Here is a 57671-nt window from a genome sequence, read left to right on the forward strand (position 1 = left end):
AAAAAGCGCTCCGGAATCACTTCCGGAACGCTTTTCCTGTCACGTTCATTTATTCTACATTTCTACATTCACTTTTTCCAAATGCCAGATATCTCTGACATACTCCGTAATCGTACGGTCTGATGTGAATTTACCACTGTTAGCTACATTTAAAATAGCTGCTTTGGCCCACCATGATTCATCCCTGTATGCCTGGTCAATCCGTTTCTGGGCCTCCCCATAAGAAGGAAGATCCTTTAATATAAAGTACGTATCTGCCCTGTCACTGCTTATGTTATTAAGCAGTGAATTATAGATATCACGAAACAGCTCCGGATCCTGAGGCGAATAATAGCCGTTTATTAACTGCATCAGAACTCTGCGGATCTCATAGTTATTGTTGAAAATCTCCATGGGATCGTAGCCGCCTTCCCGCTCATAACGGATCACTTCATCGGAAGACATGCCGAAAATAAATGCATTCTCCGCTCCCACTTCTTCCACAATCTCCACGTTGGCGCCATCCATGGTTCCCAGAGTCAAAGCACCGTTTAACATGAATTTCATGTTTCCGGTACCAGATGCCTCCTTGCTGGCTGTGGATATCTGCTCGCTGACATCTGCGGCAGCAAAAATGATTTCTGCATTGGACACCTTATAGTCTTCAATAAAAACCACCTTGATTTTTCCGCTGATGCTCCTGTCGTTATTAATCACTTCTGCCACGGAATTGATCAGCTTGATGGTCAGCTTCGCCCTGCGGTATCCGGCAGCAGCCTTGGCTCCAAAGATAAATGTCCGGGGAATCATATCTAAATTGGGATTATCCTTCAGCTGATTGTATAAATACATTACATGGAGTATATTCATCAGCTGGCGTTTGTACTCGTGAAGACGCTTCACCTGCACATCAAATATAGATCTGGGATCCACCTCTATACCGTTATGTTCCTTAATATAGCTGGCCAGCCGGACCTTGTTCTGGTATTTAATATCCATAAATTCCTGCTGACATCTGGGGTCCTCTGCATAGACAGCCAACCGATGTATGTGAGGCAGATTGGTGATCCATTCATTACCGATTTTCTTTGTCACCCACTCTGATAAAAGCGGATTTCCATGGAGAAGAAAACGTCTCTGGGTAATTCCATTGGTTTTGTTATTAAACTTCTCCGGCATCATCTCATAGAAATCCTTCAGCTCCTGATTCTTTAGAATCTCGGTATGAAGTCTGGCTACACCGTTAACAGAAAAGCCTCCTACAATGGCAAGATTGGCCATCCGTACCTGACCGTCATAAACAATGGCCATTTTTCGAACTTTATCCTGGTTTCCAGGATACATTTCGCCAATCTTTAGCTGAAAGCGACGGTTAATCTCTTCCACGATCTGATAAATCCTGGGAAGAAGTCTGGAAAACAGCTCGATGGGCCATTTTTCCAGAGCCTCTGACATAATGGTGTGGTTGGTATAAGCACAGGTCTTTGTGGTGATCTCCCACGCCTCTTCCCAGCTCAGCCCATAATCGTCAAGGAGAATGCGCATCAGCTCCGGTACAGCTACCGTCGGGTGGGTGTCATTTAACTGAAATACGTTTTTCTCGTAGAATTTATGAATATCATCGTGGTTTTCCAAGTACTTTAAAACTGCTCTCTGCACACTTGCAGAGATAAAGAAATACTGCTGTTTTAAGCGCAGTTCTTTGCCTGCGTAATGATTATCGTTGGGATAGAGGACTTCAACAATGGTTTTCGCTAAGTTCTCCTGTTCCACTGCCTTTTGATAGTCCCCTTTATCAAAAGAATCCAGACTGAAGGTATTAATGGCCTGGGCATCCCAGATGCGCAGGGTATTTACCACATTATTACCATATCCGATAATCGGTATGTCGTAAGGAACTGCAAGAACCGACTGACAGCCTTCCTGTACAAAACGTTCCTTTCCGTTCTCCCAGACCACCTTCACATATCCGCCAAATTTGACCTCTGTGGCATATTCTGCCCTCCGGACCTCAAAGGGATATCCGTTTTTCAGCCAGTCATCTGGGATCTCCACCTGGTAACCGTTCTCGATCTTCTGTTTAAACATGCCGTAACGATAGCGGATTCCGCAGCCATAAGCCGGATACCCCAATGTTGCCAGTGAATCAAGAAAGCATGCCGCAAGGCGGCCAAGCCCTCCGTTACCAAGAGCCGGATCCGGCTCCTGGTCTTCAATTGCATTTAAGTCAAACCCAAGTTCCTCTAACACTTCCTTCACATCCGGCAGTGCCATGAAACTTATGATGCTGTTGCCAAGAGCACGGCCCATTAAAAACTCCATGGACAGGTAATACAGAGTTTTCACATCCTGTTTCTCGTACTCTTTGTGGGTTGCGATCCATTCATCTATGATCACGTCCTTCACTGCATAGGCGACTGCCTGGTACATCTGTTCCTTCGTTGCCTCATCTACTGTTTTACGAAACACGTTCTTCATGTTAAACAAAACACTCTTTTTAAAGGTTTCCTTATCAAATCCCATGCTCATTCCACAAGACCTCCTGACTGTCTACTGGATCTTTTCCACGCCTAAGGTTACATTCTCGCCGTTAATGCTCCATTCTTTCACATAGCCTGCGGCTTTGTTTAATATGATATCGTCTGCAAGCACCTCGTTCTTAACGTCTTTTTCATGAGCCTTTAAAATACTCTCGATTTTCTCATTGTCTTTGCTGTAAACCGTAATATGGTCAGTAACCTCAAATCCGGCTTCCTTACGCATCGTCTGTATCTTGCTGATCAGCTCCCGCACAAATCCTTCTGCTAAAAGCTCCGGTGTTAAATTGGTATCAAGTACAACCGTAATGCTGTTGTCTCCCTCTGATACATATCCTTCCATCTGCGCTGTGTCAATGAGTAAATCTTCTTTTGTAAGCACCACATCAGTTCCATCAAACGTAAAGGTAAGAGCACCTTTTTGGTTCAGTGTGTCCATTGCCTCATTGCCATTGATCTCTGCCAGAGCTTTCTTAATGCTTCCCAGCTGTTTTCCGTATTTCGGACCAACGGTCTTTAACTGCGGTTTAAAGCTGTAAGATGTGAAATCTCTTACATCATCTTTAAATACAACTGCTTTTACATTCAGCTCTTCTTCTATGATCTCCTGATAAAATACAGGAAGTACATGGGGAGCCTTTACAAACATCTGGCCAATTGGCTGGCGGTTCTTAATATTGGCAGTATTTCTGGCTGCACGGCCCATAACTACTATTTTTAAAACCTCATCCATATCTACTTCCAGCTGTTTGTCAATAAAAGTCTCTTCTGCCACCGGATAATCACACAGATGAATGCTTTCCGGAGCGGAGCTGTCCACACTGCAGACCAGATTCTGATAAATCTGCTCCGTCATAAACGGAATGAGAGGAGCTGCAATCCTGCTTACATTAACGAGCGCAGTATAAAGAGTCATATAGGCATTGATCTTATCCTGCTCCATACCTTTTGCCCAGAAACGCTCTCTGCTTCTGCGCACATACCAGTTGCTCATGTCATCCACAAATTCCTGCAGCGCTCTTGCAGATTCCGGAATCTGATAATTGCCAAGATAAGAATCCACCTGTTTTATCAGGCTGTTTAATTTGGATAAAAGCCATTTATCCATAACCGGCAGCTTTTCATAATCAAGTTCGTATTTTGTCGGGTCAAAATCATCAATATTTCCGTAGAGCACAAAGAATGCATATGTGTTCCACAAAGTTCCCATGAATTTACGCTGTCCTTCCATAACTGCCTTCCCATGGAACCGGTTTGGAAGCCATGGTGCACTGTTTACGTAGAAGTACCAGCGGATGGCATCAGCCCCGTAGGTTTCCAGTGCTTCAAATGGATCCACGGCATTGCCTTTGGATTTACTCATCTTCTGTCCGTTCTCATCCTGTACATGACCCAGTACGATTACATTCTTATAAGGTGCCTGATTGAAAATCAGGGTTGAGATGGCAAGAAGGGAGTAAAACCAGCCTCTTGTCTGATCCACCGCTTCAGAGATAAAATCTGCCGGGAACTGCTTCTCAAATAAATCCTTGTTTTCAAATGGGTAATGATGCTGTGCAAAAGGCATGGAACCTGAATCAAACCAGCAGTCAATTACTTCCGGCACACGCTTCATCTGTTTGCCGCACTCCGGACAGGTAATGGTAACTGCGTCGATATAAGGACGGTGAAGCTCAATGTCATCCGGGCAGTTGTCAGACATACTCTTTAATTCTTCAATACTGCCGATGGAATGCTGATGGCCGCATTCACATTCCCACACATTTAAAGGAGTTCCCCAATAACGGTTCCTGCTGATCCCCCAGTCCTGAACATTCTCCAGCCAGTCGCCGAAACGGCCTTTTCCAATACTCTCCGGTATCCAGTTAATGGTATTGTTGTTGCGGATTAAGTCGTCCTTTACAGCCGTCATCTTGATGAACCAGGACTCTCTTGCGTAGTAGATGAGCGGAGTATCACATCTCCAGCAGTGGGGGTAGCTGTGCTCAAATACCGGAGCTGCAAACAGCAATCCTCTCTCTTCTAAGTCTGTTAAAATCAGCGGATCTGCTTTCTTACAGAATGTACCTGCCCATTTGGTCTCTTCTGTCATCTCACCTGCACCATTTACCAGCTGCACAAAAGGAAGATCGTATTTTCTTCCGACCTTGGAGTCATCTTCACCAAAGGCAGGAGCAATATGAACCACGCCGGTACCGTCTGTTAAGGTAACATAATTGTCACAGGTAACATAGAATGCCTTTTTATTTGGTTTTACAAAATCAAAGAGTGGCTCATATTCTTTAAATTCCAGATCTTTACCAGTAAATTTCTCTAAAACCTTAAAGTCTTCTCCCAGCACTTTCCCGCAGAGAGCCTCTGCCATATAATAGGTATAATCACCGCTTTGTACCTTAACATAAGTTTCGGATGGATTGACACAAAGTCCCACGTTGGAAGGAAGTGTCCATGGTGTTGTGGTCCATGCAAGAATAAATGCATCCTCGTTTTTCACCTTAAATCTTACAATTGCAGAGCGCTCTTTTACATCTTTATATCCCTGGGCAACCTCATGACTGGATAAAGGAGTTCCGCAGCGGGGGCAATAGGGAACGATTTTAAAGCCTTTGTATAAAAGCCCTTTCTCCCAGATCTGCTTTAATGCCCACCATTCGGATTCAATAAAATTGTTATCATAGGTAACATAGGGATCGTCCATATCTGCCCAGAAGCCGACTGTCTTAGAAAAATCTTCCCACATGCCCTTATACTGCCACACACTTTCCTTGCAGTATTTGATAAATGGCTCGAGACCATATTCTTCTATCTGTTCTTTGCCGTCAAGTCCCAGCTTCTTTTCTACTTCCAGTTCTACCGGCAGTCCGTGGGTATCCCAGCCTGCTTTACGGGGTACATCATACCCTTTCATGGTGCGGTATCTGGGAATCATATCCTTAATAACACGGGTTAATACATGACCGATGTGGGGCTTACCATTGGCAGTTGGCGGTCCGTCATAGAAGGTATAGGTTTCTGCTTCCTTTCGGTTATCCATACTCTTCTGGAATACATCATGCTCCTCCCAAAACTTTTCAATTTCCTTTTCTCTCTCCACAAAATTTAAATCTGTAGGGACTTTTTTGTACATCTTCATAACCTCCATTTGATTTTAATCAAAAAACCTCCATCCTGTAATCAGGACGAAGGCTGCTCTCATTCTTCGTTATACCACCTAATACCGCATACAAACATATGCTATTCTTTAACGCAGAAACTACGTCCTGACCTACTAAAATGTATTCAGCCGGAAACTCCGGAGTGATGTTCGGATCCATCATACTCTCACCAGGTTTCCACCCTCCCCGGCTCTCTGTCAATTTCGTACGGTCCTACTGTCTCCATCAAAGTCTTTCTTCTATTATAAGGAGGTTAACACCTTATATGTCTACTAATTATAGGGATCAGAAAAAGAAATGTCAAGGTTATTTTTGTTTTCTCCTTCCACTGCTTACTGGTTTAGAAAAATGCGCCAAAGGAGGACAGCCCCTCCTTTCGCGCATTTCTTTATAAAAACCGGACCGCTGCCTCCTGCAGATCATGGAGCACCAGCAGGAATGCCGCTGCGCAGACTGCGCACTGAAAAAGATTTCCTATGTGACAGAAGCCTAGTGCAGTCAATGCCATACAGGCTGCATTTGCCCCAATCAGCAGATATCTGGTTTTTTTTCGGAAGTATTCCACCTCTGCCTTGTCCAGTCTTTTATTTTCATTATCTGCAGGACTCTTGAAATAGAGAACTGCATCTGCAATGGTAAGTGCTCCCCACCAGAACAATGGACGGATTGCAGCTTCAGACAAAAAGAGCAGTATCGCTATGTAACAGCAGGAAAACAGATAACAGCCTGTTTTACTCCTTGCATGATACCCGCCTGCATTTCTTCTTAACGGGATTAAGATACTGCCTATGACGATTAATTCGGGCACCATCTGAAAACAGGCAGCAATGATAAAATACGAAACACAATGAATAATTTTTAACAGGAAACACTCCATTCCGAATTTATAGATATCTGCCTCACTGCAGGAGATAATTTCATTAGATACCAGTTTTTTCACAAACGCTTCTTCCACTCTTATCATCTCAATTTTCGCCTTAGAATTTCCTTAATTTCTTAGCTGTGTCTGGTATTTCAGGCTGATAGCCGATAAAAAAGCAGGAGCTGTTAACTTCTTTTTTTGCGGAGTTTAATAAAATACCTGATGCGATTTTATAAGTTAATTTTTTTAATTCTTGTTTCATAGTATTGCCTTCTTTCTTCTTATTATTTTTATCACTATATGACTGTTTTTTACGGATTATACAGTCATGGAAACAGGTACTGAATTTTATACATGAATCACCTTTAAGTCCGGTGATACGTTAAGACGGGCCTCTGTTGCATTCTGGACATCTTCTACTGTCAGGCCAGGAGCGATTTCCTTTAACACAAGTCCTTTGTCCGGGTCAACATCCATGACAGCCATATCCGTAACAATGGTCTTTACCACATGAACGGCAGTTAATGGAAGTCTGCATTTTTTCAGTATCTTGGGAGCTCCGTCTTTGTTTACATGCTCCATGGCTAAAATCACCTTTTTCGCGCCTACCACAAGGTCCATGGCACCTCCCATTCCAGGCACTTTTTTTCCGGGAATCATCCAGTTTGCCACATCGCCTTTCTCATCAACCTCCAGTGCACCCAGAACGGTGACATCTACGTGGCCTCCCCGAATGATACAAAATGAAAATGAACTGTCAAAATAGCTGGCGCCTTTTACAGTTGTTACATAATTTCCGCCTGCATCAATGCAATCCAGGTTTTCTGCCTCCTGTCCGGCATTGGGACCCACGCCCAGGATACCGTTTTCCGCCTGCAGCATAATATGTATATCATCCGGAATGTAGTTGGCAACCATAGTCGGCATCCCGACTCCAAGATTTACTACATCTCCGTCTTTTAGTTCCTTTGCAATTCTCTTTACAATCAATTCTCTTTTATTCATTCTCACCGGCCCACCTTTACTATGCTATTGATAAAAATTCCGGGAACCGTCACGAAATTCGGATCAATTTCCCCCGCCTTTACGTATTCATCCACTTCTGCAATTACATAATCTGCAGCTGTTGCCATTACAACATTAAAGTTTCGGGAAGAACCGTTAATGATGAGATTTCCGGTCTCATCCGCTTTTTGTGCCTTAATAAACGCAACATTCGCCTTGAGAGGCATTTCAAGCAGATAGTTTTTGTTACCAATCTCTATCTTTCTCTTTCCTTCTTCTACCACTGTACCTAAACCGACCGGCGTTAATACACCCCCAAGACCAGCACCGCCCGCGCGTATTTTTTCAGCAAGGGTGCCCTGGGGAAATAGCTGCACCCGGGCTTCTCCAGACATCATGAGTCTTCCTGTTTCCGGATTGGAACCAATATAAGAGGCAAAAATCCGATTTACACGCCCGCTTTTTACCAACTGATAGATGGATAATTCCTTTGTACCTGTGTCATTGGATATAATGGTAAGGTCTCTGGCAGTACTGGTGTTTAAAAGCGCATTCACCAGTTTTTCCGGATGACCACCTGCGAGAAATCCACCGACCATGACCGAGTCACCGGACTTGACTATTCTCACCGCCTCTTCGGCTGATAGCAACTTGCTTTTCATATCTTACTTCCTCCTTTCTTCATTCAGATAATCATAGATCACGCTTCCATAGGGTAAGGTCAGATCTGCTACAATATGGGTTCCCCCCAGGCAGGCTCTGACCGGCAGATCTGCTACCGGCGCATTGACATGGGGAATTAAATGAATTCTTGCAGGACCAGACCAGGCTTCCTTTAAAAGGATATCTTCCAGATGATACGCCACAAGCTGGGCAATCTTCGGGCTGCCGTCCGCATCCGGAATCAGCTTTAAATTAACCTGTGTTTTCCCCAGATTCTGTGCTACTTCTATTTTATCAAGGGGATGGTATTTAAACGGCATGGTTCCCATTGCCACAAGGATGTTGTTGTATGTTAAAGTTCCGGTTAATGTCTCAGTATCTTCCACCCTGAGATGGGGCTGTCCCCACTTCTTTGGAAATCCCCATATTTCACGCCCTGCAAGTATGGCAGGACCGTTATTTAAATACATCTGTGCGGTAAAATTACAGGCTTTACCATTGAATGTGCAGGGAATGACAATCCCGCTTTCTTCATAAACGCCAAGTCCGGATGAATCCGGCATACAGATCCATTCATACAGCACCCGATTACTTCCATCCGGCTCAAGTGGTTCCGGTACAGCCTTACGGATCAGCCCCGGGTCTGATTCATAACTGACGGTGAAATATTCCCGGTTTATAAAGCGGCATGGAGGGCGTCCATAGCTGGCACTTGCGGCAGGCATCGATTGCAGTAAAAGAATCTCTTCTTCCTTCATAAACATCTTCCTTTCTATATGAAAAACATTTTAATTACAGGCATTTTCTACCAGCATGGCAATTCCCATACCTCCGCCGATACACAGTGCTGCTATACCATAGTGGGAGGATCTTCGCACCATCTCATGCACCAGAGTGACCAGTATCCTGGCACCACTGGCTCCAAGAGGATGACCGATGGCTATTGCCCCGCCATTCACATTCACCTTTTCCATATCAACTCCAAGTTCTCTTGTCACTGCTACTGACTGTGCCGCAAATGCTTCATTTAACTCCAGCAGATCAATATCATGCATGGATAATCCCTGCTTTTTCAAAAGTGTGGAAACAGCCTTTACAGGGCCAATCCCCATATACGCAGGATCAACTCCTACCAGTGAATATCCTTTGATATAAGCCATTGGCTTTAAGTCATACTCTTTGCATGCATCTTCTGATGCGACGAGCATGGCAGCTGCACCGTCACTGATTGGAGAAGCATTTCCGGCTGTAACGGTTCCATCTGATTGAAATACAGTCCTTAATTGTGAAAGCTTATCCCTGGTGGTATCCATCCTGATATGTTCATCCGCGGAGAAACAGATTTCCTCTTTTTTCTTTTTTACTGTTATTGGTACAATCTGCTGATCAAAAAGCTTGGCATTTCCTGCCTCTGCTGCCTTTCTGTGACTGTTATAGGAAAACTCATCCTGCTCAAGTCTGGACACGTTATATTTTTTTGCCACATTTTCCGCAGTGATTCCCATATGGTTATTATGTATCGCACACGTAAGTGCGTCCGACACCAGACTGTCCACCAGTTCTCCATTTCCAAGCCGGTAGCCGTTTCTTGCTTTTCGCAGGAGAAAAGGTGCATTGGTCATGCTCTCCATGCCTCCGGCTAATATAAGTCTGCTCTGCTCTGCCATAATAGAATCACAGGCCAGCGCAACGGTATGAAGTCCGGAACCACAGACGGTGTTCACAGTAGACGCGGGGACTTCCACCGGTATTCCAGCATGGAATGCTGCCTGTCTGGCAGGATTTTGTCCAGAACCTGACTGAAGCACATTTCCCAGATATACAGCATCAAGAAGAGATCCCTCCAGTTTACTTTGGTCAAGACAAGACCGTATAACAGCAGTTCCCAGTTCCGAAGCGCTTAAGGAAGAAAGTGTACCGTTAAAGGAACCAACAGCAGTTCTTGCAGGGGTTACTAAAGCTACTTTTTTCATATTTTTTTACTCCTTTCTGTTCCTTATCTTTTTACAGCCACATTTTCCTACTTCTTGTTTTATTTTTCAACAAAAGTCGCACAAATTACAGTTTTTATGTATAATCTACAAAATATTGAGTGTTTCAAACCTGAAACAAATAAAAAACGCAGCCTGATCTGGTTTTTAATCAGTCAGGTTGCGTTTTAATTAAAGATGATTTTGCAGGTGAAAATATTGTAGTTTTCCTCCAGTACCATACAGCCATTGTATTTCTTAATTACTTGTTCCACATTTAACAGTCCGATTCCATGATTTTTCCCTTTCTTTGAAACTGGTTTACCATGATGCCACTTTTCAACAGGCATAGTACTGTTGGCAATATTAATCACCGTGAACCCATTATATTTATCAAGCCTCATTTTAATAAATCTATCTTCTGGAACTTCATCGCATGCTTCAATTGCATTATCCAGCAGATTTCCGAATATTGTTGTCACTTCAATTGGCTCCATAAATGCAAGATCAACAATTCCTATTACCAGATTAAAATCAATTTTATGATAGTTGGCAATCTTTTTCTTATCATTTAATATTACATTTAAAATAGGATTATTAGTATAATCCTCCAGTGATAATGGAATCAGCATTTTACTTATTTCCTGCGCATAGTTAAATGCTGTCTGATGTTCTCTTGCCCGATACATGACCTCTATCATATTCAGATGCTTGTTTACATCATGGAGTATTTTAATAGATTCATTATATTTCTCTTTCTGTTCTTCATAAAATTCAAATTGCAGCAATGACTGCTGTTCTAACAGCTTTAATTTAACTTTAAGCTGGTTGTTCTCCTCTACAAATCTTGCCAGATATAAGAAATACAGATCTGCAAACAGGATACAGCCAATATTAATGAGAATTAGAATATGTTCTGTTTTACTGGTTGCTTTGGAAATAACAACTATGATTACAGCCAGATTTGCCATGCTGAACAAAATAATGATTATCTGGATTAAACATTGGGTTCTTGTATACTTTTCTGAAATATTCTCACGCCATAGCTTCGTTATCACCATATAATAAAAGATCAGGACAACCAGTTTGGAGAATGTGATTTCCATACTTTTTATCATAATTGGCGCAATCCCATGAATCTGAGATTTAAGAAGTACATATTCCAGTATCTCCACACCAATCGTTTCACAGAATGATAATATCAACACAAGAACTGGTATTTCAAAGAGCCTGTATATTAATTTTCTATTGCTGTTATGATACAATGTATGATTTATCACATTAAACAGTATAATCCAGCTTAACAGATTGACCACAGGCAGCCCCAACCCGTTAATTGCGACAAGTATGACAAATACTCCTGTTTTTACAATACGGTATAGAAAGCGGTTATCAAGAAGCCTTTCATTTCTTTCTTCTATAAACTGAAAAAGTATAATTGTGTTAATCATACAGGAAATAAAGGTTCCAAATGCAAGTATTATATAATTATCCATCTGATCACCTATACATTATTTTGTATGAACTGATTCAGTTTTTTTCTAAAATCAGCTGACTTTTTCTGAGATACAGGAAGCTTATCCCCGTTATTAAGTAAAATTTCATAGCCCTTGATATTTTTTATATGTCTTAAATTTACAAGTACGCTTTGATGACAGGAAGCAAAATCGTATTTTTGCATTTTTTCTGTCAAATTTTTCATTTTATCAATAAAAAAATATTCTTCATTTTGAAGTTTTATTTTTATTTTTCGATTGATATATTCAAAGTAATAGATGTCATTTACTTCAAAACTCTTTATCCGGCTCTCTAACTCTCCCGCCTCTGTCACTTCTAAAACTTCAAAATTAACTATTTCAATTTTTCCATGCTCTTCCTGTATGTATTGTATGATTTCCCGAAGCTGGCGTTCCACAGTTACCTTTGTAACAGGTTTTTCCAGGAAAGCAAATGCATGTACATAATTAACGGCCTGTCTGCAAAACTGCTTATAACTTGTGGTATAGATAACTTTAACATTCCTGTTCTTTTCCCATAGTGTTTTACCCACCTGTATTCCATTGATCCCGGTCAATGCAATATCGAGAAATATCAAATCAAATTTCCCGTCGTAATTAAGGAGCTCTTCTCCAGATTTAAATATGATTAATTGAAATGGAATTGATACGGAATTCATATAGTTTTTTACAAATTTTGCAATTCTGACAGAGTCTTTTCTGCTGTCATCGCAAATAGCAATCAAAAACATAGTTCTCCTCCTTTCCCGAAACGATTACATTCTATATTCATTCCCTGTCCATTTCAACCCAACTGCCAAAATTATACCTATTGAGTACTAATATTAGCACTTTTGCTTCTAAAAAAGGCAAAGAAACAGAGCGGGTACCGAATTCTTTCCTTAATTCGATACCCGCTCTACGCGTTTTCATCCACAGGTTATTTTATACCTCTCTTTCGGTTATTCATTTACTTCTCTGGATGCTGTTCTATAGAAATAATTTTAAAAATTAGGTGTAAGTGTTTATCTTTTGAAGATGATATTATTATAAAACATCGCCCTTTAATTTGCAAGTTATTTCATAAATATTTTATATTTTATTTTATAATTGTTAAATTTTATGAGTTTATTCTGACATTCAGTTTAATTCGTACATTTTAATTGTTTATTTGTTTTTTGTCGATATCGTTATTTTTTTGTCAATGTAATTGTTTTTTTGTAAACATATGGTATAATGTGCGAAAAGGATTTGTATAAAGGAGACAAAATATGAGCCAGCGCAATTTAACTTTATTAACAGATCTCTATGAATTAACCATGATGCAGGGTTACTTCAAAGAGAAAGATGCCAACGAGACCGTAATCTTCGATGCCTTTTACCGCAGCAACCCTGGCGGAAACGGGTATGCGATCTGCGCTGGGCTGGAACAGGTAATTGATTATATCAAAGAGCTTGAATTCAAAAGTGAAGATGTTGAATATTTGAGATCTACCGGACTGTTTGAAGAAGATTTTCTGGAATACTTACTTCACTTTCGTTTTTCCGGAGATATTTATGCCATACCCGAAGGGACAGTCATATTCCCCCGAGAACCTCTGGTAAAAGTCATCGCTCCCATCATGGAAGCCCAGCTGGTAGAAACGGCGCTTCTCACCATCATAAACCATCAGAGCTTAATTGCTACAAAGACTGCGCGCGTGGTATATGCCGCTGAGGGAGACGGTGTCATGGAGTTCGGTCTGCGCCGCGCCCAGGGACCTGATGCAGGAATCTACGGTGCCCGTGCTGCCATGATCGGAGGCTGTGTTGGAACCTCCAATGTCCTCGCAGGTAAGATGTTTGATGTTCCTGTTAAGGGAACCCATGCTCACAGCTGGATCATGAGCTTCCCTGATGAACTGACGGCGTTCCGCAGCTATGCAAAGCTTTATCCAAAAGCATGTATACTTCTTGTGGATACGTATGATACATTAAAATCCGGTGTTCCTAATGCCATTAAAGTATTTCAGGAGATGAAAGAAGCGAAGATTCCTCTTACCAGCTATGGAATCCGCTTAGACAGCGGCGATCTCGCCTATCTTTCAAAAAAAGCACGGAAAATGCTTACGGAAGCAGGCTTTCCTGATGCTATAATTTCTGCATCCAACGACCTTGACGAAACGCTTATTAACAGTTTGAAAATTCAGGGCGCTGCCATTAACTCCTGGGGAGTTGGGACAAATTTAATTACGTCCAAAGATTGTCCTTCGTTCGGGGGAGTATACAAACTGGCGGCTGTACAGGATCGGAAGACAGGGGAATTCAATCCTAAGATCAAGCTTTCAGAAAATGCAGAGAAGATCACCAATCCTGGCAACAAAGCAATTAAACGGATTTACAGCAGGGAAACCGGCAAGATTATTGCAGATCTGATATGTCTGGAGGGCGAAGCATATGAGGAAAACCGGTCTCTTCTTTTGTTCGATCCTATTGAGACCTGGAAGAAAACCCATCTTGCACCCAACACTTATACCATGAGAGATTTAATGATTTCGGTATTTAAAGGCGGAACATGTGTCTATGAGTCTCCTGCAGTGATGGAGATTCAGGCATACTGTAAAAAAGAACTGGATACCCTCTGGGATGAATCAAGACGTCTGGTAAATCCACATGAGGTTCACGTTGACTTATCCAGACCTCTTTGGAACATGAAAAACCAACTTCTGGATAATTATCATTTTCAGGAATCCTAGTTTGCCGTTATCCTGTTATTGTTCACATTCTGGTCACAATATTGTTACATGCCGGACAAACTCTCTTCATAATTTACCGATATACTGAAATCATCAGAAAAAGATGTTGCCAACATACTTTGAGATAAGAATTTTTTTCATAATTGCCGGTATTCCTCGCAGGGGATACCGGCTCCTCCCTTTTTATGGGGATATTTACATCTGTTTCTTCACGACTGAGTATTCGTTACCATATTTAAAATGAGGGCAGCTTTGATGTGTATCACTTAAGAAACGCATCATCTCATCCTCGTCTAAATTTATCTCACATTCATAACATTCATACTCTTCATTGTATTGATAATACATACAATATTCACAGCTGCTTTTCTTCGCCATCATAAACCTCCTTTATCTTCCTTTTCCCTGTTTCCATATGAAGTCCGGAATTCTCTTCAACAGTTTCAGTATCGTTTCATCAAACAGCCAGGACACAGCCAGAGAAATTAAAAATGTCAGTGCCGTGAGACAGAGAATTTTGGGAATATAAAAATGTCTGATCCAAGTTTTTTCCACGATTGCCGTGGATAACTGTCCTAATACCAGATAATGAATGAGATACACAGAATAACTGTGTCTGCTGACAAGTCCGAAAGCGTTTGTTATTCCTGGAATTGAAACATCTGCGTATTGCTCAAAAAACATAAAAATACATGCTGCCATCCCAATCATCGTGGGGGCCATATCATGAATTCCCGGTGTAAACAATGGAGTAAAACACTTTTGAAACATCGTCACAGCAAACCCGGCAAGACCCACCGCCGCAAACGGAAGATACCGGCTGTTATGAAATAAACGTTTTAAGCTATAGCCCAGCACAAAGTAAATCAGCCAGCCCTTAAATATCATATACTGAAATGCTTCTTCCGTTAAAAGATGAAGAGGCGGCAGATAGACCTGAATGCTCTGTATCATAAATATCATAACCAGAAAAATCTTTAACTCATGGTCATTCATGCATCTGAGCATCCGGGCTAAAAAAGGGGCACACAAATAGAAAGCAAGAATCACATACATAAACCACAGATGGGGAGCCATAGGCACAGATCCCGTCAGCCAGTCCAAAAACCAGTTCTTCACGTGGGTAAAGACTGAGAGTTTATCCTCTCCCAGATATACCTTATAATAAATGTAATAGACCCCCGTATAGAATCCGAAAGGGATTACTATCGTACAAAGCCGGTTTTTATAAAACGCCAGAATGTTCTCTGTTCCATGATCCAGCAGAAACAGACCGCTGAGCATAAAATAAATCCCTACAAATGACAAAAGCACAGGCAGGATTGCTGCCAAAAAGAGCCACTGCCTGTTATTGGCTGTTTCTGCAGGGATTGAGTGTACCATAATAATTGCAATCACTGCAATTACACGCAGATAATCATACTGTATTTTACGACTCTTTCGTTCCATACCTCACCTTAAACCTCCGTTTTTTTCTATTGCAAAGTATAACATAGAAAATCTCATTTTGACAATTTTTTATTTTTTCAAAAAAAGTGTAGACAAACAGGGATACCTATGATATTATAATGGAGCTGTCAGAGATGACAGGCAAACGGCCTATTGGTCAAGCGGCTAAGACGCCGCCCTCTCACGGCGGAAACCCGGGTTCGATTCCCGGATAGGTCATATCTAAATAGAACGCGGACCGAAACTTTCTTTATAAAAAGTTTCGGTCCGCGTTCTACTTTTATATTATCTGACAGGTTTCATTTATAATTTGAAATCTTACTCATCAAGCTCTGTATCATCTGACTCAACTGCCATATAACGTTTTATCTGACAGCGTCCACTCTCCATGACATGTTCAATAAAATCCTCGTTTGTCTCCTGCATACGTCCCATAAGCGCTTCCAGCGCCATAGGAAAATTAGTGCCTCCGATCACTTCAATGTTTCTGTCTGTATTAAGCTTAATCTCACTGGCAATATTAAACGGAGTTCCTCCAACAAGATCGCACAAAACCAATATGGTTTGACACTCTTTCAAATTCTGTATGGAATCCTCAATTTTATTTCTAAGTATTTCTGGCGTAGAGAAAGCCGGGAAATCCACAGGTTCAAAATACTCTGGGGTACCAAAAAGCAGTTTAAGTCCGCTGCTGATTCCCGTAGCAAAGTTTCCATGGCCCGTAACGATGATTCCAATCATAATATATGCTCCTTATAATAATGTAATAAAATCGATTGCAGGATCACTTGGCACCATACAAGCATGAAATAAGATTCCCTTATCGGCCAGATATTTAAAATCCTGCACGTTCTGCTCCGTAACATAAACCGTGTCTTTGACCGGTACGGCTCCATCCTTTTTTGCCATATTTCCAACTGTAACTTTAGAAAATTCATAACCAGAATCATAAAGCTCTTTTAATGTTTCCGGGGACTTTACCACGATAAAAACCTTCTCCCCTTCATATTTTCTGTTTTTTAAATTTTCACTGGCTTTTCTTACAGAAAGCACGGATAATTTGCAACTCTGGGGACACGCCATTTTTAAAGCTGATTTTTGAATATCACTTTTTACAGCTGTATTATCAATTACCATAATGCGGGTGGCTCCTAAGGTTCTGGTCCATACTGCAGCCACTTGTCCGTGAATTAATCTTTCATCAATTCGGATATTAACAATTTCCATAATCACACTTTCTCCTATTTATTATTTACTTGCTCCTAAGCTTATATAATCATCCGGATTTTTGGAACTGGCTTTTTGGCACTCTTTTTTATTCACTTTCCAATTTTTCTGAATCTCCGGGTGCCCCTTTAGAAGGAAATCTCCTGTTTTATTCATTTGAGCATCTAATCTCTGCTTTAAGTCCCTTAAGATATTTAAATATGTTTCATTTCCTACCAGATTATTGCGCTCTCCGGGATCATACAGCAGATCATATAATCCTTCCCCATATTTTATCTGCTGCTCCAAATCATGTGACATATAATAATCTTTCATCTCAGATTCATCAATATTTGATTTATTGATTTTCAAATAATCCTGATCGTAATACCGAATATACTTATACCGTTCTGTCCGAATACATCTGGCCGGCTCATAAGACGTGTGGAAATTAATCTCCGCATAGATCTCATCTCTGCTCTTTCTGCAAGGATCAAGAAACCGGTCTGCAAATGAGATGCCTTCTAAATATTCTGGTTTTTCCAGATTAAGCAAATCGCAAAGAGTTGGAAATAGATCCACCTGGGAAATCAATGCCTGAGATACAGCCCCATTTGCCGGACTGCCCGGAACTCTCATTATAAAGCTCACGCCAATTCCAGAATCAAACAATGTGCATTTGCAATATGGAGCTGCCAATCCATGGTCTGTTGTGAAAAGAATTACTGTATCTTCCATATGTCCGGTTTCCCGGATCGAATTAAGAACTTGCCCAAAACATTCATCCGCTGATTTTAAACTTGTTAAATATCTTGCATAATCATGCCTGGTATCTGGATTATTATGGATCGGATACGGAGGAACAGCCATTCCCTCGCTGATCTCACCATCAATTTTATCAGGAAAGACTCTGTGGGTTGAAAACATTCCGTAGGATAAGAAAAATGGTTTTTCCCCTTTATAATCTTTCAACCATTCACAAGCCTTCCTTGCATTTTTCTTATCCCAGTATATCAGGTCTTCATCCCGAATACCAGCATTGGATGCAGTTAACACTTCCTGATAACCAATTCTTTTCCCGTTTCCCTCTATGTCTAAGTACCAGCCGGATTCATGCTGTATTCCGCTCAGTGCAGTATGATAACCATTGCGGTTTAAGAATTGAACCAGATGTTTTGAGTAATCTATAGAAAATCCTCTCTGAGTAAGCCCTAGCATTCCACTCTGATGGGGATACATTCCGGTTAGCATAGCTGCTCTGCTGGGAGAGCATGTTGGGCCTGCACAATAACAATTCTCAAAAGTCAGAGAATCTTCTGCAAATTTTTCCAAATGAGGTGTCACTGTTCTATACCCATAAGGACTCATAACTCTCCCCGAATCATGAGTATGTATATAAACTATATTCATTCATTACACTCCCTGCTTAATCTGTCTGTTCTTAATTACATAATTCCAAAAAATACCATTATAAAAGCAATCCCAAGTATCAAAAGAATTACCTTATTCGCTGACCAGCCTTTTTTGTCAGCTACTAACCAGCACAGTATGGTTAACAGCATTGGCAGCAATCCTGGCATAATCTTATCCAGAATGCTGGTCTGCAATGCAACTACCATATCACCGGAGGCAAAAGCAAACTTTACAGGTGCGGAGACTGTCGTGGAAGCAACACCCCCAATCACGATCAAACCAACAACATTCAATGCTGTCATTACTTTTTCTTTCACTTCCTGATTCATAAATACTTTTACAATATCAAGCCCCAGGTGATATCCCTTGACAAACATAAAATATTTCAGAGGAATAACCGTCAAACACCAGGTCAGCAGAAAAAACAATGGACCTATTGGTGAACCACCTGCTGCCAGGCCAATACCAATACTTAACAGAATCGGATTATACGTTCCACAGAGAATGGAATCACCAATCCCAGCAAAAGGCCCCATAAGTGCACTTTTGGTATTTACAATCAATTCAGCATCTACATCCCCATGTTCTGCCTTGGCTTCTTCCAATGCCAGCGTAATGCCTGGAATAACGGATCCTAATTGTGGTTCTGTATTGAAGAATGTCATATTTCTGGTCAACGCTTCCGATAGTCCATCTTTGTCGTCCCCATACATTTTTTTAAGTGCTTTAGCCAGGCTATGACAAAAGCCGCAGCCCATCATACGCTCATAGTTATGAGAGCTCTGATGAAAAAAAAGCCAGGTCCATACCGCACGCGATACATCTTTTTTTGTCAGTTTATTCATCGTATTCATCTCCTTCCGCTATGGAACCAGCACTGGTTAATGCAACAGGGTTTCCTTTTTTCATTACAAACAGTAATGCAATTGCAACAGCAATCAAAACAAGTGATGTCGTTGTCATTCCTGTATTAACGGTCAAAACCCATCCAAATAAAAATAACATAATCATCCAACGCTCTGAAATAATCTGTTTCAGCAAAAGTGCAAATCCCAATGCGGGCAGCATCTTCCCACCGATTTGAAGGAAATGAAGAACAGCACCCGGCAGGGCAGATAACAATTTTTCTGCAAATGGCGCTCCAAAATAGCAGATAATTGTTACCAGGAAAAACCGCTCAATAAAGGACGGCAACGTTCCTATTATATTCATGAGGCAAATCTTATCTGCATTTCCTTTTTCAGCATACTTATCTGCCCGGTGTGAAAAGTATGACTGGACTGTCATGGTAAAGTTGTGTAATGCTACTCCTAAGCTTCCCAGGGGAATTGCCAATGCAATCGCAGCTTCCGCACCACCGCCTGCTGCCATTGCCAGCGGGATTCCAATGAATGCCGCTAAATTTAAATCCGATGGAACAGCACCCCCAGGTGTAATCTGCCCAATAAAAATTGCCTGTACAGCTATTCCACACAAAACCCCGGTTGTTACATCCCCCATAATTAAGCCAATTATCAGCCCCGCTACCAACGGACGTCCAATTCCATACCATCCCCCCGTCGTACCAAAAAGCCATGGAACCTGATTACGCCCCAGGTAAGCGAAAAACCCAATTAACAGTGCTTGCCATAACTCCATAAATCCGCCTCCTTAATTAAAATATACAATACATTTGTAATACGGTAATGATAATACATTTGTTTTTATTTGTCAATACATATATTGAATTCTGCCCAATTATTATTGTATATATTTTTATTTATTGTGCTCTTTTTCTATATTCCATTTCTTGAAATGTGTTAAAATTTGTTGTATAATACAAATAATACATTTATATTAAGAAAGGTGCATGTATGGTCCAGAAAAAAACACCCCAGTACAAACAAATAGAGAATGAGTTATTAAACCAAATTCGTTTGGGATATTATAAAAAAGAAGATTTAATACCTACAGAAATGGAGTTAGCAGAAAAATATAATGTTTCGCGGGTAACCATCCGAAAAGCATTGGATAAACTTGTTAACCTTGGATTACTTCGACGGGTTTCCGGTGTGGGAACTTTTGTGCAGGAACAGGTAACAAAAGAAAAATTCCCCCAGCTAATGGGGTTTACGGAAGAAATTATAAATATGGGATTAACTCCTCATACGAATGTTTCAGCATTTCAGGTTCTTTCTGCTTCCATCAACATCGCCCGCATTTTAAAGCTGAATGAAGGGGACCCCATTTATTATTTTAAACGGGAAAGATACGCCAATGAAGATTTATTTTTATTGGAAACTTCTTATATGTCCGTTGATCAGAATCCTGAAATGTCCATCCAGATCCTTAAAGGTTCTAAATATCAGTATTTTGAAAAAGTACGTGGTGAAAAAATATCCTACAACGAACACACTGTTACCGCTATTCATCCTTCTACCGAAACCGCCAAACTTTTCCGTATTTCAGAAGATACACCTATTATAAAAGTTGCAAACATAACCCATTTGGAAAACGGGAATATTCTGGATTATACAGAACAGATTCATAATTCTCAAAAATTCCAATTGCATTATATTAAGCAATAACCGAATTTGAGCAAAAAAATACATGGGCTGGAAATATTAATTTCTCATACCCATGTATTTTTTTATTATACAAGTGCCTTACCAAGCTCGATACACTGCTCTGCTCCGTCCTCATCAGGCTCGTTGTTACAGATAACGCTGTCATGAACCAGGACTGCACCCAGGGATTTCACAGAATCTTCCCAATTGCGCATCCACTCTCCGTCTCCCCATCCATAAGAGCCAAATAAAGCAATCTTCTTTCCATTCAGCTTTGACTCACAGCTCTTAAACATAGGTTCGAATTCTCCATCCTCTAGTTCTTCACTCCCCATGGAAGGGCAGCCAAAGGAAACAGCATCGAATTCATCCATCTGTTCTGCTCCAAAATCGGAAGCCGTAAATAAAACAGCATCTGCACCGGCAGATTTTGCTCCTTCCAGTACCTTATTTGCCATTGCTTCCGTATTACCGGTTCCACTCCAATATACAACTGCGACTTTACTCATCTTATCCAGCCTCTTTCTTCCTTTTTATTTGCTTAAGCGGCTACTGTAAGCTGCCAGACCGTTTTTCCGTTTCTCCAGAGACGTGAATATATGGCTCTGCATTTTTGATATCTGGCAAAGGTTTTCACCGCTTCACATTCATTGCAATAAACCTTCCAACAGCCCAGACACTTACAGTTTTTTCCTGAATTTCTAATAAAGCCGATTACATCTCCCAGTGGATAACCCAGAAACAATCCGATCTCATGAGGAAAGCCCTCTTCCTCTTTCAGACGGCTTTTCAGCCTGACCAGTGCATAATCCACATCCATTGTTTCATACCCATATTTTTTTAGAAATTTGCTTACACCCGGCCGGTTTAAATCCTTCATTAAATGAGATTTCCGATATACATAAATGAGTGCCTTATTTCCGCGTCTGTATAATTCAATCAAGGAGATCCCCTTTTCTCCCAGCTGCAGGTTTAAATATTCCAGCTGGCGGTTTAGTTCTTCTTCCGATGTAAAAGAATGATTAAACAGATTTGCGGTTTTCAGTGAAGCCAGGGTTGGGGAACAATATTCAATTAAATGCCTTTCCAGTAACATATCCATACCTCCATCTTGAAATTTGTTTCCCACTTATCATTCAAAAACTGTAACAGTCTGTTTTGTTTGGAAAAGCTAGTTAGCTTTAACTAACACCTATATAAATACCATAAATTACGCTGTCAGGCAATACTGTTTTTACTTAATGGGAATTTTTCTACTATATGATAGTATTTGCAGAGAGGATCGTGTTAGTGTACCAATTTCTGTCATAATTTCTTCATTGATTTCATATTCTTTTTAGATCCTGGTCAAATTTCCTTCACATTTACCATGTATGATAATATCATAAACATGAAAGATCCCACAAAGTGGTCAGAGCGCTTCATACATATGTTTTTCTAAGTCGGCAGAGTTGCTCTGAAAAGCTTCTTTGCCGGCTCAACCTAAAAAACGACTTAAATCGTCAATTTTGCATTCCTTAATCCAGGGATTTCATATATATTTTAAAGAGGAAGCTGCAGTCATTAACGTCTGCAGCTTCCTCTTTGCTATAAATATTCTATTTTACAAGATACCCGCCATCTACCGGAATTGTAGTTCCGTTTAAATAATTGGAAGCGGAAGATGCAAGAAAGAGTACCGGTCCCTTTAAATCTTCCGGACTTCCCCATCTTCCGGCAGGTATTCTTACGGTGCATTCATCTTTTCTGGACTGAGTCATATTGGCACACATCTCAGTATCCATATAGCCGGGACAGATACAGTTTATGTTGATTCCCCTTCCTGCGCAGTCTACCGCAAGACTCTTGGTCAGCTGGGAAACAGCGCCTTTTGTCGCAGTATAAGCAGGAACGGTTGTGCCTCCAAACCATGTAACCATGGAACCAATGGTGATGATCTTACCTCCTGTTGACTGTGCGAGCATAATCTTTAACGCTTTCTGTATCATGATAAACACATGGTTTAAATTGATATTCACTACAAGATCCCAATCTTCCATTGGGAATTCCTCAGGCAGATGTCTTCTTTGAATTCCGGCTGCCGGAATCAGCACATCCAGCTTTCCGTCTAATACAGCCATGGATTCTTCAAAGATCCTGTTAATATCCTCCCGATCGGCCAGATTTCCTGCTACACCGTAGGCTTCATAGCCTTTCTCCTGATATTCTTTCACCACCTGTTTCAGTTTTTCTTCCTGCACATCGATCAGTACTACTTTACAGCCGGCTTCCAAAAGACCTTCTGCCATTCCTCTGGACAACCCCTGTGCACCTCCTGTTACAATGCAATGCTTTCCTGTTACGTCAAATTTGCTGGATATCATGTCTTTTCCTCCCTAATCAAATAATATTACAGTCTTTTTCACTGTTGGATCCGGATTTTCCATATTCTTAAATACCTTTTCAATTTCATTGAATTTTACAAAGGTTGTGGCGAGACCTTCTAACTGGTATTTCCCCTCTGCCATGTTCTTTGCTACAGGCTGAAACTGATAGGCGCTCATTCTGCTTCCTATAATGTCAAGTTCCCTCTTGTTAATATCCGCCTGACTGAAACTCTCCGGTTTATCTGAAAAGCCCATGGGAATCACTCTGCCTGCATTGCATACAATTCCCGGTTGTAAAAGGAGTGTAAGACTTCCAGGAAAGCATGCGGAATCAAATGCAGCCGTACACCCGTGTCCGCCGGTAATCTGAGATATCCTTTCAGAAATATTTTCTGTTTTGCTGTTGATTATTTCATCTGCGCCAAATGCTTTTGCCCGCTTTAAAGACTCGTCGTCAATATCACAGCAGATTACCTTTGCACCGATCACCTTGCATGCCTGAAGAATAATGGTTCCAATGGTTCCGGTTCCAAGGATAATTACCGTATCATCAGACTCGATTCTTCCCCGTTTGGTGCAGTGGGCTCCAATGGCAACCGGCTCAATCAGGGCAGCATCTTTCCATGGGATGGTATTTTCTATCTTATATACATCATCTCCAGGTGCCGTAAAATACTCTCTCCACCCTCCGTCAGTGCCGCTTCCTCTCACCAGCACATTCTCGCACACTTCTTCTCTTCCATGGGTACACTGATAACATTCACCACAGGTGATGATTAAGTCAACTACTACATGGTCTCCCACCTTGACATTTGTAACATTTTTTCCTGTTTTTGCCACAATTCCGGCATTTTCATGACCAGGTACAAGAGGATAGGTGGAACAGGGATTCTCTCCTCTGTAGATATGTAAATCGCTGCCGCATACACCGGCTGATTTCATCTGGATTAATACTTCATTGTCTCCCGGTTCTGGTATGGGAATTTCACGGATTTCATAGTGAAACGGACTGGTAATTACACAAGACTTCATTGTTGTATCCTCCTTGTTTCTTCTATTATTCTTTAAGGTGTCTGAAGTGCACCATCCCTGCGTCTGGTCTGGGTCCATGTAACAATCGTATTTTCGCATGGATATTTTGCAGCTTCTTTTTCGTTGATATCAACACCAAGCCCTGGCTTGTCGTTGGCATATACATACCCGTCATTAAATTCCGGAAGTCCGGGGAATACCTCTAAAAGCGCCCCTCTTGGGCCCTTTAAATCCTGAATTACAAAATTGGGCGGTTCGATTCCCGACCATTCCTGCACGCCGAAATTCGGTGAGGAAAGATCTAAGTGTATATTGGCTGCATGGGCGATCGGTGACATGTCTCCAGGTCCGTGCCATGCCGTTCTTACCCCATACTGTTCTGCAAAAATCTGAAGCTTTCTGGCGGGGGTAATGCCCCCGATCTGGCTTATATGAACCCGGATAAAATCAATAAGGTGTTCTGCAATAATCTGCTTCCATTCCACTGAGTTATTAAACAGTTCTCCCTCTGCGATGGGAATACTTGTCTGCTCCCGTAAATTTCTAAGCCAGGGAAGCTGTTCAATGGAAACCGGATCCTCAAGGAAAAAAAGGTCATAGGGTTCCAGTGCTTTTGCCAGCTTAATGGCATCTACCGGGGCAATCCGCTCATGAACGTCGTGAACCAGATTCATTTCATATCCGATCCGGTTCCTGATGTCCTCAAAAAGTTTAACGGTATTTTTGATATATTCTCTGGAATCCAGATATACACCGCTTAAAGCACCCTTTGGAGCTGTAGCCGGAACTGTTCCATAGCTGTCTCCTCCATAACCGCCGCACTGACATCTGATGTTGGTAATACCCATTTCCTTATAACGCAGAATATTTTCACAAACTTCCTCTGCATCTTTTCCGTCTGCATGGCGGTAAACAGGAATTCCCTCTCTGCATTTTCCGCCAAACAGCTGGTACACTGGCATTCCTGCCATTTTGCCTTTAATATCCCATAATGCCATATCCACTCCGGAAATTGCATTATTTTCAATTGGTCCGTTTCTCCAATATCCGTTCTGGTGCATGAGCTGCCAGATATCTTCGATCCTGTCCACCTCTCTGCCTGTAAGAAGCGGCTTTAAATATTCCTCCACCACTGTCTTTACTGCCAGATGGCGGTATGCAAAGGTCGCACAGCCAAGCCCATACAGTCCGGGCTGGTTCGTTATTACCTTTATGACCACCAGGTTAATTCCTTCGGGTGCCGTTAGTATTACCTGAATATCACTGATTTTTGTATTCATCATGTCCTCCAGTTTCCAGCTCTCGGGCCTTTTCTCTTGATTCTTTGTAGAAATGACAGGCTGCAAAGTGCCCTGGCTCCACTTCTTTTAAATCCGGTTTCTGGGTTTTACAGATATCTCTGCATAAAAAGCACCTGGGTGCGAATCTGCAGCCTTCTCCCGGATTAATGGGACTAGGCACATCGCCGGTCAGTACAATCCTGTTTGTTCTCTCTTTAAAATTAATTTTAGGAACTGCTGACAGCAAAGCAATGGTATAGGGGTGAAGCGCATTGGAAAAAATCTCATCTGTCTGTGCCATCTCTATGATCTGTCCTAAATACATCACTGCCACTTTCTGTGAGATATGCCTTACCACGCTTAAATCATGTGAAATAAACAGGAAGGATAAATTCATCTTTTTCTGCAGATCAATAAGAAGATTAATGATTGTCGCCTGGATTGACACATCCAGGGAGGAAACCGGTTCATCACAAACGATAAATTCCGGTCCTAAGGATAATGCTCTGGCAATCCCAACCAGCTGGCGTTTTCCTCCATCCAGCTCATGGGGATATTTATCCAGTACGTATTTTTCCAGTCCGCATAGCTCAATGATCTCTTTAATTCGTTCCCTCCGTTCATTTCCTGAACAGAGATTATGGATCCGGTAGGACTCCTCCATAATACTTTGAATTGTTTTTTTGGGATTTAATGATGAATATGGATCCTGAAAAATAATTTGGATTTTCTTTCTATAATCCATGCTTTCATTTCCCTTAGAATCAAGTACACTGCTGCCTTTATATAGAACCTCTCCATCTGTTGCTTTATGAAGCCTCATGATTACATTTCCTACTGTGGATTTTCCGCAGCCGGATTCCCCCACCAGTCCCAGAGTCTCTCCGGGCATAACAGAGAAGTTTACACCGTCAACCGCATGAAGGATTCCTTTGTTTTTCACTTTAAAGTGTTTCTTTAAATTCCGGACTTCTATGACCGGAAGATTCTGCTTCTCCATCAGTTTACTTCCTCCCTTATAAAGCAGGCCACCAGATGACCCGTTCCATATTCCTGCAGCGGCGGAACTTCCTTCCTGCAGCGGTCTATGCAGGAGGTACAGCGTGGATGGAATTTACAGCCTGAAGGCAGTGCGCAGGCATTGGCAACATTTCCAGGAATAAAAGCCAGACGGTTTCTTGGACCGCTTAAGTTTGGAATCGCACCTAAAAGCCCTTTTGTATACCAGTGCCTTGGATTGGTAAAGACTTCCTCCACCGTTCCGTATTCGATGATGGTTCCCGCATAAATGACCGCAACTTTCTGGCAGAGTTCCGCGATAATTCCCAAATTATGGGTGATCATTAACAGGGAGCTGGAGCGCTTCCTCTGAAGCTCTTTCATCAGTTCTAAAATCTGTGCCTGAATGGTCACATCTAGAGCTGTGGTAGGCTCATCGGCAATTAAAAGCTCTGGATTGCAGGCAAGAGCTGCGGCAATTCCTACTCTCTGCCTCATACCCCCGGAAAATTGATGGGGGAAATCCTCTAAGCGGTACTTTGCAATGCCTACCAGTTCTAAAAGTTCCTGTGCTTTTTTTGCAGCATCCCTTTTACTCAGCTTTTCATGTTTTCTGATTACCATGGAGATCTGTTCTCCAACGGTAAATAAAGGGTTTAATGAGCTTAAGGGGTTTTGGAATATCATGGATATTTTATTTCCTCTCATCTCTTCTAAGCTTTTGTTATTCATTTCCAGAATCGATTTTCCATTATAAAGTATGGAACCTCCGGTTATATTGCCCACTTCTTTTGGAAGAAGCCTTAAGGCGGATAAGGCAATGGTTGTTTTACCAGCACCTGTCTCTCCTACAAGCCCCAGTGCTTCTCCACGCTCAATGGTTAAATTAATCCCGTTAAGCGCCTTTGCGGTCGCCCGCCCGGTTTTATATTCTACATGCAAATCTTTTATTTCCAACAATGGTGCCATGTTGTCGCCTCCAGCCTTAATCTTTGTTTTTGGGATCCAGAATGTCACGTATACCGTCACCAAGGAAGTTAAACGCCAGTACAATGATCATTAACGTCACTCCTGGAACCACTACCGTCCAGGGGGCAGTGGCAATATATTCTCTGCCATCTGCAATCATGGAGCCAAGAGACGGATTAGGAAGGGGAACCCCCATACCCAGAAAGCTTAAATTCGCCTCTGTCAGAATGACAAATCCGATCTGCTGGCTCATTAAGATAATGAGGGGAGTCAGTACACAGGGTAGAATCTGGGTTAAAAGTATCCTTGCATTGGAAGCACCAAGCACTCTTGATGCATGAATAAATTCGCTGTTGCGGATTCCCATTACGCTTCCCCGCACCACCCTGGTATAAGAGGTCCAGCCCACAATGGCAAGAACCAGCAATAGATTGGGTACGCTGTTGCCGAAAATTGCCATTACGGTAATTGCCAGGACCATGGTGGGTATGGATAGCTGTATATCACAGATACGCATGATAACGTTATCAATGGCGCCTCCGAAATATCCCGCTACTGCTCCCAGGGCAGTTCCGATTAAAGCAGGGATCAGCACTCCTGCTGCTGCAATTAATAAAGAGATGCGGCAGCCGGTAACCAGCCTCGTAAAAATATCCTGACCAAGGGCGTCTGTACCCAGTATGTATCCGTTAATTCCATTTGCAAGAAATTCCGGGGAGATCAAACGCTTGCGTAAATCCGACTGAATGGGATCATGAACCACAAACAGCGGAGAAGAGAAGGCAGCAAGAGTTACAAAAACTGCTATAATCAGCCCGATGACAAAGAACTTCGACTTTTTCATTCTGCGAAGCAATTCACTTTTTTTCATGTTATCTCCTCCCTAATTCAGGCTCATGCGCGGATCAACCGCCACATAGATGATATCCACCAGAATATTGATAATTACAAACAGGGAAGCCGTCACAAGCAGGATTGACTGGATCAGGGGAAAATCCCTCATGTTAATGGCTTTTACAGTCAGACTTCCAAGTCCAGGCCAGCCAAATACCTGTTCCACAATAATCGCACCGGCAAGAAGCTGTCCGATCTGCATTCCGATGATGGTAATGGTGGGAAGAAGAGCATTTTTTAACGCATATCTTGTATATATCTTAAAATTACCAATTCCCCTTGCCTTTGTTGCTGTGATGTAATCCTCTTCCAAAACCTCATACATTCCGGAACGAAGCATTCTTGTGACTAAAGCGGCAAGGGGCAGCCCAAGGGTGAGTGCGGGAAGTATGAGATTTTGGAAGGAACCGTACCCCTGCGTGGGAAGCACTCCCATAAAAACACCGAAAAACAGGATGAAGAGCAATCCCAGCCATACCTGGGACATGGACATTCCCAAAAGTGCAAATACCATAGAGAAAAAATCAACTGCTGACCCCTTCTTGATTCCCGATATAATTCCCATGGGAAAGCTGACTAAAATGGATACGACTACTGCAGCAAAGGTCAGTAAACCAGTCGCCGGAAGACGTCCGAATATCAGTTCCCCGCAAGAACGGTTAAAAAAAATAGATGTACCCAGATTTCCGTGGAGAACATCCCCTATATAGATGATGTATTGCTGAATAAGCGGTTTATTCAGTCCCATTTTGGCTTCTACTGCTGCAATCTGCTCCGCTGTGGCATTATCCGGCAGCATGAGAGCTGCCGGATTGCCCGGGGCGAGACGCATAAGGCCAAAGGCTACAATGGATACGCCAAAAAGCACGATGACCGCTGACAGCAGTCTTTTTACCATAAACTGCATGAAATTCTGCATTTCATTACCCCCTGGTTATAGATTAGTTTTTCATGACTCTTGAAAGATCGATAATAGTGTCGTTGTAAAGTTTGACTCCGCTCAGCTTATTGGAATAAGCATTGATGGTATCCAGATTGATGAAGTAGCACATACGGCCTCCGTCTTCCATCATCAGTGAAAACGCCTGCTTTAACAGTTCATCCTGCTTGCTTCTGTCAATGGTCTGTCTGGCCTCTGTTAACAGAGAGGTGATCTCAGGATTTTCAAGCTGGGTATTGCAGAAATCGGACAGCCAGTGTGTAATCATATGTCTCCATGGAGATCCGTTGTTGTAAAATACATTGGAAAATGCAATATCATAATCTCCGGCAGAGCGCTTGGTTACAAATGTAGCGCCTTCCATGATTTCCAGTTTTACATTAAATCCTGCTTCAGTCATCATGGACATTACCGCCTGAAGCACCTCTTTTGTACGCGGTACCTTTCCATCAATAGCCATGAAATAGATTTCTTCTCCCTTGTAGCTGCTTTCTTTTAAAAGCTTCTTTGCAAGCTCCGGATCATATTGGTTGTATTTGCTTTCCAAATCCTTATCGTAACCCGTAACGCCTTCCATTACAGGCCAGTAAGCAGGGGAACCGGAACCGAGAATGCTTTCTACAATTAATTTACGGTCAATGGCGTGGGTCAGGGCAAGGCGCACATTTTTATCTGCAAAGGGTTTTCCCTGTCCGGACTGAAGAGCCATCCAACTGATGGTTGTACCTGGCTTGGAATCCACCGTGACTCCATCTGTTCCGGAAAGTACATCCACCTGATCCGGGGGAATGTTGGATATCAAATCAAATTCACCGGTTCTCATACTGGATACACGGGTGGTGTCTTCCGATATTGGCTTATAGATAATTTTATCTACATTGGATTTACGCCGGGTCATTTTAAATCAGAAGAAAAAATTTCAAAATAACCAGCAGAAGACATGCAGGATGGTGCAATTCGCCGGCCAGCATGTCTTTTGAACCTGCAGCCGCTCTGGCTGCAAGTCCCATTTTTCACATTTTTCTGACAAGCACATACTATATATCAGAAATACGTATTTCTAAAACACAAAAGGGGGACGTTATCATGGCTAACTATAGACCAATTGCAAAAGCAGTTACAGGAGCTTCTGTTGCTTCAGGAGTTATTGTTTCCGTCAAGATTTCGACTACAAGCTGGGGACTTGCTTTAACCAGAGGTACTGCTGTCTTTAGCAATACGATTTTAAGAAGCGGCGCTGTCGCTGTCTGGGAGAGTACTAATCCGACAACTGCAACACCAGATGGGCTGACATTTACTGATGCAAATGCAACTTACGGCATTACGACCAGAGCTGGTGTAGATCTGACTTTCAAATTCTACGCTCAATAAATTCTACGGTGGGGGGCAGAGCTATCTTTTTTTGACCCCCCCCTCTAATAAGGAGGCAATCGTATGTTGTCTAAAATATGCTTCACTGGCTGCCAGTTAATCTGCTCCGGAATCGTAACTGCAGATGTGGCTTTAGCCTGTGATTCGTTACTGTTTATCACGGGAACAGTATACACTCCCGGTGGGGAACCTTTGCCGAATGCAGCTGTTGAGATCCGCATCCTGGATTCTACTGATCCATCCCGGGTTATCCGGGCCGGTGTGACCTTTTCTCTTGCTGACGGTACTTTTGGGATCTCCCTGCCCCGAATCCCTTACAGACAGTATCAGCTGCTGGCATTTTCACCTTTATAGGCAAGCAAAGGTCTTAAGCCACTTTTCTTATGGAGGAAACTATGAAAAAAATCAAAACTTCTGATGGATACCGGGTCTGCCGTATAAAAAAAGATAAGACATATGAATATCTGGCGGACAATACACATTACGCGGAAGCGATTCATAAACTTCTGGATAACCTGGATGGATTGAAATTCGATTCGCTGATCTTTCTGTTTGGCATAGATACAGGAGCTTATTTAGATGAATTGAGAAAATGTCTCTGCGCCCAAAACAGAGTCATCATCTTTGAACCAAACCGCTCCGTTTTCAATCAGTTTCCGTCGGATTTAGGAGATCAAATCCATCTGGTCTTTTATAAAGAAGAACTGGTGAAACAGATATTTGATGAATGCATTTCCTATAAAAATATCAACAATATCTATTTTCATGCCTTTGGAAACTACGAAAGAATTTATAAAAAAGAACACGACCGGTTGATTGAGCACCTGGATTGGACCATCATGAATGCTGCTTCTCAGGTATATCTGGCCAAGCGCTTTAAAAATGTTTTTATCAGGAATATGATTGCAAATATGAAAATAACAGATCAGGCTACTCCCATTCATAAATATTTGTTCTCCAACACGGATGTTCCTGCCATCATAGTATCCGGCGGATCCTCGCTGGATCAAAATATAAAGGATATGATGAAGCAAAAAGACAAACTAAAGGATTACTTTATCATAACCGGAAGCAGAACGGTGAATGCTCTTGTTCAAAATGGGATCATGCCCGATATGATCGTGTCCGTTGACCCGGTAGATGCCAATTACGACATGATGAAAGAGCATTTGGATTTAAACGTGCCGCTGGCCTTTTATGAATACAGCAACCGCTATCTTCTTAAGGAGTATAAGGGAGAAAAGATACTGATCTCTCTCATTTTTTCTCATACCATTAAAGGGATGGAACACTTAAAAGCCGTCTACTGCGGGGGATCCGTATCACATGCATGCATCGACATCGCAAATATGCTTGGCTGTTCTCCTATTCTTCTTGTCGGGCAGGATTTTGCACACACAAATAATAAGCATCACGCAGACAGTGCACTGTTTCCTTATGACAGCAGTATCCGATATGACACACAAATATTTACAAAAGATATCCATGGCAATCTGACTGGAACTACCATAACTCTGGATTCCTTCAGACGAAATCTGGAGTATTATATCAGCCGTTACAAAGACCAGCCACGTGTGCGATTCATCAACTGTTCCTATGGAGCTGAGATTAAAGGGGCACCTCACAAGGAGCTGAGTGAAATACTGGAAAACGGTTCCTACTCAGGCAAAAAACACGCCTGCCTGCCGGACCATGAACTGAGTCTGTGTGCAGAGAAGACAATTGATACCTTATTGGATTTCCTCAATGAATATCTGACCAGAACCAGTGAGGGACTGGAATTATGCCAGATCATTATTTCTGAAAACAACTCGAAATCCCTTGTGGACGTTGATGAAGATGATATTGATCTTCAGAGAATCCTTTATATCCTGCAAATTGTAAATAATTTTGAGAACCACCTCTACAGCCAGTATTTAAGCGGATATGTTACTGAATTTCTCTATGAGATGAAAGAAAGAAACAATCATATGACGGCAACGGATTATGACAAGCTGACTTCCGATCTTCAATACCAGGCTGCGTTTTTCAAGGAATACTTAGAACATCTGAATAAAATACTTGCAGAGGTAAGAGATACTATTGATTCAACGGTATCAGAATTCTACCATTCGCATATAGTTTAGTAAATCCTATGGAAATCTGAGGAAATAAAAATGGAAGACAAAAACCAATTTGAAACAATTAAGAACAATTATGAGGAAAAGAAAGTATCCAAAATGATTGTTAACGGAAAAGAACAGGAAGGGAATATTATCAGCGCTGATGATACCAGGGACAATCAGCAATTGAATGTAACCATTTATACCCAGAACGATTAAGGAAGAAATGAAAGGGGGCGAACTGAAACCATGGACTTTAATAAAAAAGCTTCTTTTACCATAAGAGGTTCCAGGCTTCTGCCCTGCAGAGAAAATCATTTTAATTTTCACCTTAGCCAAATGAACTATCAAATCATAAAGGGGACTGTTTACTGCTTAAATCAACGTCCCTGTGGCGGGGCTGCCGTACAGATCACACAGGTAGACATGGTAAATCACACTGCGGCACTTCTTGGCTATACAATTACGGATGAGGCCGGACGCTATGTCATTTCATTGGAAGCACAGCCTGATATGAAATATGAGCTTTCGGTCTTCGCTCCGTTAATCACGAACAAAAAGGAGGAGATTTCATGAGCAGTTATACGGAACTTATCATAACACCGAAAAGCTTCAATAACAGGAACATTGCCCAGGCTGCTATTACCTTGGAATCCTTCTGTGATGTACTGTTGACAGGTACTGTTTTTAATTCCCGCTGTGAAGCTCTGGAGGGTGCTGTCGTTCTGATTACAGCAGTGGCCGCCTGGGGAGAAAAAGACCTTGGTTATGTAATAACCAATCAGTTTGGAGAATTTGCCATTGCAGCAGAAAAGAATCCTGAGATCAATTACCGGTTCGATATCTACGAACCGGTTCTCACCAGTTAGGTAGGGTAAATATCATGGCACATGCAATTATAAAAGGAATGGTCCGCTACAGGAACCGTATTCCTGCCAGGGGAGCCATCATCATTCTGGAACGAATGGTACAGGTATTTAATGAAGAACGGATGGAGGAAGACTGGGAAGGGGTTTATTTGAATTTCACCCAGACAAACAGGTATGGAGAATTTTACTTTCCCGTCTCTGACAGTACTGTAACCTATCGAATTAAGGTATTTGACAATCATCACGAAGGAGGGATTTCATGAAAAAGGCACTGGTTACCGGAGCTGACGGTTTTATTGGAAGCCATCTGACGCAGGAGCTGGTTACCCGTGGATATCAGGTAAAGGCCTTTGCCTATTATAACTCCTTTGGTACCTTCGGCTGGCTGGATACTCTTCCAGAGCATATAAAGGAAGAAATTGAAATACAAAGCGGAGACATCAGAGATCCAAACGGAGTAAGAGCCGCCGTCTCCGGGGTGGACTGCGTGTTTCACTTAGCTGCACTGATCGCCATCCCATACAGCTATGTATCCCCTGATTCCTATGTGGATACCAATGTGAAGGGAACTTTAAATGTTTTGCAGGCCGCAAGAGGTTGTAATACCGGCAGAGTTTTAATCACCTCCACCTCTGAAGTCTACGGCAGCGCTGATTACGTTCCCATAGATGAATCTCATCCATTAAAAGCCCAGTCTCCTTACTCCGCCACGAAAATAGGTGCAGACCGTCTGGCTGAAGCATTCTACCGGAGCTTTTCTCTTCCTGTCACCATTGTCCGCCCATTTAATACCTTCGGGCCCAGGCAGTCAGCAAGGGCTGTCATTCCCACAATCATCAGCCAGCTTTTAGCAGGTATGGAAGAAATTCATCTTGGAAGCCTTTCCCCCACCAGAGATTTTAACTATGTAAAAGACACAGTTAATGGCTTTATTGAAATTGAAGCCTCGGAACATACCATAGGCGAGGAAATCAACATTGCAAGCGGAACGGAAATCTCAATCGGAGATCTTGCTTTAGAACTGATCCGCCAGATTAATCCAAAAGCCGAAATCCTTTGTGAAAGCGAACGGCTGCGCCCGGATAAAAGCGAAGTGACCAGACTTCTGGGATCAAATGAAAAGCTGAAAGCCCTGACTTTCTGGAAACAGCAATACACCTTATCCCAGGGTCTTGAAGAAACCATACGCTGGATGAAAAATAATTTAAAGCGGTACCGGACAGACCGATACAATATCTAATAAAAACGGCAGGAGGCTCCTTATGATTTCCCTATCTGTGCCTGTTATAAAAGGCAATGAAAAAAAATATATAGATGAGGCGGTTTTAAACGGCTGGGTCTCTGCATCCGGAAGCTATGTAACCAGATTTGAACAGGAAATGGCTGATTATTTAAAGGTGGAAAAAACAGCTGCGGTGCAGAGCGGCACGGCTGCTCTCCATCTGTCTTTACTGCTTTCCGGTGTAAAACCGGGCCAGGAAGTGATCGTCCCCACCCTGACATTTATCGCAGCGGTTAATCCAGTGAAATACGTGGGTGCAGAACCTGTTTTCATGGACTGTGACGACTCGCTGAATATTGATTGTGAAAAATTAGAGAATTTTTTAAAAAAGGAATGTACAAAAACTTCTCTTGGTCTTCGAAATAACCAGTCCAAACGTCTGATCACGGCAATTATAGCTGTTCATATCTTTGGAAATATGGCAGATATGGAGACTCTTGCGAGGCTGGCTGATGAGTATGGTTTAAAGCTGATCGAGGATGCCACAGAAGCACTGGGCACCAAATATACAAAAGGGAGCTTTCATGGGAGATATGCAGGTACCATAGGCGATTTCGGAGCCTATTCTTTTAACGGAAATAAGATCATTACAACCGGCGGCGGTGGTATGGTAACAGCAAGAAAAGATGAAGACGTGAGAAAATGCGCCTATCTGGCAGCCCAGGCAAAGGATGATCCCCTTCGCTATATCCACAATCATATTGGTTTCAATTACCGGATGACCAATCTGCAGGCTGCTCTTGGGGTAGGACAGTTAGAATGTCTGGAGAATTATATTGACATCAAAATAAAGAATTACGACTATTACAGGGAGGCGCTGCAATCATTTCCTGACGCCGAACTGATTCCATTTAATGAAAATGCCAGGAATAACCACTGGTTCTACTCTCTTCTGCTGACCAACAAAAATCTGAAAAAAGATACTCTTATGAAACATCTGAAAGAGGCGGGAATTGAGACAAGACCTGTCTGGAAACTGAACCACACCCAGACCATATATCAGGGCTGCCAGACCTATTATATAGAAAAAGCGCCCTACTATCAAAGACGCATTCTAAATCTGCCCTGCAGTGTTAACTTAACAGAGAAAAATATAGACTTTGTTACGGAAGCCATAAAAAGAAACTGACAACCAGAAGGAGGGATTGGCATGAACGTGGAAAAATTCTTTGTCGGGCCGGACCTTCCAATCAAAGATGCGATCCGGCAGCTGGATGAAACAGCAAAAAAAATTCTGCTGGTTATTCACGACAATAAGCTGGCAGGAGTGATCACAGATGGAGATATACGAAGGTGGATCTTAAAAAATAAAGATTTATCCATGCCGGTCCGCCATATTATGAACCCCTCTCCTATTTTCATCAAAAAAAGCCAATACTCTGATGCTCTGAAAATCATGAGAGAGAAGCAGATTGAAGGGCTTCCCCTGATCAACGACAGCGGCCAGGTCATTGATATACTCTTTTGGAATGAGCTCCAGCCAGATAAGAAAAACACTTTAAGGAAAAAGAAAACTCCGGTTGTTATCATGGCTGGGGGGAAGGGCTCAAGACTCTACCCTTATACAAAAATAATTCCAAAGCCTTTAATTCCCATCGGAGATACACCGATTGTGGAACGGATTATGAATCAGATGATCTCCTATGGATTTACGGAGTTTTATTTCACTGTTAATTACAGGAAGGAATTGATTAAGGCGTATTTTAATGGTGATCATCGCTATCATCTTCACTTTGTAGAGGAAACAAGACCTCTTGGTACCGCAGGCGCCTTAACTCTTGTAAAGGACCAGTTAGCGGGCAGCTTTTTTTTAAGCAACTGCGATATTCTGGTTGATATGAATTATACAAAGCTTCTTCAATACCATAAAAAAAGCAAAAATCAGATCACGGTTGTAACAGCCATGAAAAATTACGAGATTCCTTACGGGGTGATCTCCTTAGATGAAAACGGCTGTATTCAGTCATTAAATGAAAAACCTAATTATGAATTTCTGGTCAGTACAGGTTTCTATGTTCTGGAACAAAATATTTTAAAATATATCCCTGAAGACTCACCATTTGACATGCCGGATCTGATCCGCCTGTGCATGAAAAATGAAGAGAAGGTGGGGGCCTACCCGGTTATGGACAGCACATGGCTTGATATGGGGGAATTTAGTGAAATGAAAAAAATGACAGAGAAAATGAAATTATGAAAAAAAAACTGGTTCTGCTTGGGGGCGGCGGCCATGCAGAAAGTGTGATTGATACCATTCGTTCCAAAGGGGATTATGATATCGAGGGGATCCTGGACAGCGATAAGAGCAGAGGTATGACTGTCTCCGGCATCATGGTACTGGGAACCGATGAACTGCTTCCGGATATTTACCGCAGGGGCATCCGCAGTGCCGTTATTGCTATTGGAAGTATCGGAAACCCTAAGACTAGAATCCGGCTCTTCGAGGAATGCAGAGCCATCGGCTTTCATCTGCCGTGCATCATTGATAAAAGTGCAGTATTATCCCCTGATCTGAAAATGGGTGAAGGGATTTTTATTGGAAAAGGAGCTGTCATTGGTTGTGGAGTCATACTGGGAGACGGCTGCATCATTAACAGCGGATCGATCGTGGAGCACGGGTGTAAGCTTGGCAGTTTTTCCCATGCAGCACCTGGCTGCATTCTCTGCGGAAATACAACTGTCGGGAATCATACCCATATCGGTGCCGGAAGTACAGTAATCCAGAACATTGCCATAGGAAATAATTCCATGATTGGCGCAGGGAGCCTGGTTCTTTGTGATGTTTCTTCCAACAGTCTGGCTTATGGCAGTCCGGTAAGGGAGGTTGGTCGTTATGAATAAGATTATGATAATAGCGGAAGCCGGAGTAAATCATAACGGCAGTCTGGAAATTGCCAGAAAGCTGGTGGATGCCGCATGTGCCGCTGGCGCAGATGCAGTTAAATTTCAGACCTTCTGTGCAGAGCTATTGGCTCTCCCTGATGCAAAAAAAGCAGATTATCAGTCCCGCAATACAGGAAAAAATAACTCCCAATATGAAATGTTAAAGGAACTGGAATTGTCCCGATCGGATTTTACATTTCTCTATCAGTACTGCGCATACCGGAGAATTCAATTCCTCTCCTCTCCATTTGATGAAGAGAGTATGGAATATTTAGACCACCTGGGTATGGAGGTCATTAAAATACCATCCGGAGAGATAACGGACTACAGTTATCTGAAAAAAGCAGCAGAACTAAAAAAGCCGGTAATCTTATCCACCGGAATGTCCACTCCAAAGGAGATCCGGGATGCGTTAAATCTCCTTGATGCAGGGGGACAGGATATTACACTTTTGCACTGTTCCAGCATCTATCCCACTCCTATGGAGGATGTGAATTTAAATGCAATGGTGACTCTGAGAGATACGTTTCACAGAAAGACAGGTTACTCAGACCACACTGCAGGAATTGAGGTTGCGGTGGCTGCGGCTGCTCTGGGTGCCTGCGTCATTGAAAAGCATATGACGCTTGATAAGACCATGCCTGGACCGGACCACAAAATGAGTCTTGAGCCGGACGAATTCAAGCAAATGGCAGATAGTGTGAGAAACATCGAAAAAGCAATGGGAAGCGGAATAAAAGCTCCCGCACAAGAAGAACTTAAAAACCGGGATCAAGTGAGAAAATTTCTTGTTGCTGCAAAGGAGATTAAAAGAGGTGAGCCATATACCATGGAAAATCTCTGTGCCAGACGCTGTTCTTTGGGAATTTCTCCCATGGAACTTCCCCGGATACTGGGCAAACCTGCAGGCAGAGACTATAGAAAGGATGAAATAATCAGGGAATGATCAGACTATGTGTGGTAACAGGGAGCCGGGCTGAATACGGGCTGCTGGTTCCATTAATCCGCAAAATTAAGGAAGACCTGGATTTTAAACTCCAGCTTCTGGTTACCGGAACCCATCTGGATTCCAGGTACGGACTGGATTATCAGACTATGGAACAGGATGGATTTGAAATTGATGAAACAGTGGAAATGAATCTGGCCAGCAATTCTGCCTTTGGTATCTGTAAATCCATGGGTCTGGAGCTGATTGGTCTCTCCAGCGCCTATGAACGGTTAAAACCGGATATGATAGTGCTTCTTGGGGACCGTTATGAGATATTTGCAGCCGCAGGGGCTGCAGTACTATGTAAGATCCCAATCGCCCATATTCACGGGGGAGAGCTGACTCAGGGTGCCTGGGACGATTGTATGCGCCACAGTATTACAAAGATGAGCTATCTTCATTTCACCAGTACCATTGATTACCGAAAACGGGTCATACAGCTGGGGGAATCACCTGACCGGGTATTTAACGTAGGCGCACTTGGCATTGAACGGCTTAAGGCGCTTACATTTCTGTCAAAAGAACAGCTGGAGGAATCTCTCAATACCCCTCTGCATGCCCCTTTTTCCCTTGTCACATACCATCCGGCTACACTGGACCCTTTTTGTGTTACGGACCAGTTTCAGCCTCTTTTAGATGCTCTGGAAGCCTTTCCAGGGCTATTTTCCATATTTACCGGAAGCAACTCCGATGCAGGTGGAAATCAGATCAACGAAATGGCGGTCTCCTATGCCGCAAAGCATCCGGAGCGGGCGTTCTTCGTCGATTCTTTGGGCTCTCTTCGCTATCTAAGCCTGATGAGCATAAGCTGCATTGTAATCGGAAACTCTTCCAGCGGAATCCTGGAAGCCCCTGCTCTTCATGTGCCGTCCGTAGATATCGGTCTCCGGCAAAAAGGCAGAGTAAAACCCGCCTCTGTCATCAGCTGTGACACAAAAGCTGATGACATCTGTGCTGCAATTTCCCAGGCAATGAACTTAAACCTGGAACATCATGTAGCGGATAATCCCTATGATTGCCCCGATACCAGCAAAAAAATCCTCACTCATATTAAAGAAGCCTTTGAGGCGGGCATTCATTTAGAGAAAGAATTCTATGATATGGACTGGAGGATGTAATGTTTCAAAATAAAAGGTTTCTCGCAGTAATACCGGCCAGAAGCGGTTCAAAGGGAATCAGGGATAAGAATATAAAAGAACTGAATGGAAAACCATTAATGGGATATACCATTGATGCCTGCAAAAAAACAGGATTATTCGATGATATCCTTGTGTCAACGGATTCCGGTCTTTATCAGCAGATCGCTGCAAAGCTTGGAGCCACAATTCCGTTTCTCAGACCGTCCCACTTGTCTGGTGATGAAGCTGCTACCAGTGATGTAATCGTACACGCACTCACAGAAATGAAGCGAATTGGGAAGGAATATGATTATTTCATGCTGCTCCAGCCTACATCTCCTCTCAGAGACGAAAAACATATCCTGGAAAGTGTATCGCTCCTGTTTGAGAAACAGGCAGATTCCGTGATCAGTGTCTGTCCTTTTGATTGTATGTGCTATCTGTCTGTTGCTATTACTGAAGGCGGGGAAATAAAAGTTCCAGAATTCTTAAAGAATCAAATAAGAAGACAGGATGTAAAGTCTGGCTTTAGGATCAACGGTGCCATCTACCTTACATCCGTCCCCAGCTATTTAAAATGCAGGAATTTTTACAGCGGGAAAACGTTTCCGTATTTTATGGATCCCATTCATTCCCTGGATATTGATGATATATATGAGTTTTATCTTGCGAAACTGCTTATACAAAATGGTCCGGTTCTCCCGCTGTCATAAGTCCCAGAGCCAGAAGCGCACTCTTTTCCAGCTGGTCGATTGTGGTATATTCACTTGTGGTATGCACCTCATTCATACCGCAGGCAACCACAATGCCCCTGATCCCATTGTGTACAAAATGGTTGTTATCACTCCCCCCCAATGTCTTATGGGTGACCGCTTTTATTCCCATGGCATCGCAGACTTTCTTAAAACGTATCACTACTTCTTCCTCTTCCTTGATTTCATACGCTTCGATCTGCTTTTCATACAAAAGTTTAACGCTACCTCGGCTGCAGACAGCCGCTTCTTCAAAGACCTTTTTTAACTTATCCCATTCTTCCATAGCGCGGCTGTCTCTTAAGCTTCTGATTTCACCAATTAAAGTGCACTCATCGGATACGATATTCCCCTGGACTCCTCCGCTTATCTTTCCGATGTTTACGGTTGTCTCTTTATCTGTCCAGCCCTGTTTTATGCGGGAGATAGCTGCAGCCGCAATCTCTATGGCATTCACTCCCAGCTGGGGACAGAAACCGGCATGGGATTTCTTTCCGATCACGTTGATCTGAAATGATAAAAGAGTGGGGGCCGCAAGCGCTGCATTCCCAATCTCACCGCTTAAATCAAACACGTATGCCTGTCTGGCCTGAATGCGTGAATAATCTGCCAGCTGACTTCCTTTTCCATAGTTTTCTTCCGCAACTGGAAATAAAACTTCAATATCCGGATGGGGGATGTCCTTTTCCTTTATGACACGGACCGCTTCCAGTATTGCCGCAATGCCGGAAAGATCATCTGCTCCCAGCACTGTATCTCCCTCAGAAGTAATTACGCCGTCTTTTCCTTCCACTGCACGCTTTGCGACTCCCGGTCTGACTGTATCCATATGAGCAGAGAAAAGAACCGGCTCCCCAGCCGTATTTCCTTTTAAACAGCCATATAGATTTCCCGCAGGGATCTGGCTTCCATACTCTGCGTTCTGTTCCTTCAGGCAGTTACCCGCATCATCCTCTGTTACTTCAAAGCCCAGATTCTTTAGCTCCTGAGTAAGATAATCTGCTATTTCTCTCTCATGATACGTTTCTGAATCAAATTCCACCATTGTCTTAAATTGGCTGACCAGCCTGTTCCTGTTAATCATTTTTTCACCTGCCTGGGATTATTTTGCATTTATTATATTCTTATTGCCAATAAAAAACAACTGGCAATAAGAATATCTCATAGCCAGCCGTTTTATTAGGCAGATATTATTTGTTTTATTATCCGAACAAAGGAGTGGATAAATACCGGTCACCAGAGTCGGGAAGTAATACCACAATGGTCTTTCCCTGATTCTCAGGTCTTTTTGCTATCAGTTTAGCAGCCTTTAATGCCGCTCCGGAAGAAATACCCACCAGGATTCCTTCTGTAACTGCAAACGTCTTGCCTTCTTTAAATGAATCCTCATTTTCAATAGTAATTACTTCATCGTATACTGCAGTATTGAGTACCTCCGGTACAAATCCTGCTCCGATTCCCTGAATCTTATGTGGTCCTGGTTTTCCACCGCTAAGTACAGGGCTGCTTGCCGGTTCCACTGCAACGATCCTTACATCCGGGTTCTTTTCCTTTAAATATGCTCCGACGCCAGTAACCGTTCCGCCTGTACCTACACCTGCAATAAAGATGTCAACGTTTCCGTCTGTCTGTTCCCATATCTCCGGCCCTGTTGTCTCTTTATGCACTTTTGGATTGGCAGGGTTTACGAACTGTCCTAATATTACGGAGCCTTCTATGGAGGCCTTTAATTCATCTGCTTTTTCTATGGCACCTTTCATTCCCCTGGCACCTTCTGTAAGTACCAGCTCTGCACCATATGCTTTTAAAAGATTTCTTCTTTCCACACTCATGGTATCTGGAAGTGTCAAAATTGTTTTATATCCCTTGGCTGCCGCTACCGCAGCAAGACCAATTCCTGTATTACCGGAAGTTGGTTCAATGATGGTAGCTCCCGGTTTTAAAATCCCTTTTTCCTCTGCATCTTCAATCATGGCTAAAGCAATCCGATCCTTTACTGATCCGGCTGGATTTAAATATTCCAGCTTTGCCAGAAGCGTAACCCCTTCCACTCCTTCAGCTGCACTATAACGGCTAATTTTCAGTATTGGTGTTCCTCCAATGAGTTCTACTGCACTTTCCTTAATTGATCCCATATCCTTAACCTCCATTTTTTGTTATTCATTTATACCTACAGTTTTAATATGTTTATATGATACAATTATATTAAAGCACAATGAGAATTGTGTCAATACCTTTTTCAAAGATTTATAAATTTTTAATTGCAGCTGTTAATTTATTCAGTGCTTCCACGATAACAGACCGGGGACAGGCAATATTGATCCGTTCAAAGCCTTCTCCAACCGGTCCAAACATGGCACCGCTGTCCAGCCACAGACCTGCTTTCTTTACAATCAGATCTTCCCGTTCCTGTTCACTTAGTCCTAATCCCCGGAAATCCAGCCATATGAGGTAAGTTCCATCTGGTTCAATCAATTTAATTTCAGGCAGATTTTCTTTTAAGTAATTGTGCACAAACCGGACATTCTCTTTTAAATACTCAATCAGCTGATCATGCCAGCTCTCCCCATACCGGTATGCAGCTTCACAGGCAGTTAACCCCAAAGCGTTTAACTGGCTGTATCCGGAGGCAGCGATTTCTTTTTTGAATTTACGCCTTAGCTCCGGATTTGAAATAAATATATTCGAGATCTGAAGTCCTGCGACATTAAAAGTTTTACTTGGAGCAGTACAGGTAATCGTACGGTTTCTGAACTTATCACTGATCGCTGCGAACACCTGATGCTCTCCCTTAAACACAAAGTCCTGATGAATCTCATCGCTTACAACGATTATATCAAGGCGCTCACAAATCCCGCCAAGGCGGGTCAGCTCTTTACTGGTCCATACTCTTCCCACCGGATTATGGGGACTGCATAGGAAAAACAGTTTTACCTGATTTTCTGCTGCCTTTTTCTCAAAATCATCCAGATCCATATGATAGATTCCATCTTCGCCCAGATATAAGGTATTATCAACAATCTTTCTGCCGTTATCTTTGATCACTTCACTGAAAGGATAATAAACAGGCTGCTGAATCATGATACCGTCTCCCGGTTTTGTGTATGCTTTCACTGCCATGGCAAGAGCGAAAACCACCCCCGGTGTTTTTACCAGCCAGTTTCTCTCAATGCTCCAGCCGTGGCGGCGCATCATCCAGCCCTTTACTGCATCAAAGTAGGCTTCTTTTCCCTCACTGTATCCGAAAATTCCATGCTCCACACGATCTTTCAGTGCATCAAGCACAGGCTGTGGTACTTTAAAATCCATATCTGCTACCCAGAGCGGCAGGATTCCTTCCGGCTTTCCTCTCTCAGCTGCAAAATCATATTTAATACAGCTTGTATTAATTCTGTCTATCCGTTCATCAAAATCAATTCGTTCTTTACTCATGAAATACCCGCTCCAATTCATTTATTAAGTCCTGTACATCCTCAATTCCTACCGAAAGTCTTAAGATCCGGTCTGTGATCCCATTGGCAGCCAGAACAGCCGCCGGTACATCTGCATGAGTCTGAGTGATTGGATAGGTAATCAGTGTTTCCACACCTCCAAGACTCTCTGCAAACCGGATCAGACGTACACTCTTTAATATCCTGTGGGCAAGCTCCTTTGACTCCACTTCAAAGGTCACCATACACCCAAAGCCTTCCGCCTGTTTCTTACAGATCTCATGTCCCGGATGGTCCGAAAAACCAGGATAATAAATCTTCTTCACTTTTTTCTCATTTTTCAGCCACTCCACCAGATCTTTGGCATTCTTCTCAGCCTGCTTCATACGGACAGCCAGAGTCTTGATTCCCCGCAGAATCAGCCAGCTGTCAAAGGGAGCCAGTCCGGAACCCACTGTTTTTATAATAAAGCGAAGTCTTTCGGCTATATCAGCAGAAGAAGTCACAAGAAAACCTGCTATGGTATCGTTATGTCCTCCCAGATACTTGGTTCCGCTGTGAACCACCAGGTCTGCTCCCAGTTTTAAAGGATTCTGAAAATAAGGAGACATAAACGTATTATCTACAATCAGGAGAATCCCATGTTTTCTGGTGATTTTAGCAATCTCCTCAATGTCAGTCACATTCATCATGGGGTTGGTAGGTGTTTCAATGAAAACAGCCCTTGTATTTTTATCAATCAGTTCTTCTACTTTATGGTAAGAGGAATTGGAACAGTCCACGGAGTCTATAATTATACCGTTCTTTTTGCTGATATTATCAAACAGCCGGATACTTCCTCCATACAGATCACAGTCAGTAATAATATGGTCACCCGGTGCAAACAGCTCCATAAGTGCAGTAATGGCTGCCATTCCGCTGGAAAACGCCAGAGCATCCACGCCATATTCCAAAGAAGCCACAATCTTCTCCAAATGTTCCCTTGTGGGGTTCTGCAGGCGGCTGTAATCGTATCCGGTTCCCTCTCCCACTCCTTTATGAGCGAAGGTGGCAGTCTGATAAATGGGAAAACTGATTGCTCCGGATTGATCAACCAAATTCTCAGCTCCGTCACCATATAAACATTTTGTTGAAATTCCATAATTCATGTTTTTCACCGCTTTCTATATTTTCTTATAAAACCTGCTTTTCAAACTTCTTCAGCTCAGCTATATACTTTTCTCCCAGAATGCTGAGCGGCATTTTTTTCTTTTTAATATAACCAATCCGCATCCGGTCGCTGGTATGAAGGGGGATGGCACGGTATTCATCCCCATTTAAATCCTCGCAGATAATACCGGAACAAAGGGTGTATCCGTTTAATCCCACCATCAGATTCAATAAGGTCGCTCTGTCATCTGCCTTAATGATCTGTTTGTATTCATAAGTACTGAATACCTCTTCAGCAAGGTAGAATGCATTATTGGTTCCCTGCTCAAAAGAGAGACATGGATACTGTTTTAAATCTTCAAATTCAATCAGCTCTTTCTTTGCCAGAGGATTTCCTTTCCAGAGATATACATAGATTCTGCATTGAAACAGCTCTGCAAATTCTAATTCACTGCTGTGAAACAGCTTTTCCATGGACTTTTGATTAAAATCATTCAGGTAAAGAATCCCCAATTCACTTTTTTGATTCTTCACATGTTCGATTACATCGTAGGTTCTGGTTTCGTGAACCGCAAACTCATAATCATCCATGCCAAATTCTTTCGCCATATGAATAAATGCCTGTACTGCAAAGGTATAATGCTGCATGGACACGCTGAATTTCTTCTTGAATTTTTCTTTTTTCACAAACCGTTCTTCCATCTGCCGGTGCTGCTCCAGCATCTGTCTGGCATATCCCAGAAATTCTTCCCCCTCGGGAGTAATCACAATTCCCCGGTTAGATCGTAAAAACAGCTGAAGTCCGATCTCTTCCTCCAGATCCCGGATGGTACTGGATAAGCTGGGCTGAGTAATGAATAATTCCGCAGCTGCTTTATTCATGGATTTCTGGTTTGCAATACATATGGCATAACGAAGCTGCTGTAATGTCATAAGTCCTCCTTTTTATTTGCCTGTGCAAAAGCTGCCATATAATCTATGGCAGCCTGCATATAGTCTGATTCAGTTATTTTACCGCCTGGAATGCTTCTTCCAGATCTTCAATAATATCCGATGCATGTTCCGTACCAATGGAAAGGCGGATGGTGTTTGGCTTGATTCCGGAATTCTCCAGTTCTTCCTCTGTCATCTGAGAGTGAGTGGTGGAGGCTGGATGGATTACTAAAGATTTCACATCTGCAACATTGGCAAGAAGAGAGAACAATTCCAGCTGGTCAATGAAGTCTTTGGCTTTTCTCGCATCTCCCTTGATTTCGAAGGTAAAAATAGATCCTCCTCCATTGGGGAAATACTTAGCATACAATTCTTTCTGGCTCTCCTCTTCCGCTACTGATGGATGATGAACCTTTTCCACCTGTGGATGATTCTTTAAATACTGCACAACCTTCAGCGCATTTTCTACATGACGCTCTACTCTTAAAGACAAGGTCTCAAGTCCCTGTAAAAAGACAAATGCGTGGATTGGAGATAAGCAGGCTCCTGTATCCCGAAGTAAAATCGCACGGATCTTTGTCACATAAGCTGCCGGACCGGCCGCCTTTGTAAAGCTGACTCCATGGTAGCTTGGGTTTGGATCAGACAGTGATGGGAACTTACCGGATGCCTCCCAATCAAATTTCCCGCTGTCAATGATCACACCGCCAATGCTGGTTCCATGGCCTCCGATGAATTTCGTTGCGGAGTGTACTACAATATCAGCACCATACTCGATCGGTCTTACCAGATATGGCGTTGCAAAGGTATTGTCTACAATCAGCGGAATTTTATGTGCATGAGCAATTCTGGCAAACTGCTCAATGTCCACCACATCAGAATTGGGGTTTCCCAGTGTCTCGATGAAGATCAGTTTGGTATTTTCCTGAATGGCAGCTTCCACTTCTTCGTAATTAAATGGGTCCACAAAGGTTGTGGTAATACCATAATCCGGAAGTGTATGCTCCAGCAGGTTATAGGTACCGCCGTAAATGTTCTTGGCTGCTACTACATGATCTCCGTTCTTTGCAAGGTTCTCAATGGAATAAGTAACTGCAGCTGCTCCGGAAGCTGTAGCAAGTGCTGCCAAACCGCCCTCTAATGCTGCAATTCTCCGTTCAAATACATCCTGGGTCGGATTGGTCAGTCTGCCATAAATATTGCCTGCATCAGTCAGATTAAATCTTGCTGCAGCATGATCGCTGTTATGGAACACATAGGAAGAGCTCTGATAAATAGGTACTGCTCTGGCATCTGTCACGGAATCTGCCTCTTCCTGGCCCACGTGTAACTGTAATGTCTCAAATTTAAGGTCTCTCTCTGCTCTGGTCTTCTTGCTCATATCCTGTCCTCCTATGGGTAATATACATTTTATCGTCTCTTGTTGAGTGCTATTATACAAGGTTTTACAGATCTGTGTTAATATTTATTATTATTATCTGGTTATAGAAAAAACCTATAACCAGTTTTCTCCATTCTGTATTTACATCTGTTGAGACAGAAGTTTATCCAGTTCCTCATTCAGCTTGTCCTTCATAAGGATAAGCGTCTCTTCCCCTGGTAGGTATTTATCACTGTAAAGCTCTTCCATGGAAAGCTTCCAGACCGGGCCTGGAGTTGGGGTATCACTTAAAATTCTGGGGAAAATGTGCCAGTGCATATGAGTAAAATTACCACTTCCCAAAAGCTCGTAATTGAGTTTATCCGGCTTAAATGCATGGTAAACTGCCTCTGCGGTCAAAGCCATCTCCTGTAGAAACCGATTGCGAAATTCCTTTTCCAGATCATGCAGTTCCGATGCATGTTCCTTACATAAAAAAAGAGTATATCCCTGAAATCTCTGATAATCCCCCAGCACCACATATCCTGTCTCCAGTTCCTTTACAAAATACGGGTTTCTGCCTTCTTTAATAAGCTGAATCCGGTCGCACACTCCGCACATAGCCGCTCCTTTCCTGTTATCCGCTTTTTCATACATTTCATCTTCTGATATTATACAACACTTCCGCCTATCGCACACTATTTTTTTGATTCCTTGCTTATCCATCATATCTTATCGGCTTTGGAATATATATATACAAAAATGCAAAAGGAAAAACCTGCCTATGAACGAACATTATCCATTTGTGAATCCACCGCTTCCCTATGCATACGACTCACTTGAACCTTATATTGATTCCCAGACCATGTACATTCATCATGACAGGCAGCTTCAAAGATATGTGGTGGAACTCAACACGATCCTGCGGGATTATCCGGAGCTGCAGAATATGTCCCTGGAAGAGCTGCTGACTAACACAGAAAGTCTCCCGGAAGAAATCCGCCAGTCCATCATCAATTACGGGGGGGGCGTTTACAATCATATTATCTACTTTAACGGAATGATCAATTCCCAGGAGCGTACACAGGCTGAAACACTCTATCCTATTATATTAAGAGATTTTGGTTCAGTGGAGAATTTTTTCAATGAATATAAAAGAAAAGCACTTTCTGTTTTTGGTTCCGGATATGCATGGCTGGTTGTTGATTCAAACGGAAAATTAACAATTGTAACGACTCCCAATCAAAACACTCCTATATCCTTTGGATTTTGTGTGATCTCCGCCATGGATGTCTGGGAGCACGCTTATTTTCTGCAGCGTTTCAATGACAGAGCTGCATATATAGAAGACTGGTTTCATGTCATAAACTGGAAGCAGGCAGATGATCGGTATAAACAATGTATGGGGATTGAAGATGAAGAAACAACCGGACAGGAATATCAAATTGTCTGATTTACATACGTTTTTACTCTTCTACAACTTTTCTACATAATCAACTGGTATATTAAGCCTTGTTACAGATATTATTCTTTTACAAAATTTTCTCATGCAGGAGCCGTTGCAGAATATGTGAGATATCACTTATCCTGCAACGGCTCCTCCTCTAATGAATTTCGATCCAATATCTTTGTTCCATGATGCCATCCACTAAAATCTCATTTTCTAAGATACCGCCATTATTCTGTATGCTTTTCGCAGAACCTATGTTTTTTTTATCACATACCATTAAAACTTTATCTAATCCAATCTTTTTGCACTCCCTGAGGGCAAGTTCAATCATTTTAGTTGCAATTCCTTTTTTTCTTTCCGAAGGCCGTACACCATCTCCAATATGTCCTCCATTTAATAGCAGAGATTCATTCAGATAATGCCTGATATTAACAGCTCCAACAAACAGATCTCTCTCTTCATCCAGGCAAAAATATGTTGAATAAGGTACAAACCCTTCATTTTCTTCACTGTCTGCCATACTAAGTATGTAATTATTAAAATCATGATAATCGAGTCTGGCAATTGCATATGGAACAATTTTTTCCCCTGAGGCGTACCATTCTTCCATCATATTATTCAAATGCATTTTATATTTCTGTTCTAATTTCACCAATTGAAGTTTCAACGTTTTATTCCTCCATGAATCTGAATTTTTTATATTATACAAGAAACTATTTTAACTATCAAATGAATTATTTAACTGACCCATGCCTTTTAAATGTTTTAAGGTATAATATGATGGTTTTAACATATACATAACAGAGGTGATATTATGGGTTATTGTTGCGATTTATTATTTATTACTACATTAGCTTGTCAAATAGCAGACTGCCTAAATGATAATGAATTATCCATATTAGCAGCTGACATTGATGTATTAAGTGATTCACTAAGTGCAATTGCTGTCAGACGTTCAATTTGTAATACAAGTACAGACAATACTATTCCACTAAATACAACCGCATGTTCCGATGAATCCAACGAAATATGTTAGTTAAATATCAGTTTTGTTAATTAACTCGTTCTATTTTGAGCACAAAAAACTACCAGCTTATACTGATAGTTTTAATTTATTTATTCATATTTGTTTTTATTAGCCCACATTTATTTTTCTCGTCTTATAATTTCCATTGGCGGCTCTATTTCATTTGCCAGCGTATGCTCAGTAAGCTCTGAAAGAATTTTAAGCTTTTTATTTACAATCAGTCGCATGCAATTGGGCAAGTGCTCTTGGTGTGCTCTGTGAATAGCTACACATTCTTTACAATTCCCGTGATATCTGCAAACCTTTTTGCATGAACAATGATCCTTTTCTTTATACTCTTCCCGAAATTGTGCCGCAAATTCTTCCTGAAGTCTTAAGCCTTCTTCCCTATTTCCTTGATGAAAAGCTTTCATAGCTTCTTTCTCTTTCTCATTTTCTTCTATAATCATAATGATTCCACCTTTATAAATCTCTTTTTGATTATAATTTTAACTCAAATACTAATAACTATCAATATTAGGTTTTCAATGTACCATCTCCTTTCACAATCTATCCAGATCTATCAAACCCCCGTCACATTTCCTCTATATACTAATACTTGTAAAGAAGATCACGTCTGCCGGCTCAGGCTAAGTATGCCACTGACCAGCTGCTTTAAAATACAGATTTTAATTATGCATTAGGAGTTAAAATTTTCTTGCTTTTAGACAAAACATCCATAATAATTGACAAAAGAATTTTAGCTATTATAACGCATTTTTTAACTCATCATGTAAAAAGAGGAGCCGCCCAAAGCGAACTCCTCTTTTCTATATCAAATGGTATTTCCCCTTGAAAAATCAAGGTTTTATCATTAGAATTTACCTGCGTTAGCACTTTCCTCAATGCCTACAGCTACAGCTACAGTAGCGCCTACCATTGGGTTGTTACCCATACCGATCAGACCCATCATCTCTACGTGAGCCGGAACGGAAGAGGAACCTGCGAACTGAGCGTCAGAGTGCATACGTCCCATGGTGTCTGTCATACCGTAGGAAGCAGGACCTGCTGCCATGTTGTCTGGGTGAAGGGTACGTCCTGTACCGCCGCCGGAAGCTACGGAGAAGTAATTTTTGCCCTTTTCGTTACATTCCTTCTTGTAGGTTCCTGCAACCGGATGCTGGAATCTGGTTGGGTTGGTGGAGTTACCTGTGATGGAAACGTCAACGCCTTCCTTCCACATGATAGCAACACCTTCTGTTACGTCGTTAGCGCCGTAGCAGTTAACTTTTGCTCTTAAACCTTCTGAATAGGATTTTCTGAACAGTTCTTTTACTTCTCCTGTATAGTAATCCATCTCAGTTTCTACATATGTAAATCCATTGATTCTGGAAATGATCTGAGCTGCATCTTTTCCCAAACCGTTTAAGATAACACGCAGTGGTTTCTGACGTACTTTGTTTGCCTTCTCTGCAATACCAATAGCACCTTCTGCTGCTGCAAAGGACTCATGACCTGCCAGGAAACAGAAGCAGTCTGTATTCTCTTCCAGAAGCATCTTTCCAAGATTACCATGACCAATACCTACTTTACGCTGATCTGCAACGGAGCCTGGAATACAGAAAGCCTGAAGGCCTTCACCAATTGCTGCTGCTGCATCTGCTGCTTTTCTGCATCCTTTTTTGATTGCAATCGCTGCGCCTACGGTGTAAGCCCAACAAGCATTTTCGAAACAGATAGGCTGGATCTTCTTCACCTGTTCGTAAACATCCAGACCTGCATCTTTTGTAATCTTTTCCGCTTCTTCGATGGAAGCGATGCCATAGCTGTTTAAAACAGAATTGATTTTGTCAACTCTTCTCTCATATGATTCAAATAAAGCCATTATCTTGTCCTCCTTATTATTGGCCAAATCTCTTCGCTTTCATAACCGGATACCGGCAGGCTTTCGCCGACCGATTATTCGTGTCTTGGGTCAATGATCTTTGCAGCTTCCGCTACACGGCCGTACTGTCCTTTTGCCTTTTCCCAGGCAGTATTAGGATCATCACCCTTCTTGATGAAGTCAGTCATCTTGCCAAGGCTTACGAACTGATATCCGATGATCTGATCTTCCTCATCCAGAGCGATTCCGGTTACATAGCCTTCTGCCATTTCCAGATAGCGAGGACCTTTCTTTAATGTTCCATACATGGTACCAACCTGGGAACGAAGACCTTTTCCTAAATCTTCCAGTCCCGCACCAACCGGAAGTCCGTCTTCTGAGAATGCACTCTGAGTTCTTCCGTATGCAATCTGTAAGAATAATTCTCTCATTGCTGTATTAATGGCATCACAAACAAGATCTGTATTCAATGCCTCTAAAACGGTCAATCCTGGCAGAATTTCGGCTGCCATAGCAGCGGAGTGTGTCATACCGGAGCATCCGATTGTTTCCACCAATGCTTCCTGAATAATACCCTCTTTTACGTTAAGAGTCAGCTTGCATGCGCCCTGCTGGGGAGCACACCAGCCAACACCATGTGTCAGACCGGAGATATCTTTAACTTCTTTTGATTTTACCCATTTTGCTTCTTCTGGGATTGGAGCAGCGCCGTGATGAACGCCCTGTGCTACTGTGCACATCTCTTCTACTTCATGTGAATAAATCATGTTAAAACTCCTTTCAAATAAGTAATCATCATGAAAAGTACTTTGTTAATTATATCACATCATACTTGATATCATTTTCTCATATTATGTCGAATTCCGCAAGTGTTTTTTAGGACATACAAGCCAATGGCCGAATAGAGGAACCAACCCGTTTCCTCTATTCGGCCGACTGGCGTACTGATTACTGTATCACTCTTCTTACCGACAATATGGTACGATAGGTAGCCGTACCAACCTTGATGCCGGTAGCGGGAGAACTTGCATGAACAATCTGACCATTCCCGATATAGATCCCGATATGACCTGCATAGCAGATTAAATCTCCAGGCTGGGCATCAGAATAAGAGACTTCGGTTCCTGCAGAGCGCTGCTCGGAAGAACTTCTGGGCAGTGAATAACCGAAATGCCTGTACACAGACTGCACAAATCCGGAGCAGTCTGCTCCATTGGTCAGGCTGGTTCCTCCAAACACATAGGGGTTACCCACAAACTGCAGACCGTAATCTGCAACCGTCCTTCCCTGGGCAGTTCCGCCGCTGCTTTTTGACGCATTAGGACCGGAATATTTATTATTTTTGCTGGAACTGCGGCCTCCGGTATTAGAGGCAGCCTTTTTCCTTGCATCCTCTTCTGCTTTTTTTCTCGCCTGTTCTGCAGCTATTTTTCTCGCTTCCTCTTCCTTTGCCTTACGGATCTCTTCATTCTTTTTCGCTACCGTCTGAGCATAGAGATCGGCATCCTTTTTAGCCGTTGCCAGCTGGCTGTCAAAATTGCTGACTTCCTTTTTCTTGGTTGCAATGAGAGTTTCCAGCTGTTTCTTCTGATCCTTATACTCTAACTCCATCACTTCCATCTCATTCTTGTCCTCTTCCAGATCAGACTTATAATCCGCCACCTGCTGCTTCGTCTCCTGGAATTTCACAAGCATCTTCCGGTCATATGTATAGATACCTTCCACATATTCTGCTTTATTAAGCAGATCTGACATATCCTTTACCTGAAGAAAAATATCCAGATATTGTGTATCACCCTTCTCATACATATACTGGATTCTTTTTTTCATGGCTATATACTGCTTTTCTTCTTCTTTTTTCGCTTCCTGGTAATCCGATTCCGCCTGTTTGATTTCCTTCTCCTTATTTGCCATATCGGTTTCCAATATTTTAATATCTGATAAGATAGCAGTTAAATCTTGAGTAAGTTTAGACACCTGATTCTGCGCAGCACTTTTTTTATTTTCCGCTTCCTGCGCCTTTTTATTAGCCTCATTCAGTTTCTTTTGGGCTTCCTGCTTTTCCTTTTCTGCCTTTGATGTCGCAAAGACCGGAACAGTCTGTGTGCAGACCATGGCACTTACCATTACACCACAAAAAAGTCTGCGAAGTAATCTCGCATATTTATAATATATAATCTGTACTTTTCGTTTCATCGTCAGTTCCTTTGCATTTTTTATCTTTAACCTACCTCTATGTTAACGTAAACAGAGGGTAAAATTCAAGTCCAAATTATAAATTTACAAAAAAAATTTCTCCTGATACCCATCAAGCCTCCTGGATACGATGATAAAACACAGGAAGAACAAAATCCCTTTCAGGATACTGGATATGGAAAAAGCCCACCAGATTCCGTCGAGTCCGAGAGCTGTACTGCCTAAAAACATGGCGAGAGGAATCCTGGCTGAAGTAAATACAATGCTGATTACTGAGCTTAATAAAGTCTTTCCAAGCCCCGATAACGCACCTACCGTAGTAAGTTCCACACACATGAACATCTGGCTGACTCCCAGAATAACCAGATATCGCACTCCCATTGGAATCACATCTGCCTCATGTATGAACAGACCGAATATCTGCTTCGGGAAAGCAATCAGCAGAAAGGTACAAAATAATCCCCAGAAAAACATCACTGCTGCTGCAGTAAAATATCCTTTTTTCACTCTTGTGTACTGCTTCGCTCCATAATTTTGGCCCACAAAAGAATTAATGGCACCTGCAAATCCATCTGCAGTCATCCACGAGATGGATTCAATCTGCCCTCCTACACGGAGAACCGCCACAGCCGTATCGCCGAATTCAGCCACAAACCGGGTGATGATCATGGAAATACTGGTATAAATTAAATTTTGAACAGAAGCCGGGAATCCAATCCTGATCATGGATTTCATATAATCTGCCGGGACCTTCTTAATAAGCCGTACCTTATCAAATACCAGTCTGTCTTTGCGGACTGCATTTAAAAATACGAGAGTGACAACAGCCTGGGCTATTACCGTGGCTGCTGCTGCCCCACTGACTCCAAAACCTTTCACCGGCCCTGCTCCGAAAATCAAAAAAGGATCCAGAATCATGTTCAAAACCATTCCTATTGTATTCGCCTTTAAAGGGGTTCTGCTGTCCCCCATGGCAGTGAGTATACCAGTCAGTATCACATTCATAAAGGAGAATACAATCAAACCACAGGTTATCCTTAAATACGCCCGGGCATTCTCCATAATCAGCCTGTCACTCAGGCCAAAAAATCCGATCAGCGGTTTCGCCCCAAATACGCATAAAGCTCCAAAGAGTACAGAAAACAGAAGCCCAAGCTGAAGGGCTCCTGATGCATAAACTGCTGCCTCCTCCTTCCGGTCTCCTCCAAGGGCATGGGCAACCTTTACCTGTCCGCCCATTTTAGCCAGCGCCACAACTCCCTGAGAAAGCCAGACATACATTCCACCTGCTCCCACCGCCGCCACCGCCGGCGCACCTGCAATGCCGATCCATGCCATATCTGTCAGATTATAAGCCATCTGAATCAGTGCGGAGATCATGATTGGAAACGCCAGCTCCGTCAAAGAAGTAAATATATGTCCTTTTAGTAAATCAACTTTTTTATTCATCTATTGTTTCTCCGTTTCAAAAGGGCTGCCGGCTTAGCGGCAGCCCTTTTCTGTTCGGATTAATCCCTGGCAGAAAGATATTCGTCAATTCCTCTTGCGCCGGCACGTCCGGCTTCCATGGCCAGAATTACAGTTGCAGCTCCTGTCACTGCATCTCCTCCGGCATATACACCTTCCTTGCTTGTCTTTCCTGTAGATTCCTCTGCAATGATACATCTGCGCTTATTAATATCCAGTCCCCTGGTGGTATTGGATATTAAAGGATTGGGGGATGTTCCCAGTGACATGATGACAGTATCTACATCAATGACAAATTCAGATCCTTTTACCTCTACAGGTCTTCTTCTGCCGGAAGCATCCGGTTCTCCAAGTTCCATTCTGATACATTTCATTCCGCTTACCCAGCCCTTCTCATCAGTGAGAATCTCAACTGGATTCGTCAGAAGATCAAATATAATTCCTTCTTCTTTTGCGTGATGTACTTCCTCCACTCTGGCAGGAAGTTCCGCCTCACTTCGTCTGTAGACAATATGCACCTCAGCACCAAGACGGAGAGCGGTTCTCGCTGCATCCATCGCAACGTTTCCGCCGCCAACAACTGCCACCTTATTGCCTGCTACGATGGGAGTGTCGTAATCATCGCGGAATGCTTTCATTAGATTGCTTCTGGTTAAGTACTCATTGGCAGAGAACACACCATTGGCATTCTCTCCCGGAATTCCCATAAACATAGGAAGTCCGGCTCCTGAGCCGATAAATACGGCCTGGAATCCTTCTTCATCGAAAAGTTCATCTATCGTCACAGATTTTCCTACAATCACATTGGTTTCAATCTTAACGCCCAGCTTCCTCACATTGTCGATCTCCGGTTGTACCACGCCTTCTTTTGGGAGACGGAATTCCGGAATACCGTAAGTAAGTACACCTCCCGGCTCATGAAGAGCTTCAAATATGGTAACTTCGTATCCCAGCTTTGCAAGATCGCCTGCACAGGTAAGGCCGGAAGGACCGGAGCCGATCACTGCCACCTTCTTGCCGTTGGTCTTTTCAGGTGCCTCCGGTACAATTCCATGCTCTCTTGACCAATCTGCAACAAATCGCTCCAGCTTGCCGATAGAAACCGGTTCTCCCTTAATTCCGCGGATACACTGTCCTTCACACTGGCTTTCCTGTGGACATACACGTCCGCATACAGCAGGAAGCGCGGAGGATTTTGCAATCACTTTTGCAGCTTCCTCGATATTGCCCTGTTCCACTTCCTTAATAAAGCCTGGAATATTAATGGATACCGGGCAGCCCTTTACGCACTTGGGATTTTTGCACTGAATACAGCGGCTGGCTTCTTCTCTGGCTTCTTCTTCATTATATCCAAGACAAACCTCTTCAAAGTTTGTTGCTCTCACTTTAGGATCCTGTTCTCTGACTGGTACTTTCTTTAAAATGTCCATTAGTTGTCACCTCCACACTGTCCGCAGCCGCCATGATGAGTATCGCCTTCCCGGGACTTTAATATCGCACGTCCCTCTTCGCTCTTATACATCATCTGACGCTTCATGGCTTCGTCAAAATTCACTTTATGACCGTCGAATTCCGGTCCATCCACACAGGCAAATTTGACTTCGTCCCCTACAGTAATACGGCAGGCTCCGCACATTCCAGTTCCGTCTACCATAACAGGGTTTAAGCTGACAATCGTAGGTATACCCAGTTCCTTTGTCATAAGACAGGTAAATTTCATCATAATCATGGGGCCGATGGCAACGCAGACATCATATTGTTTTCCCTGATTTACCACCAGATCCTTAATTACCTCGGTAACCATTCCTTTTCTTTCGTAGGAACCGTCATCAGTCGTTACATATAAATTGCCGGCCTGTTCTCTCATGGCATCTTCCAGAATCAATAAATCCTTTGTCTTTGCACCCATGATAACATCAACGGATATTCCGTG

The 57671-nt window shown here is 42.4% G+C and carries 61 protein-coding genes and 1 tRNA gene (1 of these 62 running past the window's edge); 19 read left to right on the forward strand and 43 right to left on the reverse strand.

What is annotated here, in order from left to right:
* Positions 1-54: 54 nt before the first annotated feature.
* From RZO55_RS03260 to RZO55_RS03310, 11 genes are all read right to left on the reverse strand, one after another.
* Entirely contained in the window at positions 55-2508 is a 2454-nt protein-coding gene (locus RZO55_RS03260) for a glycogen/starch/alpha-glucan phosphorylase (protein WP_318062853.1), read from the reverse strand.
* 21 nt (positions 2509-2529) lie between these two features.
* A complete protein-coding gene (ileS, locus tag RZO55_RS03265) occupies positions 2530-5643 on the reverse strand; it encodes an isoleucine--tRNA ligase (protein WP_318062854.1) in 3114 nt (1037 codons plus the stop codon).
* A gap of 25 nt (positions 5644-5668) precedes the next feature.
* A complete protein-coding gene (locus RZO55_RS03270; protein ID WP_318062855.1) occupies positions 5669-5833 on the reverse strand; it encodes a hypothetical protein in 165 nt (54 codons plus the stop codon).
* A gap of 226 nt (positions 5834-6059) precedes the next feature.
* Complete coding sequence (locus RZO55_RS03275) at positions 6060-6635, reverse strand: accessory gene regulator B family protein (protein WP_318062856.1); 576 nt, start codon at positions 6633-6635, stop codon at positions 6060-6062.
* Positions 6636-6648: 13 nt separating this feature from the next.
* The gene (locus RZO55_RS03280) at positions 6649-6795 is read right to left on the reverse strand and encodes a cyclic lactone autoinducer peptide (protein ID WP_318062857.1); all 147 of its coding nucleotides are present in this window, start codon (positions 6793-6795) and stop codon (positions 6649-6651) included.
* Positions 6796-6881: 86 nt separating this feature from the next.
* Positions 6882-7538 carry a 3-oxoacid CoA-transferase subunit B gene (locus RZO55_RS03285; protein ID WP_318062858.1) on the reverse strand — a complete coding sequence of 219 codons (657 nt, stop codon included), beginning with the start codon at positions 7536-7538 and terminating at the stop codon, positions 6882-6884.
* A 2-nt stretch (positions 7539-7540) separates the two neighbouring features.
* The gene (locus RZO55_RS03290) at positions 7541-8200 is read right to left on the reverse strand and encodes a CoA transferase subunit A (RefSeq protein WP_318062859.1); all 660 of its coding nucleotides are present in this window, start codon (positions 8198-8200) and stop codon (positions 7541-7543) included.
* Between the two features lie 3 nt (positions 8201-8203).
* Positions 8204-8959 (reverse strand): acetoacetate decarboxylase, encoded by a 756-nt coding sequence (locus RZO55_RS03295; RefSeq protein ID WP_318062860.1) that lies wholly within the window; start codon positions 8957-8959, stop codon positions 8204-8206.
* Positions 8960-8989: 30 nt separating this feature from the next.
* Entirely contained in the window at positions 8990-10174 is a 1185-nt protein-coding gene (locus RZO55_RS03300) for a thiolase family protein (protein WP_318062861.1), read from the reverse strand.
* A gap of 185 nt (positions 10175-10359) precedes the next feature.
* Positions 10360-11667, reverse strand: coding sequence for an ATP-binding protein (locus RZO55_RS03305; protein ID WP_318062862.1), 1308 nt, complete (start codon positions 11665-11667; stop codon positions 10360-10362).
* 8 nt (positions 11668-11675) lie between these two features.
* Entirely contained in the window at positions 11676-12419 is a 744-nt protein-coding gene (locus tag RZO55_RS03310) for a LytR/AlgR family response regulator transcription factor (RefSeq protein WP_318062863.1), read from the reverse strand.
* Positions 12420-12938: 519 nt separating this feature from the next.
* Between RZO55_RS03310 and RZO55_RS03315 the strand changes: the two genes are divergently transcribed.
* Entirely contained in the window at positions 12939-14402 is a 1464-nt protein-coding gene (locus RZO55_RS03315; protein WP_318062864.1) for a nicotinate phosphoribosyltransferase, read from the forward strand.
* A 195-nt stretch (positions 14403-14597) separates the two neighbouring features.
* Here the strand turns inward: RZO55_RS03315 and RZO55_RS03320 are convergent, their stop codons facing one another.
* Both RZO55_RS03320 and RZO55_RS03325 read right to left on the reverse strand, forming a co-directional pair.
* Positions 14598-14783 (reverse strand): DUF6472 family protein, encoded by a 186-nt coding sequence (locus tag RZO55_RS03320; RefSeq protein ID WP_336624251.1) that lies wholly within the window; start codon positions 14781-14783, stop codon positions 14598-14600.
* 9 nt (positions 14784-14792) lie between these two features.
* The gene (locus RZO55_RS03325) at positions 14793-15851 is read right to left on the reverse strand and encodes an acyltransferase (protein WP_318062865.1); all 1059 of its coding nucleotides are present in this window, start codon (positions 15849-15851) and stop codon (positions 14793-14795) included.
* 147 nt (positions 15852-15998) lie between these two features.
* Between RZO55_RS03325 and RZO55_RS03330 the strand changes: the two genes are divergently transcribed.
* Positions 15999-16070, forward strand: a tRNA-Glu gene (locus RZO55_RS03330).
* Between the two features lie 99 nt (positions 16071-16169).
* On the opposite strand, the gene RZO55_RS03335 is transcribed toward RZO55_RS03330, so the two are convergent.
* Genes RZO55_RS03335 through RZO55_RS03355 form a run of 5 tightly spaced genes read right to left on the reverse strand, consistent with a single transcriptional unit; the run spans position 16170 to position 20108 of the window.
* Positions 16170-16592: a PTS sugar transporter subunit IIA domain-containing protein gene (locus tag RZO55_RS03335; RefSeq protein WP_318062866.1), complete on the reverse strand. Its 423-nt coding sequence runs from the start codon at positions 16590-16592 to the stop codon at positions 16170-16172.
* A 12-nt stretch (positions 16593-16604) separates the two neighbouring features.
* Positions 16605-17078, reverse strand: a complete 474-nt coding sequence (locus tag RZO55_RS03340; protein ID WP_318062867.1) for a PTS sugar transporter subunit IIB — start codon at positions 17076-17078, stop codon at positions 16605-16607.
* A 21-nt stretch (positions 17079-17099) separates the two neighbouring features.
* Complete coding sequence (locus RZO55_RS03345; RefSeq protein WP_318062868.1) at positions 17100-18467, reverse strand: sulfatase family protein; 1368 nt, start codon at positions 18465-18467, stop codon at positions 17100-17102.
* Between the two features lie 35 nt (positions 18468-18502).
* Positions 18503-19315: a PTS system mannose/fructose/sorbose family transporter subunit IID gene (locus tag RZO55_RS03350; RefSeq protein ID WP_318062869.1), complete on the reverse strand. Its 813-nt coding sequence runs from the start codon at positions 19313-19315 to the stop codon at positions 18503-18505.
* On the reverse strand, positions 19308-20108 hold the full coding sequence (locus tag RZO55_RS03355) for a PTS mannose/fructose/sorbose/N-acetylgalactosamine transporter subunit IIC (protein WP_318062870.1): 801 nt from the start codon (positions 20106-20108) through the stop codon (positions 19308-19310). The genes RZO55_RS03350 and RZO55_RS03355 overlap by 8 nt, the downstream gene beginning before the upstream one ends.
* Positions 20109-20323: 215 nt before the next feature.
* Here RZO55_RS03355 and RZO55_RS03360 point away from each other — a divergent pair, with 215 nt between their 5' ends.
* On the forward strand, positions 20324-21037 hold the full coding sequence (locus RZO55_RS03360; protein ID WP_318062871.1) for a GntR family transcriptional regulator: 714 nt from the start codon (positions 20324-20326) through the stop codon (positions 21035-21037).
* A 65-nt stretch (positions 21038-21102) separates the two neighbouring features.
* Here the strand turns inward: RZO55_RS03360 and RZO55_RS03365 are convergent, their stop codons facing one another.
* From RZO55_RS03365 to RZO55_RS03410, 10 genes are all read right to left on the reverse strand, one after another.
* On the reverse strand, positions 21103-21525 hold the full coding sequence (locus RZO55_RS03365) for a flavodoxin (RefSeq protein WP_318062872.1): 423 nt from the start codon (positions 21523-21525) through the stop codon (positions 21103-21105).
* A gap of 32 nt (positions 21526-21557) precedes the next feature.
* Positions 21558-22112 (reverse strand): DUF3793 family protein, encoded by a 555-nt coding sequence (locus tag RZO55_RS03370; protein WP_318062873.1) that lies wholly within the window; start codon positions 22110-22112, stop codon positions 21558-21560.
* A 502-nt stretch (positions 22113-22614) separates the two neighbouring features.
* Positions 22615-23379 (reverse strand): SDR family NAD(P)-dependent oxidoreductase, encoded by a 765-nt coding sequence (locus tag RZO55_RS03375; RefSeq protein ID WP_318062874.1) that lies wholly within the window; start codon positions 23377-23379, stop codon positions 22615-22617.
* A 12-nt stretch (positions 23380-23391) separates the two neighbouring features.
* Positions 23392-24414: an alcohol dehydrogenase catalytic domain-containing protein gene (locus RZO55_RS03380; RefSeq protein ID WP_318062875.1), complete on the reverse strand. Its 1023-nt coding sequence runs from the start codon at positions 24412-24414 to the stop codon at positions 23392-23394.
* 32 nt (positions 24415-24446) lie between these two features.
* On the reverse strand, positions 24447-25697 hold the full coding sequence (locus RZO55_RS03385; protein WP_336624252.1) for an enolase C-terminal domain-like protein: 1251 nt from the start codon (positions 25695-25697) through the stop codon (positions 24447-24449).
* Positions 25675-26694, reverse strand: coding sequence for an ABC transporter ATP-binding protein (locus RZO55_RS03390; protein WP_318062876.1), 1020 nt, complete (start codon positions 26692-26694; stop codon positions 25675-25677). Before RZO55_RS03390 ends, RZO55_RS03385 begins: the two co-directional genes overlap by 23 nt.
* Entirely contained in the window at positions 26694-27662 is a 969-nt protein-coding gene (locus RZO55_RS03395) for an ABC transporter ATP-binding protein (RefSeq protein ID WP_318062877.1), read from the reverse strand. Before RZO55_RS03395 ends, RZO55_RS03390 begins: the two co-directional genes overlap by 1 nt.
* Before the next feature lie 16 nt (positions 27663-27678).
* Entirely contained in the window at positions 27679-28533 is an 855-nt protein-coding gene (locus RZO55_RS03400) for an ABC transporter permease (protein WP_318062878.1), read from the reverse strand.
* 12 nt (positions 28534-28545) lie between these two features.
* On the reverse strand, positions 28546-29475 hold the full coding sequence (locus RZO55_RS03405) for an ABC transporter permease (RefSeq protein WP_318062879.1): 930 nt from the start codon (positions 29473-29475) through the stop codon (positions 28546-28548).
* Between the two features lie 22 nt (positions 29476-29497).
* Complete coding sequence (locus RZO55_RS03410) at positions 29498-30394, reverse strand: ABC transporter substrate-binding protein (RefSeq protein WP_318062880.1); 897 nt, start codon at positions 30392-30394, stop codon at positions 29498-29500.
* Between the two features lie 188 nt (positions 30395-30582).
* On the opposite strand from RZO55_RS03410, the gene RZO55_RS03415 reads away from it, so the two are divergent.
* The 14 genes from RZO55_RS03415 to RZO55_RS03480 all read left to right on the forward strand — a co-directional run bounded on the left by RZO55_RS03415 (position 30583) and on the right by RZO55_RS03480 (position 40822).
* Complete coding sequence (locus RZO55_RS03415) at positions 30583-30867, forward strand: hypothetical protein (RefSeq protein WP_318062881.1); 285 nt, start codon at positions 30583-30585, stop codon at positions 30865-30867.
* 63 nt (positions 30868-30930) lie between these two features.
* Positions 30931-31221 carry a hypothetical protein gene (locus RZO55_RS03420; protein ID WP_318062882.1) on the forward strand — a complete coding sequence of 97 codons (291 nt, stop codon included), beginning with the start codon at positions 30931-30933 and terminating at the stop codon, positions 31219-31221.
* 41 nt (positions 31222-31262) lie between these two features.
* Positions 31263-32993, forward strand: coding sequence for a motility associated factor glycosyltransferase family protein (locus RZO55_RS03425; RefSeq protein WP_318062883.1), 1731 nt, complete (start codon positions 31263-31265; stop codon positions 32991-32993).
* A gap of 30 nt (positions 32994-33023) precedes the next feature.
* Entirely contained in the window at positions 33024-33188 is a 165-nt protein-coding gene (locus RZO55_RS03430; protein WP_318062884.1) for a hypothetical protein, read from the forward strand.
* A 120-nt stretch (positions 33189-33308) separates the two neighbouring features.
* Positions 33309-33545, forward strand: coding sequence for a hypothetical protein (locus RZO55_RS03435; protein ID WP_318062885.1), 237 nt, complete (start codon positions 33309-33311; stop codon positions 33543-33545).
* Positions 33542-33838 (forward strand): hypothetical protein, encoded by a 297-nt coding sequence (locus tag RZO55_RS03440; RefSeq protein WP_318062886.1) that lies wholly within the window; start codon positions 33542-33544, stop codon positions 33836-33838. The genes RZO55_RS03435 and RZO55_RS03440 overlap by 4 nt, the downstream gene beginning before the upstream one ends.
* A gap of 14 nt (positions 33839-33852) precedes the next feature.
* A complete protein-coding gene (locus RZO55_RS03445) occupies positions 33853-34101 on the forward strand; it encodes a hypothetical protein (protein WP_318062887.1) in 249 nt (82 codons plus the stop codon).
* Positions 34098-35078: an NAD-dependent 4,6-dehydratase LegB gene (locus tag RZO55_RS03450; protein ID WP_318062888.1), complete on the forward strand. Its 981-nt coding sequence runs from the start codon at positions 34098-34100 to the stop codon at positions 35076-35078. Before RZO55_RS03445 ends, RZO55_RS03450 begins: the two co-directional genes overlap by 4 nt.
* A gap of 22 nt (positions 35079-35100) precedes the next feature.
* Positions 35101-36249, forward strand: a complete 1149-nt coding sequence (locus RZO55_RS03455) for a LegC family aminotransferase (RefSeq protein ID WP_318062889.1) — start codon at positions 35101-35103, stop codon at positions 36247-36249.
* Between the two features lie 21 nt (positions 36250-36270).
* On the forward strand, positions 36271-37317 hold the full coding sequence (locus tag RZO55_RS03460) for a nucleotidyltransferase family protein (RefSeq protein WP_318062890.1): 1047 nt from the start codon (positions 36271-36273) through the stop codon (positions 37315-37317).
* Entirely contained in the window at positions 37314-37961 is a 648-nt protein-coding gene (locus tag RZO55_RS03465) for an acetyltransferase (RefSeq protein WP_318062891.1), read from the forward strand. The genes RZO55_RS03460 and RZO55_RS03465 overlap by 4 nt, the downstream gene beginning before the upstream one ends.
* Complete coding sequence (gene neuB / locus RZO55_RS03470) at positions 37954-38949, forward strand: N-acetylneuraminate synthase (RefSeq protein ID WP_318062892.1); 996 nt, start codon at positions 37954-37956, stop codon at positions 38947-38949. The genes RZO55_RS03465 and neuB overlap by 8 nt, the downstream gene beginning before the upstream one ends.
* On the forward strand, positions 38946-40109 hold the full coding sequence (neuC, locus tag RZO55_RS03475) for a UDP-N-acetylglucosamine 2-epimerase (protein WP_318062893.1): 1164 nt from the start codon (positions 38946-38948) through the stop codon (positions 40107-40109). Before neuB ends, neuC begins: the two co-directional genes overlap by 4 nt.
* Positions 40109-40822, forward strand: coding sequence for an acylneuraminate cytidylyltransferase family protein (locus tag RZO55_RS03480; RefSeq protein ID WP_318062894.1), 714 nt, complete (start codon positions 40109-40111; stop codon positions 40820-40822). The genes neuC and RZO55_RS03480 overlap by 1 nt, the downstream gene beginning before the upstream one ends.
* Here the strand turns inward: RZO55_RS03480 and RZO55_RS03485 are convergent.
* The 7 genes from RZO55_RS03485 to RZO55_RS03515 form a co-directional block, all read right to left on the reverse strand.
* Positions 40788-41945: a M20/M25/M40 family metallo-hydrolase gene (locus RZO55_RS03485; RefSeq protein WP_318062895.1), complete on the reverse strand. Its 1158-nt coding sequence runs from the start codon at positions 41943-41945 to the stop codon at positions 40788-40790. The genes RZO55_RS03480 and RZO55_RS03485 overlap by 35 nt on opposite strands.
* A 118-nt stretch (positions 41946-42063) precedes the next feature.
* Positions 42064-42996: a cysteine synthase A gene (gene cysK / locus RZO55_RS03490; RefSeq protein ID WP_318062896.1), complete on the reverse strand. Its 933-nt coding sequence runs from the start codon at positions 42994-42996 to the stop codon at positions 42064-42066.
* Positions 42997-43108: 112 nt separating this feature from the next.
* Positions 43109-44293 carry a MalY/PatB family protein gene (locus RZO55_RS03495; protein ID WP_318062897.1) on the reverse strand — a complete coding sequence of 395 codons (1185 nt, stop codon included), beginning with the start codon at positions 44291-44293 and terminating at the stop codon, positions 43109-43111.
* Entirely contained in the window at positions 44286-45440 is a 1155-nt protein-coding gene (locus tag RZO55_RS03500) for a trans-sulfuration enzyme family protein (protein WP_318062951.1), read from the reverse strand. Before RZO55_RS03500 ends, RZO55_RS03495 begins: the two co-directional genes overlap by 8 nt.
* 25 nt (positions 45441-45465) lie before the next feature.
* Positions 45466-46374 carry a LysR family transcriptional regulator gene (locus RZO55_RS03505; protein WP_318062898.1) on the reverse strand — a complete coding sequence of 303 codons (909 nt, stop codon included), beginning with the start codon at positions 46372-46374 and terminating at the stop codon, positions 45466-45468.
* 73 nt (positions 46375-46447) lie between these two features.
* Complete coding sequence (locus RZO55_RS03510; protein WP_318062899.1) at positions 46448-47755, reverse strand: O-acetylhomoserine aminocarboxypropyltransferase/cysteine synthase family protein; 1308 nt, start codon at positions 47753-47755, stop codon at positions 46448-46450.
* Between the two features lie 141 nt (positions 47756-47896).
* Positions 47897-48391: an HIT family protein gene (locus RZO55_RS03515; protein WP_336624253.1), complete on the reverse strand. Its 495-nt coding sequence runs from the start codon at positions 48389-48391 to the stop codon at positions 47897-47899.
* Between the two features lie 127 nt (positions 48392-48518).
* On the opposite strand from RZO55_RS03515, the gene RZO55_RS03520 reads away from it, so the two are divergent.
* Positions 48519-49187: a superoxide dismutase gene (locus RZO55_RS03520; RefSeq protein WP_318062900.1), complete on the forward strand. Its 669-nt coding sequence runs from the start codon at positions 48519-48521 to the stop codon at positions 49185-49187.
* A gap of 151 nt (positions 49188-49338) precedes the next feature.
* Here the strand turns inward: RZO55_RS03520 and RZO55_RS03525 are convergent, their stop codons facing one another.
* A complete protein-coding gene (locus tag RZO55_RS03525) occupies positions 49339-49851 on the reverse strand; it encodes a GNAT family N-acetyltransferase (protein WP_318062901.1) in 513 nt (170 codons plus the stop codon).
* A 147-nt stretch (positions 49852-49998) separates the two neighbouring features.
* On the opposite strand from RZO55_RS03525, the gene RZO55_RS25860 reads away from it, so the two are divergent.
* Positions 49999-50220: a DUF6774 domain-containing protein gene (locus tag RZO55_RS25860; RefSeq protein ID WP_369293191.1), complete on the forward strand. Its 222-nt coding sequence runs from the start codon at positions 49999-50001 to the stop codon at positions 50218-50220.
* A gap of 110 nt (positions 50221-50330) precedes the next feature.
* On the opposite strand, the gene RZO55_RS03530 is transcribed toward RZO55_RS25860, so the two are convergent.
* From RZO55_RS03530 to RZO55_RS03560, 7 genes are all read right to left on the reverse strand, one after another.
* Positions 50331-50660, reverse strand: a complete 330-nt coding sequence (locus RZO55_RS03530) for an LPS biosynthesis protein (protein WP_318062902.1) — start codon at positions 50658-50660, stop codon at positions 50331-50333.
* Between the two features lie 404 nt (positions 50661-51064).
* Positions 51065-52075, reverse strand: coding sequence for a GGGtGRT protein (locus RZO55_RS03535; protein WP_318062903.1), 1011 nt, complete (start codon positions 52073-52075; stop codon positions 51065-51067).
* A gap of 74 nt (positions 52076-52149) precedes the next feature.
* Complete coding sequence (locus RZO55_RS03540) at positions 52150-52842, reverse strand: iron-sulfur cluster assembly scaffold protein (protein ID WP_097003839.1); 693 nt, start codon at positions 52840-52842, stop codon at positions 52150-52152.
* A gap of 181 nt (positions 52843-53023) precedes the next feature.
* Positions 53024-54271 carry a C40 family peptidase gene (locus tag RZO55_RS03545; RefSeq protein WP_318062904.1) on the reverse strand — a complete coding sequence of 416 codons (1248 nt, stop codon included), beginning with the start codon at positions 54269-54271 and terminating at the stop codon, positions 53024-53026.
* A gap of 84 nt (positions 54272-54355) precedes the next feature.
* Positions 54356-55720: an MATE family efflux transporter gene (locus RZO55_RS03550; protein ID WP_318062905.1), complete on the reverse strand. Its 1365-nt coding sequence runs from the start codon at positions 55718-55720 to the stop codon at positions 54356-54358.
* A 59-nt stretch (positions 55721-55779) separates the two neighbouring features.
* Complete coding sequence (gene gltA / locus RZO55_RS03555; RefSeq protein WP_318062906.1) at positions 55780-57168, reverse strand: NADPH-dependent glutamate synthase; 1389 nt, start codon at positions 57166-57168, stop codon at positions 55780-55782.
* Positions 57168-57671 carry the 3' portion of a sulfide/dihydroorotate dehydrogenase-like FAD/NAD-binding protein gene (locus RZO55_RS03560; protein WP_318062907.1) on the reverse strand. The gene runs 387 nt beyond the window's last position, so 504 of the gene's 891 nt are visible here — the last part of the coding sequence; the start codon falls outside the window, past its right edge — the gene reads right to left on this strand; it ends in the stop codon at positions 57168-57170. The genes gltA and RZO55_RS03560 overlap by 1 nt, the downstream gene beginning before the upstream one ends.

It is taken from the genome of Clostridium boliviensis, from assembly GCF_033342255.1.
GTDB lineage: Bacteria > Bacillota > Clostridia > Lachnospirales > Lachnospiraceae > Lacrimispora > Lacrimispora boliviensis.

Bases quoted from the DNA above. Each gene is read 5' to 3' on its own strand.
- RZO55_RS03260 (WP_318062853.1), bottom strand. From the start codon at position 2,508: ATGAGCATGGGATTTGATAAGGAAACCTTTAAAAAGAGTGTTTTGTTT.
- ileS (WP_318062854.1), bottom strand. From the start codon at position 5,643: ATGTACAAAAAAGTCCCTACAGATTTAAATTTTGTGGAGAGAGAAAAG.
- RZO55_RS03270 (WP_318062855.1), bottom strand. From the start codon at position 5,833: ATGATGGATCCGAACATCACTCCGGAGTTTCCGGCTGAATACATTTTA.
- RZO55_RS03275 (WP_318062856.1), bottom strand. From the start codon at position 6,635: ATGATAAGAGTGGAAGAAGCGTTTGTGAAAAAACTGGTATCTAATGAA.
- RZO55_RS03280 (WP_318062857.1), bottom strand. From the start codon at position 6,795: ATGAAACAAGAATTAAAAAAATTAACTTATAAAATCGCATCAGGTATT.
- RZO55_RS03285 (WP_318062858.1), bottom strand. From the start codon at position 7,538: ATGAATAAAAGAGAATTGATTGTAAAGAGAATTGCAAAGGAACTAAAA.
- RZO55_RS03290 (WP_318062859.1), bottom strand. From the start codon at position 8,200: ATGAAAAGCAAGTTGCTATCAGCCGAAGAGGCGGTGAGAATAGTCAAG.
- RZO55_RS03295 (WP_318062860.1), bottom strand. From the start codon at position 8,959: ATGAAGGAAGAAGAGATTCTTTTACTGCAATCGATGCCTGCCGCAAGT.
- RZO55_RS03300 (WP_318062861.1), bottom strand. From the start codon at position 10,174: ATGAAAAAAGTAGCTTTAGTAACCCCTGCAAGAACTGCTGTTGGTTCC.
- RZO55_RS03305 (WP_318062862.1), bottom strand. From the start codon at position 11,667: ATGGATAATTATATAATACTTGCATTTGGAACCTTTATTTCCTGTATG.
- RZO55_RS03310 (WP_318062863.1), bottom strand. From the start codon at position 12,419: ATGTTTTTGATTGCTATTTGCGATGACAGCAGAAAAGACTCTGTCAGA.
- RZO55_RS03315 (WP_318062864.1), top strand. From the start codon at position 12,939: ATGAGCCAGCGCAATTTAACTTTATTAACAGATCTCTATGAATTAACC.
- RZO55_RS03320 (WP_336624251.1), bottom strand. From the start codon at position 14,783: ATGATGGCGAAGAAAAGCAGCTGTGAATATTGTATGTATTATCAATAC.
- RZO55_RS03325 (WP_318062865.1), bottom strand. From the start codon at position 15,851: ATGGAACGAAAGAGTCGTAAAATACAGTATGATTATCTGCGTGTAATT.
- RZO55_RS03335 (WP_318062866.1), bottom strand. From the start codon at position 16,592: ATGATTGGAATCATCGTTACGGGCCATGGAAACTTTGCTACGGGAATC.
- RZO55_RS03340 (WP_318062867.1), bottom strand. From the start codon at position 17,078: ATGGAAATTGTTAATATCCGAATTGATGAAAGATTAATTCACGGACAA.
- RZO55_RS03345 (WP_318062868.1), bottom strand. From the start codon at position 18,467: ATGAATATAGTTTATATACATACTCATGATTCGGGGAGAGTTATGAGT.
- RZO55_RS03350 (WP_318062869.1), bottom strand. From the start codon at position 19,315: ATGAATAAACTGACAAAAAAAGATGTATCGCGTGCGGTATGGACCTGG.
- RZO55_RS03355 (WP_318062870.1), bottom strand. From the start codon at position 20,108: ATGGAGTTATGGCAAGCACTGTTAATTGGGTTTTTCGCTTACCTGGGG.
- RZO55_RS03360 (WP_318062871.1), top strand. From the start codon at position 20,324: ATGGTCCAGAAAAAAACACCCCAGTACAAACAAATAGAGAATGAGTTA.
- RZO55_RS03365 (WP_318062872.1), bottom strand. From the start codon at position 21,525: ATGAGTAAAGTCGCAGTTGTATATTGGAGTGGAACCGGTAATACGGAA.
- RZO55_RS03370 (WP_318062873.1), bottom strand. From the start codon at position 22,112: ATGTTACTGGAAAGGCATTTAATTGAATATTGTTCCCCAACCCTGGCT.
- RZO55_RS03375 (WP_318062874.1), bottom strand. From the start codon at position 23,379: ATGATATCCAGCAAATTTGACGTAACAGGAAAGCATTGCATTGTAACA.
- RZO55_RS03380 (WP_318062875.1), bottom strand. From the start codon at position 24,414: ATGAAGTCTTGTGTAATTACCAGTCCGTTTCACTATGAAATCCGTGAA.
- RZO55_RS03385 (WP_336624252.1), bottom strand. From the start codon at position 25,697: ATGATGAATACAAAAATCAGTGATATTCAGGTAATACTAACGGCACCC.
- RZO55_RS03390 (WP_318062876.1), bottom strand. From the start codon at position 26,694: ATGGAGAAGCAGAATCTTCCGGTCATAGAAGTCCGGAATTTAAAGAAA.
- RZO55_RS03395 (WP_318062877.1), bottom strand. From the start codon at position 27,662: ATGGCACCATTGTTGGAAATAAAAGATTTGCATGTAGAATATAAAACC.
- RZO55_RS03400 (WP_318062878.1), bottom strand. From the start codon at position 28,533: ATGAAAAAAAGTGAATTGCTTCGCAGAATGAAAAAGTCGAAGTTCTTT.
- RZO55_RS03405 (WP_318062879.1), bottom strand. From the start codon at position 29,475: ATGCAGAATTTCATGCAGTTTATGGTAAAAAGACTGCTGTCAGCGGTC.
- RZO55_RS03410 (WP_318062880.1), bottom strand. From the start codon at position 30,394: ATGACCCGGCGTAAATCCAATGTAGATAAAATTATCTATAAGCCAATA.
- RZO55_RS03415 (WP_318062881.1), top strand. From the start codon at position 30,583: ATGGCTAACTATAGACCAATTGCAAAAGCAGTTACAGGAGCTTCTGTT.
- RZO55_RS03420 (WP_318062882.1), top strand. From the start codon at position 30,931: ATGTTGTCTAAAATATGCTTCACTGGCTGCCAGTTAATCTGCTCCGGA.
- RZO55_RS03425 (WP_318062883.1), top strand. From the start codon at position 31,263: ATGAAAAAAATCAAAACTTCTGATGGATACCGGGTCTGCCGTATAAAA.
- RZO55_RS03430 (WP_318062884.1), top strand. From the start codon at position 33,024: ATGGAAGACAAAAACCAATTTGAAACAATTAAGAACAATTATGAGGAA.
- RZO55_RS03435 (WP_318062885.1), top strand. From the start codon at position 33,309: ATGAACTATCAAATCATAAAGGGGACTGTTTACTGCTTAAATCAACGT.
- RZO55_RS03440 (WP_318062886.1), top strand. From the start codon at position 33,542: ATGAGCAGTTATACGGAACTTATCATAACACCGAAAAGCTTCAATAAC.
- RZO55_RS03445 (WP_318062887.1), top strand. From the start codon at position 33,853: ATGGCACATGCAATTATAAAAGGAATGGTCCGCTACAGGAACCGTATT.
- RZO55_RS03450 (WP_318062888.1), top strand. From the start codon at position 34,098: ATGAAAAAGGCACTGGTTACCGGAGCTGACGGTTTTATTGGAAGCCAT.
- RZO55_RS03455 (WP_318062889.1), top strand. From the start codon at position 35,101: ATGATTTCCCTATCTGTGCCTGTTATAAAAGGCAATGAAAAAAAATAT.
- RZO55_RS03460 (WP_318062890.1), top strand. From the start codon at position 36,271: ATGAACGTGGAAAAATTCTTTGTCGGGCCGGACCTTCCAATCAAAGAT.
- RZO55_RS03465 (WP_318062891.1), top strand. From the start codon at position 37,314: ATGAAAAAAAAACTGGTTCTGCTTGGGGGCGGCGGCCATGCAGAAAGT.
- neuB (WP_318062892.1), top strand. From the start codon at position 37,954: ATGAATAAGATTATGATAATAGCGGAAGCCGGAGTAAATCATAACGGC.
- neuC (WP_318062893.1), top strand. From the start codon at position 38,946: ATGATCAGACTATGTGTGGTAACAGGGAGCCGGGCTGAATACGGGCTG.
- RZO55_RS03480 (WP_318062894.1), top strand. From the start codon at position 40,109: ATGTTTCAAAATAAAAGGTTTCTCGCAGTAATACCGGCCAGAAGCGGT.
- RZO55_RS03485 (WP_318062895.1), bottom strand. From the start codon at position 41,945: ATGATTAACAGGAACAGGCTGGTCAGCCAATTTAAGACAATGGTGGAA.
- cysK (WP_318062896.1), bottom strand. From the start codon at position 42,996: ATGGGATCAATTAAGGAAAGTGCAGTAGAACTCATTGGAGGAACACCA.
- RZO55_RS03495 (WP_318062897.1), bottom strand. From the start codon at position 44,293: ATGAGTAAAGAACGAATTGATTTTGATGAACGGATAGACAGAATTAAT.
- RZO55_RS03500 (WP_318062951.1), bottom strand. From the start codon at position 45,440: ATGAATTATGGAATTTCAACAAAATGTTTATATGGTGACGGAGCTGAG.
- RZO55_RS03505 (WP_318062898.1), bottom strand. From the start codon at position 46,374: ATGACATTACAGCAGCTTCGTTATGCCATATGTATTGCAAACCAGAAA.
- RZO55_RS03510 (WP_318062899.1), bottom strand. From the start codon at position 47,755: ATGAGCAAGAAGACCAGAGCAGAGAGAGACCTTAAATTTGAGACATTA.
- RZO55_RS03515 (WP_336624253.1), bottom strand. From the start codon at position 48,391: ATGTATGAAAAAGCGGATAACAGGAAAGGAGCGGCTATGTGCGGAGTG.
- RZO55_RS03520 (WP_318062900.1), top strand. From the start codon at position 48,519: ATGAACGAACATTATCCATTTGTGAATCCACCGCTTCCCTATGCATAC.
- RZO55_RS25860 (WP_369293191.1), top strand. From the start codon at position 49,999: ATGGGTTATTGTTGCGATTTATTATTTATTACTACATTAGCTTGTCAA.
- RZO55_RS03530 (WP_318062902.1), bottom strand. From the start codon at position 50,660: ATGATTATAGAAGAAAATGAGAAAGAGAAAGAAGCTATGAAAGCTTTT.
- RZO55_RS03535 (WP_318062903.1), bottom strand. From the start codon at position 52,075: ATGGCTTTATTTGAATCATATGAGAGAAGAGTTGACAAAATCAATTCT.
- RZO55_RS03540 (WP_097003839.1), bottom strand. From the start codon at position 52,842: ATGATTTATTCACATGAAGTAGAAGAGATGTGCACAGTAGCACAGGGC.
- RZO55_RS03545 (WP_318062904.1), bottom strand. From the start codon at position 54,271: ATGAAACGAAAAGTACAGATTATATATTATAAATATGCGAGATTACTT.
- RZO55_RS03550 (WP_318062905.1), bottom strand. From the start codon at position 55,720: ATGAATAAAAAAGTTGATTTACTAAAAGGACATATATTTACTTCTTTG.
- gltA (WP_318062906.1), bottom strand. From the start codon at position 57,168: ATGGACATTTTAAAGAAAGTACCAGTCAGAGAACAGGATCCTAAAGTG.